Below are 57,671 nucleotides of genomic sequence, written 5' to 3' on the forward strand. Positions count from 1 at the left end.
GAAGCGATTCTGCTGTTCAATATAACGCTCATCATGTGCGTTAAGCATAGTGCCGAATAGCGCTTCGAGCATCGTTAAAGGTCCTCTCACTTTGTTCATCTGATATTCGCTCTTACCGACCAAATGAAAGCCGATAACGGGAATTCGTTCTACATCATTTTCTCGATCAAACACCCATAGTGGGTAATTGCTTAACAGTCCACCATCCACAATATAAAAAAATTGTTGCGCGAAAGGCTCTGCTGATGCAGAGCTTTTTAATTTGCACCGAACCATGACGGGGTCGAAAAAATAGGGGATACTTGTGCTCATACGCACCGCTTTAGCAATTGAAAGCTTCCGAGGATCGATTCCGTACTGGGCAATATCATCAGGAAGCACTAGCAGCTTTCCTTGCGTAATATCAGAAGCAATAATACGCAATTGATTAGGCCTTAAGTCACCAAAATTGCGGATGCCTTTGGCTAACAGTTGGCCGTATACCCAATGCTCAAGGGCTTCGCCGGAATACAAGCCTTTCTTAATTAAAAGCCGAGTTGCGGGTCCTATTATTTTGGTATTAAAGATCGCTGATCTTTGCATAAATGACTTGAAGGGCGCTTTCAGTATCAGCTCCTTCATTTCTTCCCCTGAGTAGCCTGCTGCCAGAAATGCAGCTACAATCGAACCTGAGCTTGTTCCAGCGACTTCATGAAACTCATATCCACGTTTCAGCGCGGCGCTTACGCCACCGGCCAATGCGATCCCCTTGACGCCTCCGCCTTCGAAAACACCGTTTATTTTCACCCGACATTCCCCCTCTAAAAGCCTGGAAACAACAATATCTGGCTCCAATTCTCTATATGCACAAAGAGTTTGTTTATATGCAAACAAAAAAGGCAGAAGCTGACAAGCAGCCCCTACCTAATAAATGAACGCCTATTGGCTTTCTACTTCAATATCTTTGCGAACTTGTAATAGTTCACTCATTCGATTCGGATCCCTACGGAAATATTCCAATAATGTTTCAATACATGTAATGGAATCCCAACTCAAATGGTGCTCAATCCCTTCTACATCCTTATATATATTATCATCTTGGACGCCGATTACGGTCAAAAACTCCTCTAATAATTGATGGCGGTCAACTAACCGTTTCCCCATCTTTTTACCTTTGGAGGTCAGCATAAGCCCACGATATTTTTCATAGATGAGATAATTATCTTTATCTAATTTTTGAATCATTTTGGTAACCGACGAGGGATGTACTTCCAGTCCTTCAGCAATATCGGAGACACGAGCATAGCCTTTTTCGTCAATGAGCTTATATATTCTCTCCAGATAATCTTCCATGCTTGGTGTAGCCATTGCGTTGTTTCCCCCTGCTTCCTTTAATTCCAGTCCATCGCTTTACCTATCATAATGCATGAACGTAGACGCGGTCAAATCTCCCATGATTCAATTCCAGCTTCCTTGGGACACTATTGAGTAGTAATGCCAACTACTGTTTGATGGTGAAAGGAGCCTGTTATGACAACAGAACTACTGACACGTCCAGTGCCAAGTACCGTTATATTCGTACCGGAGCTTGTTTATTTTGAACCAGATGCCATGAATTATCCTAAAGGTCAGCAAATCTGTAAGTGGGCCAAGCAACAAGGGCTTGAAATTCATATGACAACTTCCCACAATCAAATTAGGGACCTCCCAGGGGATTCCGAGCTAGAAAAGTATAAAATTGCTAAGCGGACACTTGTTGTAGGAATTAGAAAAACAATCAAATTTGAAACATCCAAGCCATCAGCAGAATACGCAATTCCTATTGCGACCGGCTGTATGGGACATTGTCATTACTGCTATTTGCAAACTACTTTAGGCGCTAAGCCTTATATTCGAGTATATGTGAACATCGATGATATTTTGGGAGCGGCTAAGCAATATATTGAAGAACGCGAACCTGAAATTACGAGATTTGAAGCTGCCTGTACGTCAGACCCAGTAGGGTTGGAGCATATCTCGGGATCCTTGAAGCAACTGATCGAATTCATGGGGCAGCAAGAACACGGCCGACTTCGTTTTGTAACAAAGTATCATCATGTTGAATCTCTTTTGAATGCTAAGCACAACAATCACACAAGATTTCGATTCAGCGTAAATGCGGATTATGTGATTAAACATTTCGAACCCGGTACCTCAAAGTTTCATGAACGCATAGAAGCCGCAGGTAAAGTAGCCAAGGCGGGTTATCCGCTCGGTTTCATCATAGCACCGATTATTTGGCATGAAGGCTGGGAAGAAGGCTACGCGACTCTGCTAGAACGTCTCCACAAGGAGCTGCCTAGAGAAGCTACAAGGGATTTAACTTTTGAAATGATTCAGCATCGATACACGAAGACTGCAAAAAATATCATTCAAAAGAGATATCCGAAAACAAAACTAGAGATGGATGAAGAGAAACGAAAATACAAATGGGGACGTTGGGGACAAGGAAAGTACGTTTATCCGGATGAACAAGCCAACGCACTCCGGGAATTTATCACTGAACAAATTTTCGATAAATTCCCCTCGGCGAAAATTGAATATTTTACTTAAAAGCAATTGCACTCAATCACGAAACTCAGAACTTTAACCATTCGGGGGTTATTGTATTCAACCATAGCGTGATTTGTGTCATTTTGCCCGTATAGAGCAGAATCGCAATGATCACCATTAAGCCTCCGCCTATTTTCATAATTGTATTGGAATATCGCAAAATCCAACGCGTTGATCCAATGAAAAATGATAAAACAAAAAATGGAATCGCAAACCCTAACGAATAGGCCGTCGTAAGTTGAAACCAAGTGCCTGGCTCCGTAGTAGCTAGCGCTAAAATAGCTGATAAGATCGGCCCTATACAAGGAGACCAGCCTGCCGCGAAACCCATTCCAATGACAATAGAACCTAAATAACCAGCGGGTCTGAATTTAAGTTGCAGCTTACGCTCTTTCATAAGCCATTGCGGTTGAAAAATCCCAAGCAAGAATAGTCCCATTATAAAAATTAAAATAGCAGCAATCTGACGCAGCAGGTCTCGATAATCAACGAAAAAATTACCTAAAAATCCAGCAGATAACCCAAGCGCATAAAAAATGATCGAAAATCCAACGATAAAACATAACGTGTGAAGCATCGTTCTCCGACGGACGTCTGAAGAAGATTGCCCAGATTTCAATTCACTAACTGAAATTCCCGATATGTATGAAAGATAAGAAGGGTACAAGGGTAAACAGCATGGCGAAATGAACGAAGCGATTCCCGCCCAGAGGGCGATCCACAAATTTACTGAGTCCATGTTAAATTCTCAATCCTCTTTTCAGAATAATCCCTATCAGGATTGCTATTAAAGTTAGTACAACCGTTCCTCCTGGGGCTAAATCCCATACACCTGCAAGAATAAGTCCAATGATTACAGCAATCTCAGAAAACAGCACCGCAAGAAAAACGGAATGCTTGAAACTGCGAGCAATAAGAAGACTACAGGCCACAGGGATCGTTAATAGCGATGAAACCAGAAGTGCTCCTACGATTTTAATGGCGACGGAGATTACGAGTGCAGTAAGCATTGTTATCATCATATTATAAAATTTCAGTGGAAGTCCACTTACACTCGCTGCATCCTCATCAAAAAACATGAGGAAGAATTCTTTGAAGTGGAGAGCAATTACACCTACTACAAGCACACAAACACCGAAAACGACCCATAAATCCGTTGCGTCAAGCGTATAAATGCTGCCAAATAAATAGCTCATAACATTCATATTGAAACCTTTACCCAATGTGAAAAGAAGGGTAGCGAGAGCCACTCCCCCTGACATAATGATCGCTATGGATAGCTCGGCATATGTTTTGTAAGCTTTGCGAAGCCTCTCTATGGCAAATGATGCTAGTAAGGCAAAGACCAGACCTACACCAAGCGGATAAATGTTAATGAGAAATCCAAGCGCAACCCCTGCAATTGAGACATGTGCTAACGTATCCCCAATCATTGACAATCGCCGAAGGACAAGAAAAACGCCCATTAAAGGCGCTGTAAGTCCAATCAAAATGCCTCCGATTAGTGCTCGTTGAAAAAAATATTCCGTAAAAATATCCAAAATGTTCGCTCCTTACTGAACTCCGATCATCTCACGAATTTGGCCGATGGAATGAGTTAAATTCGTCTCTCGGCAATCTTCAGGATCATGGGTATGCTTCACATAAAATTTAATTCCGCCGCTCATTTGCTGCGGTTCTGTTCCAAGATACGATTGCATCATATCCATATCATGAGAAACCATTATAAAAGCCATATGATGATGCTGATGCATATGCCGAATCATTCGGAAAAAGCCTACTTGCGTTTCCGCATCAATGCCAACCGTCGGCTCATCCAAGATGAGCAGTTCGGGATTATTCACGATCGCGCGCGCGAGGAAAGCGCGCTGCTGCTGTCCGCCTGATAACTGTCCGATTCGTCGGTTAGCCAAATCTTCGATGCGCATAGCTAGCATGGCATCCTCAGCCTTCTGAACGTCTGCTTTGGACAGCCGACGATATACATGCTTCTTGCTGTACATCCCTGACAGCACAATTTCCCTTACCGTTGCTGGAAACAACGGATTGAACGCATTTTTCTGTGGAACATATCCGATCCGTTCCCAATCTTTGAACTGATTGATCGGTCGATCAAACAATCTGATCTCACCTTCGGTCGGCTTTAGCAACCCGACAAGCATTTTCAGCAGGGTCGTTTTACCGGCGCCATTGGAACCGATCACCCCTACAAAGTCCCGCTCAAGAACGTCAAAACGCAGCTTCTCAATCACCTTTTTATGCTCATAAGAAAAAGAAACATGATCTATAGAAACAATACTGCGATGGCACGACTGCCTATTGCTATTATCCATCTACGAAACTCCTAACTTAGTGAAATCACTATCCTCATTAAACTTTATTGTAAAGCCTTCAGAAGATTTATCAAATTTTTGTCCATAATCGAAATGTAATCGTCACCGGCTTTAATTTGCTCCTCCGTCAAGCCCTCCAATGGATTCAAGACCATCGTTTCGACCTTTGCATCTTTAGCGAGCGTCTTAGCTAGCTTATCAGAAACAAGCTCCTCGAAGAAAATATATTTGATTTCATTCTCTTTTATGAATTCATTCATTTTTTTCAAATCCTGTGCCGTCGGTTCTGAATCAGGCGATAAGCCCATTATGGACAGCTGTGTTAAACCGTAATCACGACACAAATATGCGAAAGCTTGATGTGAGACCGCAATAGCTTTTTTTGAAGTTTGAGAAAGCTCCTTCTTATAACGTTCGTCCAGATTCATAAGTTTTGCCGCGTAATTATTATAATTCTGCTCGAACACCGCTTTATGTGCAGGGTCAGCTTCAACAAGCGCATTCTTAATATTATTAGCCATTTTGACTGCATTTAACGGACTTAACCACGCATGCGGATCAAATTGTTCTTTATTTTCGGAGGTTTTGATTAATTCTGCACCTTTACTAGCCTCAACAACCTTCAAACTAGAGTCTGCCGATACACTTCCAAGAAAATCTTGCACCCAGCCTTCGAAACCAGCACCTTGATAAACAAATAATTGAGCCTTGGTCATATTTTTCAAATCTCTACTTTTAGGAGACCAGTCATGAGGCTCAACACCAGCGGGTACAAGATTAATCACATTCACATATTCACCACCTATATGGCGTGCAAAATCATAAAGGGGATAAAAGCTTGTCACAACATTTACTTTTCCTTGAACAATCTCCGCTTTTGAACTTGAAGCACTTCCACAACCTGCTAATACAATTCCGAAAAGAATCAAAATACCTATATAAATGACCGCCATTTTACGCATAAATCTAAACCTCCGTCACAATCTAAATCGTAATCTTTTTTATTAACGACCTTGATTATACGAGTAGGCTTCACCTATGTCAATACACAAAAAGAGTAAATTGTCCTAGCACACAAAATAAAAACCACTTGTGAACTTCACGAGTGGTTCTCCACCTTAACATCGTTAAACGGTAAATCTTATCTCAGAGGAATTATCTGTTTATCGAGCATTTCGAATTCTCCTACTTCTTCATTGATTAATCTCAATCTCCAGAACTGCTTCCTGTATCACTGCCCTTACTTTTCATCATTTTCTGATCAGACTTCTCTCCTTTTCCATCAGCACTTGACTTAGAGTCCTTTTTCTCCGTTTTCGGAGGCTTATCACTTTCCTCTTTCAGCTTCTTATATCGCTCTTCTGACTGTTTAATGACCTTTTTATCCTGCTCGATTTGATACTGAATGATCTCTTTATACATATCATATTGCTTCTTTAATTCTTGATTGATTACGCTTGGTTTATCCTTGGTGCTTTGTGACTTTTGCTTACTCTGATCAGTGCTCTCTTTCTTTTGGGCCTTGTCACCACCGCCAAATATACTGCACCCCGTTAACAGAATAGATAGCCCTAAGACTGCCATCACTGTAACAACAAATCGAAGGTTCATTTGTCTCACTCCGTCATTTCTTTTCCTTTAGAGTACCCATCACATTTAAGAAAAAAACAAGTTCGATTTTGGGTATAACTCCAATGGATGTATTCGCAAAGAATATAAAAAACTTCCAAAACCACATTCAAGTGGAAATGGAAGCTTTTTAGCGTTTTTAGATAAATAGCCATGTGTGTCTTCGGAAATCCTGTCTATTTCACAATGGCACCATTCGGCATACTGTCCGGCACGGTCGCCAAAGTTAATTGATCGCCGTGTGAAGCAGCCAAAATCATCCCTTGCGATAGCTCGCCGCGCAGTTTGGCGGGCTTCAAGTTTGTGACGCAAATTACTTTACGCCCAGCCAACTCCTCCGGCGTGTAAAACTTCGCGATACCGGATACAACTTGACGCTTCTCATAACCTAGATCAAGCTGCAGCTTTAATAACTTATCTGCACCTTTCACAGGCTCAGCCGAGATAACTTGCGCCACACGCAGCTCAACCTTGGCGAAATCGTCGATGCCGATTTCCTCCTTCGGCTCAGGAGTCGGCACGCTCGAAGTAGTCACCTCTGGTGCTGCCGTTTCTGTTTCAGCAGCGCCACTCGGCGCGGCAGTGCTTCCCATAGCCTGTGCGATGTAAGCAACTTCCGCTTCTACGTCTAGCCGCGGGAACATCGGTGCTCCCTTCTGAACGACGGTACCCGCAGGAATCAACCCAAAGGTTTGTACACTCTCCCACGCAGTCAAACGTGGCAAATCATCCGCAGCAAGGCCAAGCTGCTGCCAGATCAATTGCGGCGTCTTCGTCAGAAAAGGACGCAGAAGCACTGACGAGATGCGCTGGGATTCCGCCAACACATACATCACGGAACCAAGTGTTTCACGCTTGGCCTCGTCTTTGACCATCGACCAAGGCTGAGTCTCGTCGATATATTTATTTGTACGGCTAATGAGCTGCCACACAGCCGAGAGGGCAATGGAGAATTCCATTTTCTCCATCGCCTCTTCGTACTTTGCAACTGTTGAACGGACAGTTTCCAAGAGGCTTTCATCAAACTCCGTTGCACCAGGAAGGTAAGCGGGAATTGCGCCCACATAATACTTATCGATCATGACGATCGTACGGTTCAGTAGATTCCCAAGATCATTTGCAAGATCATGATTAACACGCTCTACAAAGCTCTCTGGAGTGAACGTACCATCCGCACCAAAAGGCACTTCGCGCATGAGGTAATAACGAAGAGCATCTAGTCCATAACGATCGATCAAGGTAACCGGGTCAACAACATTGCCTTTGGACTTCGACATTTTCCCGTCCTTCATAAGCAGCCAACCGTGCGCAAATACTTTTTTAGGCAGCGGTAATTCCAACGCCATCATCATGATTGGCCAATAAATCGTATGGAAACGCACAATTTCCTTGCTCATTAAATGAACATCAGCAGGCCAATACTTCTTGAATTTACTTTCATCGTCAGAACCATAGCCTAATGCTGTAATATAGTTTGATAATGCATCAATCCAAACGTAGATAACGTGCTTAGGATCCCCAGGTACTCGAATGCCCCAATCAAATGTAGTTCGGGATACAGCCAAATCTTCAAGACCTGGCTTAATAAAGTTGTTCAACATTTCATTTTTCCGTGATTCTGGTTGAATGAACTCCGGATTCTCCTCATAGTATTGAACGAGTCGATCCGCATATTTGCTCATTTTGAAGAAGTAGGTCTCTTCCTTCATTTTCTCAACAGCGCGTCCGCAATCTGGGCACTTCCCGTCAACTAGCTTACTTTCTGGAAAAAAAGTTTCACAAGGCACACAATACCAGCCTTCATACTCCCCTAAATAAATGTCCCCTTGCTCCAGCAGACGTTGAAAAATTTTGCCTACAGCATTTTTATGACGATCCTCTGTGGTACGGATAAAATCATCGTAAGAAATATCAAGTTTTTCCCAAAGCTCTTTAATACCAGCAACAATATTATCAACAAATAGCTGCGGGGTAGTTCCTTGTTCTTGCGCCTTACGTTCAATCTTTTGTCCGTGTTCATCAGTTCCCGTTAAGTATCTGACATCAAAGCCGCGAAGCCTTTTGTAGCGGGCCATTACATCACCGGCCACTGTGGAATAGGCATGACCGATATGCAGCTTATCACTTGGGTAAAAAATCGGTGTTGTGATGTAAAAGGTTTTAGACTCAGTCGTCATCGTACATTCCTCCCAACAAAATTATAGAAAACACAAAAAACCCTCATCCATCTTGGGACGAGAGTAAACTCACGCGGTACCACCCAGGTTCCCCCGCCTTTCACAAGCTCGGGGCTCAGTAAGTCTATGACGACTTGCCCATTAACGCTGGGACACGAAGCCAGCTTACTCCCTAACATTGCTTCACAATGGCAATTTCTAGGCAGCTCGAAGGCTTATTCTCCGGGACCATCTTCCAAACCTGCTCCTATACCGGCTTTCACCTAACCCGGCTCTCTGTTCATAGGCCTCCGCTTGTACTTATCCGTTCATCGAAAATATTTATAACGCTTTAACGCAAATATATCGAAAAAAGAAGCTACCTGTCAAGCAGGCTGATCATGATGTGCTGATTCGGATGAAAGCAAAGGAACATGATCAACACCACCTGGATGAAAAGGATGACATTTACAAATTCGTTTCACGGTCAACCATGAACCTTTCAAAGCACCATGAACTTCAAGCGCCTCAAGGGCATATTGCGAGCAGGTGGGATAGAACCGACACGTAGGTGGCTTCAAGGGTGATATGAACTTTCGATAAAAATGAATCGGTATTTGTAAGGTTTTTTTTATCTTCATCCGTTAATTGTTCTCCTGCCTCTGCTAGCAAATAAATGGCTTTAAACAATCATGCCTTAAAACCAATCGGACGTCAACAAGAGAGGAAATTGGTCATTCTGGTAAGTGAAAACATCGTAGAAACGTAGGATATAGCGTAACTGAAACAAACGCTCGCATCCACTTCTCAAACAAATACGGTGTGCATTCCACTCCACTAGAGTTTAGATTGTTCAGATATGAATAAACATGTAATCGCTTTTTGTTCTTTAAGTAAGTCTCTAAACTAGATAAGGGTAGGCATTTATTGGATAGCTTGCATACAATATCTTGGACTTGCATGGGTTCAGAGTTCACTTCTGTTGAAAACGGCATTGAAACTGCTGAGACTTCTTGAGAAGTTATGTCTTTCTTCCTCGCAAAATGAAATCGTCTATGCTCACTTCTAAAACTAGCAAAATCAATTTTCTGAAGGAGTAATCTTGCACTGCGATAGTTTACCGCGAGAGCAGTTGCAAGCCTGGTCGGTGTGTAAGTACGTTCATTTTCAATTAGTAACTGTATTGCTCGAAACCAAGTAAGTAAGGAAAGCTTAGAATTATGCATGACAGTTCCTGCAGTTAACGAAACCTGCATTTTGCATGCTGAGCATTCAAGTAGCCTCCTGCCTGTAATCTTGTAAGCGTGGTGGTGTTCACAGCGAGGGCAGCAAAAACCTATTGACCAACGCTTATTCATCAAGTAAATTTCACAATCTTCTTCTGTTTGAAAAATATGAGATTCAACATCATATAATTGAAGCTCCATTATCACACATCCCTCAATAAACAAACATTTGTTCTTATATATTTTATCACATCCCCCGCGTTATTTAAACCTATTATTAACAAAAAATGTAATGAAGTTGTTTTTTATTGAATGATCAATGTTAAGCAAAAAGAAAGAGACTGCATCCTTCTTCTTAGCGTTTCCTGTTATATCTACAAAATGATAATCATGCAAAAAAAATTATACATTAGTGCTGTACATTATCACAGTTATTTTCTTGGAAAATTCACTTTTGTAGATATCACAGGTTAGTGAAGAAAGTTGGAGACTCTGGTCTACAATGTCTTTTTGAATTATTGCATTTATTGGAATTATCGGTTTTGGTCAGTCGGGTCTGTTGAATCCGTTTGGTCTGTTGCGACTGTTGTATCTGTTGGGTCTGTTGGGTCTGTTGGGTCTGTTGGGTCTGTTGGGTCTGTTGGGTCTGTTGGGTCTGTTGGGTCTGTTGGGTCTGTTGGGTCTGTTGGGTCTGTTGGGTCTGTTGGGTCCGTTGGGTCTGTTGGGTCTGTTGAACCTATCAGTTCTCTGCTATTTTTCGATAGTTTTAATATGGAGCGTTTCTGCAATAATGCCGGCAGTTTCTTCAATTGCTTTATTGGTTACGTTGATGACTGTACATTTAAGTTGTTCCATGATGGCGTTGGCATAGTCAAGTTCTTCTTGAACCCGCTGAAGTGTAGCGTATGATGAACCTATGGGTAGACCGATGGCTTTAACTCTTTCAAGTCGGATCTGTAAGATATGATTGACGTCCATAGTAAGGCCAATAATGCGATTGCTTGGAATTTTATACAACTCGGAAGGAAGCGTGACTTCTGGGATGATAGGTAGGTTAGCGGATTTAATGCCATTGTGCGCTAGAAATATGCTAAGTGGAGTTTTGGAAGTACGAGACACACCGATGAGAACGACTTCGGCTTTGAGCATACCGCGGGTATCTTTACCATCATCGTATTTAACAGCAAATTGAATTGCCTCAACCCGACGAAAATAGTCGGCGTCCATTTCATGGAGCAAGTCTTGCTTACTATGCCTCGGAACATCCCCATAGGTATCCATGAACGCTTGCAGCATGGGTCCCATGATATCAACAGCCCGGACGCCAAGTCGAAGCGATTCTCTTTTTAATAAATCCCTCAGCTCAGGCTGTACAAGTGTGTAAGCGACAAAGCCTCCGGCAGCCGAAGCTTCTTGCAACATTAAACGAATTTCATTTCCTTGGCAGATATGACTGTAACGTTTGATCTGAACCTGCTTATTATTAAATTGACGAATTGTGGCACGGGCCACAGCGTCGGCGGTATCTCCTATTGAATCTGAGCAAATAAATAAATGCTGCTGTTCATTCACAGTGATTCCTCCCTTTACTTTACCTTCAGAAACCCCGTCTTCTCTCAGAACTACTATAGTAAATTTTTTACTATAAAGCAAAAAATATCTATTTCCAATGTTTAATAGAGGCTCCTTGTTCTGATTTTGTAATTTGGAGTTCCCGAAGGATGCTAGGTGAAGTTTTATAATGTATAGCAATTTATTTGCGAATGAGCGCAGCAAATAAGCGAAAAACAAACTGATGATACGAAATAACAAACAAAAACCCGACGCTCTCCATCAGAGAGAGGTCGGGTTTCTTTGTACTACGCAGACGGTTTAAAAACAAAATTCCTTGCTATATAAAGGACTGGTGTGGAAGCAATTGAAATAACAAACTTGATTCCATAAGTGGTTAGGAATATTTGCAGCCAAACCGACCAATCATAAACACCACCGAACGCAATACTACAAAATACGAATGAATCGACCAATTGGCTAATTCCCGTACTTCCATTATTACGAATCCAGAGTTGATTGCGGGATGGAAATACTTTTTTCAAATAAGTGTAAATTCGAACATCAAGAAATTGCGAGATAAAATAAGCAGCCAAGCTACCTAAAGCAATACGGGGCAACAGTCCAAAAATAGTTTCCAGTGAGGACTGGCCGATATCTGACTCTTGCGGAGTGAATACCATCGCCATCTGCATGATGATAATCGACATAATAAGCGTAAAAAAGCCAAACCAAACCGCCTTTTTCGCATCTTTTTCGCCGTACTTTTCATTCAGTAAATCGGTTGTTAGATAGATGGTCCCATACATCGTATTGCCGAGCGTCATAACAAGTCCAAACATTTCAATCGTTTTGACGACTTGAATGTTAGCGAGCACCGTTGCAACACCTACCCACGCGTACAGGCCCTGCTTACCGAAAAAGCGATAACAAATAAGAAAGAGCACGAAATTCACAAGGACGAATCCCACGCCCCATAAAAAGTTAAACATACCCATTAAAGCCTCCTAGTTTTGATAACGCGGGAAGATCACGAACCGCGGCTTTGCTTTACAAAGCGTTGTTGATTATATCATAAAGCAATTAAGAGGTGAACACCTTTTTCCCGAAAATCCGATTGTAGATGACTCCGCTTATGATTACGACGCAGGCGAAAATCAGCAGCAAGTTGCTGTAAGGAACCGCTTTTGCCGTGTTTAGAAGAGGATTCTCATAGAGATTCATGAAACCACCGTCAATTAACTTGGCAACTACTGCGGTTCCAACAGTACCAGATATAAAGCTAATTAGGTTAAACAATCCCATTCCAATACTCGTTTCATGGACTTCGAGCGTCAGTGACACTCGGTTTGCAAGGGCCGTTTGGATAAATGAGAATCCTACATTGCGAAAGAAACCGTAGAAGTTAACAGCCCGAATATTTTCCCACGATCTGCAGCAGAAAAGTAACGAGCAACTACAACCATGATTAACGCTGGAATGGCCGACGCACCAGCTCCTTGAATTTCCCTCCTCATTCTTATTGATCTTCAGCCATTTTATCAAAAGTACACGCCTAGAGACTGGAAAAAACAATTGTAATTACACTCAACTGTAATGTTAAATGTTATAGTTTAAGCTGTCAACGAGTCTCTTCCTTCTTTACAAAATATATAAGATAATGTACGAATGGAAACTGATAACAATGAACAGGAGCTTTCTTCTATGTCGATCTATTTGCAAATCCTCAAGCGGTTACCCTCCCGCATCATGATTATTTCATTGCCCCTTCTACTCATGCTCATGGTCGAATGGCTGGCACGTGGCAGCTATCAAGAACTTCATAAGTGGGTTGTCACTCACCCCCTCTCCATGGTTCTTGCTTATTTCGTTGTGGGGAGCCTTTACCTGCTGCTTATTGCCATAACAGGAAGAAGCCGCCTCTCCTTCTGGCTGCTATGTGCGTCTCTACTCCCGCTCGGTATTTTGAGTGGCAGCAAGCTAAAAGCGATTGGGGCTCCCTATTACCCTTGGGATTTGATGTTCCATAATCGAATCGTGGAGTATCGCGTTTTCCTTAATCAATATTGGAGCTTTGGTATTATCGCCTTGGTTTTTGGCTTTCTTCTCCTACTAGCCGTCTTGTTTCACTTGATTTTACGTCGCCATCCAATTCGTTTTCCGTGGATTGAAAGAATGATTTATGCTGGAATTGCTATCGTGATGATGACGAGCTTGTATACGGATAAGCCAATTCCTTTTATGAAGATGTACGGATTGTACACGGTCCCATGGGATCAAACGATTACTTATGATGAAAATGGGTTTCTATTTTCTTCTGTACAAATGCTCGGCTTCTTGAGTGTAGCAAAGCCCGAAGGTTACAGCAAAAAAGCTGTTACCTCAATTTTGAATCAGATTCCTGAGAAAAAGGCTATTAATGAAAAAAAACCGAATATCATCGTCATGTTGAGTGAGTCATTCTGGGATCCGACTGTTATGAAAAATGTGAAGTTCAGCCAAGATCCCATTCCATTTCTGCATGACCTGCAAAAAACATATACGGGCGGTTGGATGCTCTCGCCTCAGTTCGGAGGAAGCACAGCCAACGTGGAGTTTGAAGTCCTGTCTAGCAACTCCATGCGCTTTTTCGGTAAATCACCTGATAAAATAATACCTTACATCGAGTACATGAATCATGGCGTCGACTCTCTAGCCAGCATCACGACTAGACAGGGCTATTCAGCCACCGCCATCAATCCTTTTTTCAGTTGGTTCTTTGACAGTCGTAAGGTTTACAAACATTTTGGTTTCTCTCGCTTTATCAGCAGTGAATTTTTCCCAAATGATTTTGAAGGACCTAACTACGCGGATCGTGCGGTCGCGAAAAAAATCATTGAGGAAACGGAAAAAAGTCCCGGTCCTGATTTTATTTTCGCAAATACGATGGAAAACCATCATCCTTACAAACCAGGGAAATTCAGCAAGAACACGATTGAAGTCGCTGGTGATATCTCAGTAGAGTCAAAAGGCTTGCTTGAAACTTATGCCCAAGGCATAACGGATGCTGACAAATGCTTGCAAATGCTTGTTGATTACTACAGCAAGCGCTCTGAGCCTACAATTATCCTCTTCTTCGGCGATCATTTACCTTTTCTAGAGGATAACTACAAAGTATATCGCGATGCCGATTATGTGCTTCCGGATGACCCGGATCTATATACCAAAACCCATAATACCCCATTCGTGATCTGGAATAATTTTGTACCTAAGGATCAAGAAAAGACAAATCTTCATCTCAGTCCATCTTTCCTTGGACCTACACTGCTCCATTTAGCAGGTATCCAAGGCAGTTATTACACAGATTATTTGTACGATTTATCACAAAAAATCCCTGTTATTCCCCCAAATGACATGTGGGACAAATATCAGATTAAAGCAAGTGATCTTAACGATTATGCTAAACTACAGTACGATAATCTCTTCGGAAGCCGCTATGGGTATGAAGCCAAAGGCTATAGGGATACAATCGTCCAGCCAAATTATACCCTTGGTTATGGCGACCCCATTATTAGGAACGTAGTTAAGGTGGAAAACAAGTTGGAAATTGAAGGCTCCAATTTCTTCTCCTCCTGCAGTGTGTATGTGGATGGAGTAGCCTATAAATCCAGCTTTGATGGGATGGCTACGCTTTATGCCGATCTTCCTGATGATTCCTCCTTTGATGCAAATAAAGCGCATCAAATTGAGGTTCGCATCATCGATGACAAGAAAATGAAGATCGGTCAATCAAACCTTTATCTACTCCCCAAGTCATGACACGAGCCCCCTTCGGAATAGGATGTAACCATATCCTTTCCATGAGGGGGTTTTTCCTATGAACGGAGCGATTCCTCCTGCTCATGTCCACTTCTTCACGACAAAAACCTCTGAAACGTTACATCATTATCATCTACTTCGTCTTTATACGTTCTCTGTTAATGGCACAGCCTATGACGGCCATGTCCATCAATACCAAGGAATTACAGGAATTAAATATGGCCACTTTCATAATTACTATGGACAAACGGGTCCCGCCATCCCCCTAAGAGATGGTTCGCACATCCATATCCTTAAAGGCGTTGTCGAGCCTAATGCCTATAACACCTCAAGAAAAGGTGCGCTTGTCAAATCCGCTGAAAAGGAAGGACTGATTTCCGAGCTTCATCAACATACGTATTTCGGCTACTCTACGATCGGTTTCGGGTATGAATTCTAAACCTTCTTATCAAAAAAAAGTTAAGGAAAGAGCAGAAAGGCTCTTTCCTTAACTCCTAAAAGCAAGGCTAGTCCAAAGCAATTACACGAATCGACCAACTGAATTCAAAAGTTCCACCTGCAGCAATGCCTTTAGCGCCTGAAAGATCAGCCGAAAACGGCTCATTGAACACGTTCATAATCGATGTATAAGGCTCCAGGGATACGGCATCCGACCATGGGGCTGTAAAGAGCACATGGATCGGAAAGCGATCTCCCATGTCGTATACAAGCTTAGTCCCTCTCGCTTCGTAGTGCAGCTCGCAAGACTGGTGTCCCGGCTTGATGGTAAGCATTTGTGATCCGCCTGGGTATTCTGGCAGCTCTGTAACAAGCTGGCCTTGATGAAGTGCCGCTGTAAGCGCTGACGGCGCTGGCTCGCCTGCTGCGTAACCGTCTTCGCTGAGCGGCCATTCTGCCGCTGCGGGAATAACTACGCGCACGCGACTGGCTTCTTCCTTCGCGAATGCGAAGTAAGGATGGAAGCCTAGCGAGAGCGGCATCGACTGCGAGCTGCGGTTGGCGATCTCACCGCTGAGCGACAGCGTACCGTCCTTCAGCCGGTACGTGAAACGAAAGCATGCGGCGTGTGGAAAATACGCCAGCATTTCTGGATGCTCCGCGAAGTCAATCTCCGCGGAAACGTAAGCCCCTTCAGCGGCATCTGCGCCGCTAGCAACGACTTTCCACGGCCGCTCGCGCAGCTCGCCGTGGGCATGATGTGGCTCCCGATTCGCAGGGAGCCGGTATTCGCGGCCTTCGAAGGTGAAGGCTGCTTGTTTGACGCGTCCCGGTGGGAATAGAATCGGCACGCCGTAACGTGAGGACTGTGCGCGAAGAACCGCCAGGCTTTCTGGCTTCGCGATGTAAGATTCGTTCCCAACATCAAACCGGAATAAATGAAAACCAACGGCCGGAATGACTTCGGCCTCCGCTTTCGCCGCATGATCGACTAATTTAAATGTCGAAACACCGTCCCATTCACTTGAAATAATCTCATATGTACGCATGTTTTTCCTCCTGAAATAAGTTATTAACTGCATTAAACACTTATATGATTTTTTAAATTAATTCTGTGATAGTAGACGTATACAAGAAATGTTCCCGCCAGCAGGATTAGGGTCGTCACCAAGCTTCCTTCTGCTCCGAATGAACCACCCGCCAATAAATCGGTTCCACTTTGTTCAATTTGAATAATAGAAGCTACTCGTGTTCCTGAAACGTCAAAGCCGAACACATTACCTTGCAAGAAATTCCATGACAAATGCATACCGATTGGCATCCATAGACCACCCGAACATACCCGGCTTACCCCGAATAAAAGGCCTGCAAGAAGCAGATTAATAATTGGTAAAGACGTACTCCACATCCCCGGATTAAAGGAGTGGAGAAAAGCGAATACGATTGTTGAAACAATAACGCTGGCAATCGTGCCGAACCTATTTTTCACAAGCCCTTGCAAATAACCACGGGCAAACAATTCCTCATTAACGGCTACGCCAATGAAAAGCAAGAAGCCTCCTATCATTTCCTGGGCAATCGTTCCGTTCCACTGTATAGAAACGATCTTAACCCCACCAACTAACCATATTAAACCACAACTAGCTGAAATAAGTATAATACCTGCTGCAAAGCCTTCACCCATTTTTCTCCATAGCTGGTCGGCATACAAACCTAGCGGCCACTTTTGGCGCCTCTCAAAAATTGCGTAGTTGATGACAACACCGCCAATAAAACCAATGATTTGAGCCCATAAAGCGGCTTTGATGAAAAAAGCGTCTCTGGCTACCGCATCCATGCTCATCTCTAATGCAGGCTGCCTTGCTATCGCAAGGACCGCAGCCGCTATGGACAATATCACGGTTATAATAACAATAAACACAACGCAAAGCATAACTTTACCGAGTATCGATAGAATCGATATTCCTACACCCTTACGATCGTTCATATGATCCTCCTCTCCATTCACAATATTCGAGAGCGGTCCTTCATATCCTGCCGATTTCCAAAAGCGGAAGTTCTCTCTTGTGCAAATGGTTGTCGCATGACACAATAGAGAAAACTTGCCTTGATGGAGGAACTATGCTTTTCGTTTTATTCGCACTATGGATCATAGCCTTATTACTATTGATTATCGATCCAAGATCAAGCACAATGCGCTGGATGAGTGCTGTAGCCTTTACAGGTGGAATCGGAGCACTTGCAGCCGTCTTATCAGAAAATATCATCCCTTACGTTAAGCAAACAATACCGAATCCTTCTGTAAGCGAGCTCTTATTTCACATCCAAGCAACAAGCTCATTGCTTTCCTACTATGGCTTACCTTACTCTTTTGCGATGCTGGCTTTACAATATAATCCTTCTTGGCCGAATCAGAAAACGCGAACATTTTTACCTTACCTTCTGCTACTACCCCCAATTGCATGTATCCTTCTTACCCCAGGGTATACAGAAGTAATGCCTATTACGTTTCCTATCGTAGCTTGTTGGGTTGTTCCTTATATTGTGACGGGCGCTATACTTATTGCAAGTAGAAAAGAACGGCTTCCCGGCATGCAGCGAACGCATCTGTTCACTTGTTTGGCCTTACTGCCACCCATCCTATGCTTTGCCGTACTGAACTATGTCATGCCAAGTCTAGGTTATTATCGAATGTGGATTTATCACACGTGGATACTTGCCTTAGTTGTGCCTTTTTTAATTTTCACTTTTTTTAAATACGGTTTTCTTGGCATGAGGCTGCTCATTGAAAGACGCAAACTCGATTCCACCTTACGTGCGATTACGTCAGGAACGGCAATTATGAATCATGCAATTAAAAACGATGTTGGCAAAATGCGCTTATTCCTTGAGAAAATGAAGCAATACGCGGAAGAGACGAATCAGCCTGAGCTTATGCTAGATTTAGACGTTGTCATGGGTGCATCCATGCATATTCGGGATATGATTTCTCGCGTTCATGAGCAGACACAAGAGCTTCCGATCCGAGTATCTCCTGTAAATATGGAAGAACTACTTATCGAAGCACTACAATCCCTGACACCCTATCTGTCTAAAGTGAAGTTAAGTCTTACTATTTCCAAAGAGCTAACACTTGAGATAGATCGCATCCAAATCGCCGAAACGTTGACAAATGTGCTTATGAATGCAGTTGAAGCTATGCCGCTGGGTGGCGAACTCACTGTTAAAGGCTTTATGGCTAAGAAAAATGTCGTCTTGGAGATTCGCGATACTGGAATTGGTATGGAAAAGGCGGTCCTCAAACAAGTACTCGAACCCTTTTATACGACGAAAAGCGGCAGCCGAAATAACTTCGGTCTCGGCCTAGCTTATTGCTACAGTGTTATGAAAAAACATGGGGGTTCCCTTGAACTTAGCAGCGAAACTAACAAAGGCACAAGCGTATTTCTTACTTTCCCAGGTTCACGACGATTATCGACATAAAGGAGATATTTACATGGAACAAATCAAAATCGTAATTGTCGAGGATGACCGAGATTGGCTGCGCGGATTAACCGCATATCTCAATCGCCAGCCTGATCTTACGGTAACTGCTACAGCTTCAACAGTACAAGAAGCACAAGAACTATTTCGCAGTACAGAACCGCTTGCCAGTATCGCGCTTATGGACATTATGCTGCATGATGAGCCTGCAGGGATTAGTCTTGCGGAGCAAGCGCTAATGGCATGGGGTGTGAAGGTTATCATGCTAACTTCCATGGAAGAGAAAGAATTCATCTTCCGTTCTTTTCAAGCCGGCGCTATTGATTATCAAATAAAATCGAGATTTGAAGAATTGCCAGCAGTAATTCGCGGAGCGCATGCGCGCCAATCTTCCATCAATGCTGCTGTGGCTGAACAAATGCGCGAGGAATTCCGTCGGCTCAAGCGACTGGAGCATGAATTCAAGGTGAAAGAAGTCAGCGATTTGATTACACCGACAGAATTACAAGTACTTGAGCTAATTGATCAAGGACATACCCAAACGGAGATCGCCACTCGCTTCTTCATCTCATTGCGCACAGTAAAAATTCATGTCGGTCATATTTTGAAAAAACTGGGGAGTTCAAGCAGTAAGGAAGCGGCTCAAAAAATTCGCGACCTCGGTCTTTTTGAACAAAACGCTGTTCGTGGCAAAAATAAAGAGAAGCATCAGTGAATATCGCGTTTCTTGAAGCGCCCGCCCTTCACATCGTGGATGTTGCCAACTGCCAGAAATGCGCCAGGATCGAGTTCTTCCACGATGGATTTCAGTTTTGCTTCTTCCAGACGGGTGATGACGCAAAAGATAACTTTTTTGGTATCGCCCGAAAACCCACCTTCCCCTTCCAAATAAGTAACTCCCCGACCAAGGCGATCTAATATAGCTTCGCCAATGGAACGAAAACTGTCGCTAATGATCCAGACGGACTTGGATTCGTCAAACCCTTCGATTGTAACATCGATCATTTTATATGCGATAAAATAAGCAATCAAAGAATACATCGCGCGATCCCAGCTGTAAACGAACCCAGCGCTGCCTAGAATAAACAGATTGAAAAACATAACGATTTCGCCTACGGAAAACGGAATTTTCTTCGAAACTAGAATCGCAACAATTTCTGTACCATCTAGCGAGCCTCCGAACCTGATCACCATACCAACACCGATACCTAGAATGATGCCTCCGAACACAGCCGCAAGCAAGGGATCGATCGTGAGCGGGGGAACCGGGTGAAGCAGCGCCGTACCTATCGACATGACAAGAATTGCGAAAAAAGTGGACAATGCGAACGTTTTACCAATCATTTTATACCCGATATACAGAAAGGGAAGATTTAAAATGGTAAGGAATATCCCCACTTGTACATGGGTTAAATAAGACAAAATAATCGAAATACCTGTGATGCCCCCATCAATAATTCGATTTGGTACAAGAAAAATTTCCAACCCTACTGACATTAATACTGCACCGAAGAATAGAAATACGCTTCGCCGTAGCAAGGTGCTTTTTGTCATTTTTTTATGATGCAATTGAAACGCTGTTCTTTGTTCTGCACTCAACTGTTGGTCAGCCAAAGTGATCCCCTCCTTCTTTATATTTATGTATATGTATTTTCCTTAAACATTTCTCGCCCGAACCACCTTTTTCCTGCAAAACTCATTACATTCCGCCTGAAATACAATGGATAAGCTTATTCTACTAGTCTCATTCTTATCATGTCGCACAAAAAATGTTAGAAGAGCTAACCATCGAATATTGTTATTTCTCATGGTATAATGTCAGAGTTCATTTACAATTTCTTAATCATGGGAGAAACTATGAAACAACAACTAAATCGTATTTGGCTTATTGGGAAAGGACGATGGCCTCTTCTCTTGACTACCTTAATCCCCGTGCTTATTATGGAAATCCTGAGTCGCGGTCATTATCTGGAGATGGTGTCCTGGAGCGTGCAGCATGCCTTACAATTCCTCTTCAATTCATGGATCGTCCTCGGTCTGCTGCTGCTGTTCATTGCGGCAATTGGTAGAACAAGAATCGCTTACTGGGTGCTATCCAGCATCTTGCTTATCTTAGCGCTAATCAGTGGCGTCAAACTCAAAATTCTAGGTGTTCCTCTCTTACCGTGGGATATCGTCCTAACCGGCGAAACCTCTGACATGGTAAAATACGTGACAAACGTTCTGAATCTACGCACACTCATCGGTTTATTGCTGTTTACTGGAGTCAGCTATGTCCTCTTGTACCGCACCCGACTTTTTGTGAAAAAAGTAGCTTGGCGAGAACGCAGTTTTTTAGCTATTCTGGCCCTCCTGATGCTTACCGCTGTAATAACGGATAGACCTATGCCCTTACAGAAATGGTTTGGAATTAAAGCGCTAACATGGAACCAAGCTCAGAATACGAAAACGAATGGCTTCGCGCTTGCAACCGTTTTAAATACGAGATCCATGTTTAGCGATCGACGAGAAGGCTACGATGACAAAGCAGTTGCGGCTATCGTCAATCAAACACCAAAGCCAATTAAAGTCGGCAGTCTTACTGGCAACGTAAAGCCCAATGTGATTGTCGTATTGAGTGAATCATTTTGGGACCCAACCATCATCAAAGGTGTGGAATTTAGTCAGGACCCCATTCCATTCTTCCACAAGCTGCAAGCAAGCGGAACGAGCGGTTGGATGCTATCGCCACAATACGGAGGCGGTACCGCTAACGTGGAGTTCGAGGTTCTCACCGGAAACTCGATGCGCTTCCTGCCTCAAGGCTCGATCGCCTATAACCAATTTATCACGAGTGAGGTTGACTCGTTAGCTAGTATTTATGCAAGACAAGGGTATACCTCGACGGCCATTAGTCCATTTCACAATTGGTACTTTAACAGCAACAAAATCTATGAAGATTTCGGGTTTTCCAAATACATCCCGATTGAATATTTTAAACCTAATTATTCTGGCCCTTATATTGCAGATAGTGAAGTTGCGGCTAATATTATTCATGCAAGTGATCAAAGTGAGGGTCCAGATTTTATATTCGCGAACACGATGGAAAACCATTTCCATTACTTTCCTGGGAAATTCCCTAAAAATACGATCGACGTCAGAGGTGACATAGCTCCCTCTTCTCAAGGCATGTTGGAAACATTAGCTCAAGGCATACAATCAGCGGATAACATGCTAAAGGAGCTCGTTGAACATTATGAGAAAAGCGACGAACCTACGATTATTGCCTTTTGGGGAGATCATCTTCCCTCATTGGGAGACGATTATGCAACTTACATCGACACCAAATACATTAGCGGTAAAGACGATCCAGATTTCTTGAAAAAAATGTATAGCGTTCCACTGGTGGTATGGAACAATTTTGATACACAGCGCAAGGACAATCTCACGATTAGCCCTTCTTTCTTAGGGCCATATCTCATCGAACTATCCAAACAGCAAGGCAGCTATTATACAGATTATTTGCAGGAGCTTTCCAAAAAAATACCTGTCATTCCTCCAAACGACTATTACGCGGGCATGAATATTAAAGAGGAAGACCTTAGAGACTATGAAACACTTCAATATGATATTCTGTTCGGAGATCATCATGCTTACAAAGATTACAAAAACCCGATTATTGACCCTAAATACATGCTAGGCTTCGGTCCTATTACGATTGAAAACGCACAAACGGACACACAGGATTTATCTGGACGGTCGAGCGTAACTATCACTATAAAAGGCAATCATTTACCGACTCTCGGTTATGTCACGCTGAACGGCAAGTCATTGCCAACCACTTGGCTGGATGAAAACAAATTGACTGCCAGAGTTGAAGGCGATGTGCTAAAGACTGGCATTTGGGACATTCAAGTTCAGGTGAAAGATTCTAAAGAAACGGTAATCGGAAAATCCAATACATGGCCTATTGATATGGGAGGCCGTTAACATGCACACAAATTCCCCTGCCGAAACCGGTAAGGGGATTTTCGTATATAATTTACGTTAGAGCCGTCTGTTTTGTACGGTACAGATAATAACTAAGAACGGCAAGTAAAAGGATTCCTGCTGCTCCCCAAAAAATATGTGAATAGGCTTCGGCAAGTGGAATCGACTTTTGCCAAACAATGCTCTTACCGCTCAAGGCCACGCCAAAAGCACCGCCTACGAACTGAATCAATTGTGAAAGCCCCATACCAGCGCCAATTTGCTCCCGCGGCAATATTCGTGACATTTCATTCGATAAACTCGTTGTCAACATCGTCGCTCCAATACTCAGAGGAATATAGATGCAAAGAATCGTATACGGTGACGTGTGACTGAAACAGGCGAAGAGAATTGCGCCAACTAACATAAGCAGGCTACCTCCGCGCAGATTAAGATGATTACCATAACGATCAATCAACCTGCCAATCGGGTTGGAAAGCACAGCGGATACCATAGCACCAGGAAAAATCATTAATCCTGTAAATGATGAGCTCATCCCATACAAGCGGCTCAGCATAAGCGGCATCAGAAACAAAACTGCAAAGTGGGCGGCAAACGCGGCAAAGCTCATAAAGCTAAGAAGCATATACGGCTTATTCGTCAATAATACAGGTTGAACGAAAGGCTGATCCGTTCGTTTGATTCGAAACCAAAATGAAAGTAAGAATATCACTCCAGCAGCCAAGGCTAGCAGCGAGCTAGTCGTCATAAACAGAAGGAGTCCCGTAACACCGATGCCGATAAAGGCTGCGCCTGCGAAGTCAAAACGAACGTGAACGGCCTCTTCTTTCGGAAGCAATTTATAAAAAATTGGCAACAAGAGCACAATAAGGCCCGTAATAACGAATAATCCGTTCCATCCCCAGTATTGTGTAATTAAGCCCCCTAAGACTGGCCCTAGCCCCATGCCGAACGTAGCTGTGGAGATGACGATTGACATCGAACTTCCCCTTCTGCTCATTGGAATATAACGGGTAACGAGCACAATTCCTAAGGCGATCCCTGATCCGGCGCCCGTAGCTTGCAATAAGCGTGCCCCAAACAGCATGACAAAGTGATGGCTGAAAGCACCCAATAAAGAACCAAAAGTAAGAAAACAAATTCCGATAACAAGCAGTCTTCTTATGGGTAGGTAATCGGATAATCGGCTGAAGGTGATTGAGGATAACGCAAACATAATCGAATACCCTGTTACAATCCATGATGCCGTTGCGGAAGATAAAGAGAAGTCCTTCATAATTTGTGGTAACGCCACATTGAACATCGTTGAATTCATAGCAATCAACATGACAGCAACACTCCAAAAACTAAGAACTAGCTTTTCTCTCAGGACGGCCACTTCTGCATGAGGAGTCGAAATCGTTGAAGCTGTATTCGTCGTCATTTGAGTAAAGGATCCCTCCCCTTTTTATTGTTCGAAAGTTATCGAACTATTAAAATTTAACACAGATCATTTCCAAGTTCAAGAAAAAAAGAAAAGCCCTTTCCGGTAAGGAAAAGGCTTTTCCAATTTTTAAATTTTATATCATCTATAGCGATACCATTTTCCCCGTAGCTTCTGATTCAAAAGCAGCAAGAATAACGTTCAAAGCACGCAATCCTTCTTCGCCTGAAATACGCGGCGCTTGGCCTGCTAGAATGCTAGCTACAAACTCATCGATAATACCGCTTGAGGTTTGTTTCGCATTCGTTGCAATCTCCCCAACCCTGTGACGCTCAACTGAGCCATCTCGCAGCTCAACAATGACTTGATCCTCGGGATGGGTACCAATCTTAATTACCCCATTTTCACACCATAGCACAGTTGAGTTGTCCTCACCCTTGTAGTAAGTCCAGCTTGCCACCAGAGTGCCTATTGCCCCACTTGCCATACGGAGCACACACGTCGAATTATCGTCTACTTGCGTGTCTTCTTTATGTCTCGTGCTTACAAAAGCCGCCACTTGCGTTACTTCATCGCTCAAGAGCCAACGAATCAAATCGGACTTATGTACACCCAGATCTCCCATTGCGCCCATGATTGCTTCTTCCTTACGGAAGAACCAACTGTCGCGACCATCAATACTCCAACCCTCAGGTCCTGCATGCCCGAAAGATGTGCGGAATGTCAGCACTTTACCCAGCTTACCGGAATCCAAAATTTCTTTGGCTTTCACATGCGGTGGCATCAATCTTTGGTTGTGTCCAACCATCAGAAATACACCATTTTTCTTTGCGGCTGCGATCATGGCTTCTGCTTCGGCCACTGTTGTAGCAATGGGCTTTTCAACGAGCACGTGTGCTCCGGCATTTGCCACTGCAATTGATACTTCCGCATGAAGATAGTTCGGTGTACAAACACTAACGGCATCCACTTTCTCCTGCTTTAGCATTTCCGCATAACTGCTGTAAGCTTTGCCACCGTGTAGTTGTGCATAGTGCTCCGCTCTTTCAATAATAGGATCAACGAATGCGACAATTTCCACATTCGGATTCCAGCTATACTCAGGAATGTGCCTATATTTGGAAATGGAACCACAACCAACTACGGCAACTTTAATTTTAGTCATCTGATTTATGATCTCCTTTATTGGTTAGTTCTTTACACCTGTATAATGTTCTTTTACCCAGTTCAAACTGTTTGCTACACTAGTAAGCGGTGGTTTCTGACAGTGATCTTGCTCTACAACCAGCCATTCAACGCCAGCTTGCTCTGCTGCTTTAATAACTTTCTCTAGCTCCACTTCACCTTGACCGAGCTCCAACGTAACAATTTTACCCTCTGCATCTTTACTGAAATCTTTAAAATGGACAAGCGGCAAACGTCCAGCATATTTAGCAATATACGCTAATGGATCTTGACCTGCGAATTGAACCCAGCATACATCCATCTCAACGTTAATTGCATTTTCACCTTTTTGCGCATACATCGCATCGAAGACAAATTGACCATTCACATGTAAATGGAATTCAAAGTCGTGGTTATGGTACAGGAATTGCAATCCTTGCTTCTTCGTTGCTTCAGCAAACGTTTCACAATCGGCAATGATTTGCTGCCATTGTTCTACCGTTTGACGTTGTTCGTCAGCGACGTAAGGACAAATGATATAGGTAGCCCCCAACGTACGGAGAAACTCAATTTCTCCTTGTAAGTTGTTTCTCAAGTTATCCAAACTTACATGACTTCCAATCGCTTTCAATCCGATCTCATCCAAAAGTTGTTTCAATTGCTCTGCCGGCATACCGTAGTACCCTGCAAATTCAACACCTTCGTACCCCAACTTCGCTACATGACGAAGCGTACCCTCCATATCTAGAGCCATATCATCTCTAAGCGTATACAATTGCAAACCAATTCCAATATGTGCCATTCTAGTTCCCCATTTCATACAATTATATTTGCAAAGCCTATAAAACATGCACCTTTATGATGATATTATACGGGAGAATGGCTTATTATGACCATTCACGATATAATTAAAACATCTCTTATTTGGCTATGAAAGGTGAACAGCAAGATGGACACAGTGGAAACAGAGATCTTAACCTGCGGCTATTCCTTCCATATGGACAATTTTAATTTCAGTGCCAAAAATGGGCTCAATACTTATCTTTTTCGTTTGCAAACAGAGGGCTCCTGCGAGGCTCTCGTGGAAGGGCATATCCGTCTGATTGAAGCTGGAGACTTACTACTCTATAAGCCGGGCGATCCTTATGAGCTTCGTATTGAAGAGCATCCCGATCAACTGCATGGCAAAATTGCCAGTGGGGACTATTATTTGTTCTGTAAGGGAGCATGGGTTGATGCCTGGTGGAACCGCAGTCCGAAAGCTGCTTGCAACCGCATCGATCTGGATGCACGATTGATTTCGCTTTGGCGTCAACTCATACTGGAAAAGCGGAGAATGGAAGAAGAAAACCGTGAGCTCAGCGGTTATTTGCTGCAAGCACTTTGCTTGTATGTTGAACGTGCTGCAACGGAGACCGTCTCCTTACAAGGGCGTCCCTTCACTGGGACGCGCATGAAGCGCTTCATCGAAGCGCACGCGACGGTGACTTTTAAGATTGAGGACGTAGCTGCTCATGTTGGACTGAGCGTATCTCGTGCTGTGCATTTGTTCAAGGAATGCTTCGGCAAGACCATGGTTCAGTACGCTCTTGAAGTTCGCCTAACCAGCGCTGTCGAGCGCATGCATGACAGCTCGATGTCACTGGAGCAAATTGCCTTAAGCTGCGGTTTCGGCAGCTATCCTTATTTCCACAGAGCCTTCAAAGTTAGGTTTGGCTTATCACCCAAACTATTTCGCCAGAAGGCTCAACAGAACTAGAAATCGCCCTCCCGACTTACCGTGGGAGGGCGACCTAATCAGAACTTTTAGCGATCCAGCAGCTCTGATATCGTCGTACAACGATAGCCATCACGCTGAAGCTCGAACAAAATAACGGCAAGAGCTTGCACCGTTTGTTCCCTATTGCATGTCGCCGCTTCGCTACCGTCATGCAGCAACACAATATTGCCCGGCTCTACATTCGTCAGCGCTTTCCTGACAATTTGGTCTGCCCCTACGGAATTCCAGTCTTTCGTATCCTTATTCTCTGTCCACAAGATCATTCGATATAACAAGCGATGAACAAGAGCTAGCGTTTGTTCATTATACTCCCCATAGGGAGGGCGAAAGAGAGTAGGCTTGACCGCCCCTGCTTTCCAAAGGGCTTTTTCCGCCTCCTCTAGTTCTTCAAGCAGCTCTTCATCGGATAAAGTACTCACATCAGCGTGACTCCATGTATGATTGCCAACCTCATGGCCTTCCGCGATAATTTGCTTTACCAATTCAGGATACTTTTGAACGTGACAGCCTAGGAGAAAAAAGGTAGCTTTCGCCTTATACTTCTTCAGCAACTGCAAGATTTGCGGTGTGTAAACCGGGTGTGGACCGTCATCAAAGGTCAGACATACAGCCTTTTGTGCATGATCAATATGTTCAATGACCGATCCAGCAAGCATCTTAGTCCTCATCCTACTTGCTGTAGTGAACGATTAGCTTTATACAGCGTCTCCCACATGTCGCTTTCTTTTTGCATTAAGTTTTTTGCCATATCAATCATTTTGTCTCGCTCTAACGTGAAGGGCCTATGCGCAAAAATCAAAGCTTTGTGCTTACCAAACAAATTTCGTATAATTTGCCAACCATCATGGATCTGATCCACTTGGGTCACTAGATTCTCGTATAAGTCATTATCAATATGACCCGATTCAACCAAGTATTGAAACAGATATTTGCTTGCAATCTGACGATTAAAAAAGGATTCCGTTCCAATCATACTGTAATCCAAATGTGAAGTTACCTCATCTGAATTCGGATCGAATTCCCACAATCCATCAAAGGAAAACTCAGCGATTTCTCGTATAAGTCGCTCACTGTGATCAATCACCTCTTGAAAAGAAAACACGTAAGGCACATGTTCATCCAATACCATTTCTACATAAGGATATTTAAACACTTCACTATTCATGAAATAATCCGAATTTTTGAAACAAGTTACCAGAGTATCTTCAGAAATTTCAAATTCGTTATATCCATTCAAATTATCATCTAAAACAAAAAACACGTTACGTGCCTCATCGTAGCCTTTAATTATTGAGTAGTGACTCCAATGATACCGTTGAAAGCAATAGGAACCTGGTATCCAGCTATAAAGATCCACACACAACGAAATAATGCGCTGCTCTTTAATTAATACTTTAATCTCATCCACAAATCTCTCTTCATCTAGAAAAAAATGAGGTTTTAATTCAAATTTAAAAGCAGAAGTCATTTGCTGAAACCAAGGCAGCTTCACAGCAGGGAGACGAAAGCTAGGATCTTTGTAGTTGTTCGTGTGTTCAAAGGAATGATGATTCATATAGGCTGCAAGTCTATACGCTTTATCAAAATGAGTAGCCAATGAAAACATACCGTTTAGAAAGCAGTTCATCCAAAAATCGCTAAAAGGTTTAATATCATAACTATATGTTGGCTTATTCATTCATTCAGCTCCCCTTATCTAGAACTCGCAGGTAAACGTAAGCTCGCAAAATGCTGAACTACATGCTCGAGTCGTTCGTTGTAAGCTTCTACCCCTTCCCAATCACGTGCCAGAATTAATGTAAACAAGCGTCCTGTATATGAACCGCTGCTGGCATCTAATCGGAGAGGCAAGGTTGCTGAAGTATAAACAAGCACACCCTCGCCAGTCGCTTGGTTATAGAGAATGTTTTCTTGCTGCAGCACCCTTTGCAGTTCATCGTAATCACACGGAGAGTCGGATACAAGCTTGAAATATCTGGAGTACAACCTCTGTTCGCCTAAAACATGCCCAATGAAAGAAATATACGTGGACAGCGTAAATCTTCCATTAATTTCAATAATCGGGATAATTAAATCATCGTCCGTAATGATGGAATCAATACCGGCAACCCCAGAATATCCAATACTATAAAGGTAATTTCCAATCCGTTTCCCGAAGTCATGATATGCTTCTAATACCACCTCATCTAACTCGGCTGGCGCTTTGGAGCCAATATAGACTGTATCCCGCAGTACCTGCTGTTTGATTGAGAAAACATCAACCTCGCCATTAGGTGCGACATAAATTTGATAATTCACATCAGCCTTCTTCAGATACCAGCCTTCAACCAACCATTTCGCATCCTCATGGCTGCGGGCTACTCGAGCTAGTCGCGCCAAAATTGCCGATAACTTTTCTGGACTCTCAATGATATAGAGACCCTTTCCAGAAGCGCCATGCGGTTCTTTGATAATGATTTTCTCAAATCGTTGTTCTCCGTTCGTTAACCGTTCATATTCATCTCGAATTTCCTGCACAGAATGACATACTTTGCCCTGGCATACGTCTAAACCAAGCTGTTCTGCAATGTGTCTGTTAAATATTTTGTCATTCACGACTGCATTCACACCTGAAGGAGCCCCAACGAGTTGAAGACCGCAATTATTCGCAATGCTTTCTTCCAAGTGCGTAACAGCATAAGGAACGAAATAAACATCATCAGCGTCTTTCGCGATATTCGATAGTGTCTTTTGTAGTTGTTCATCTTTTAGCACAAGTTCAGAGATTGGCGTTAATGGATCTGTCTCTTCCGGCACAAGGATTGTTGGAGTCGCGAATCCAAGTCGCTTCAAGTGCGCTAAGTACGACTCCGAAGGTCGTTCTCTTAAAATAAGCACATCTTGCTCTCGACATAAAAGAAGGTTCATCTCTTCTACCCGATTGACAGTCATTTCCTCACTACGATCCACAATGCCCGCATGGACTCGGTTCCAATATTTCTCTGCTCCAATGTTTAAAATCCAGATCAAGATCCCTCTATCTCGATTCACAGTTAAATACTCAATCAAGTGAAATGTTTGGCTCATGTCCGTTGCAGAAGTTCTTCATGTGTAGACAACAGCTTTTGTCCCTTGAAGAAATCTTCCACACTCCCCCTCTCTCTTAAAACATGGACTTGCCCCTGTTTATAGAGCACCTCTGCAGGGAGTTGGTGACTCAAAAACAGGACAGGCGAATGCGTTAAACCATAGGCCCCGGACTTCTCTACGACGATATAATCGCCTGAATCCACCTTGCCAAGCTTTACTTTTTGTCCAATGACATCCGTTGGCGTGCAGAGTGAGCCAACAACCGTAACTTCTGTTAACTCGTCTTGCTCTTCTTGACTGTGAACATGCATGGGAAAGTTGTTACGAATGTGTCTACCTAAAAATGCGGAGGAAGCATGATGATTCGACCCACCATCGCATACGACATACTTAGTCCCTTTGCTTTCTTTCACATAAAGGACCTTGGTCACGAATAAACCAGATTCAGCCATAAGAAAACGCCCGCTCTCCACCCCAATACGTGTTCCTTCAAGTTTGTGCGCATAAGTTTCCCAAACGGTTTGAAGCCCCTTACCCAGCTCATCCATATCCAAATACTGTTCTCCTGTAAAGTAAGGAATACCGAAACCACCCCCTAGATCAAGGAATTGGAGCGGAAAAGCGTAAGTCTCAGAAACCGTAATGGCCAGTTTAATAATTTCTTCCATATTTTTAATAATAAGTGAAGCTGCCAACATTTGTGAGCCTGTATAGATGTGTAAACCGATCAATTTCAAATAAGGAAGTGATTGAATCGTTCCAAGTGCTTCTTCCAGTTGCGATTGATCAATGCCAAATTGAGTAGGTACGCCAGTCATGCGGAGTCCAGCCCCCGACAGATTGAAATCCGGATTTATGCGAACGGAGATAGGAACTTGTCTGCCCTTCTTTTGTCCAATGTGATTAATTAAGATTGCTTCTTCTAATGATTCGACATTGATACTGTAAATTTGCCTGTCAATGGAAGTCTCTAGCTCTTCGATCGTTTTACCTGGGCTTGTAAAAATGATTTGATCAGGTGTGAAGCCTGCCTGGAAGGCAGTTTGGAGCTCTGCCAGCGAGGCAACCTCAATCTGACTTCCAAGCTTCTTAAACAATTGACAGACACCCAATAATGGATTGGCTTTTACGGAATAGAACACTTCGAAATGCTTCGGTAAGCAGCTTTTCAACAGCTTGTATTGATGCTCTATCTTTTCTCCATCATAGATATAGATTGGTGTGTTGAACTCATTCACGATGTGGGTGATAACCTCTTGATTCATAATTTCCCTCCCAACGATGGATAGATTACAGGGGAGCCCTTTAGGACTCCCAGTTTCTGCGCAATATAATCCTCAATAAATAGTTCAACGATTTTAGAATTGCCATTCAACACGAAGACATGTGTATTACGACCTGCTTTCACGTCCTCAAGCAATCCCACATAGGCTTCTCTCATCTGTTTCAAATAGTACAAATCTTTATTAGGAATTTGATCATTTTGAGAAATAGCCTTGTTCGGATGGAACAAGGTTTTCCCTCTTATTGCGATTCGCTCGTAGCAAATTTGTGGAGGCGTGTCACAGAACAATAACCAGTCTGGTTTACGAGTAAACCGTACTATGATTTTACCAATCAGCTTACTTGCCCCATTAACTGCATCACGCGTTGCACCTGTGTACACATACCTATCGGCAATTACCACTTGCTTTTTTTTCAATAAGGGCACCATAACTCTAAAATAATCAATCAGAAAACCAATCCACTGCAGAAGACTGTATACATTTGGTGTCAACCAGCCCCAAACGTCGATTTTTGCAGCAATCGATCTTATAATCGGATTGGAATTCCATTCCAACACGTTTACCTGATAACCAGAGGCTCGCAATTGATTAGAAAGTTTCACAATCGTTTCGCTTTTACCCGACCCGCTAATCCCCTCACAAACGATCAATACGCCTTGATTCTTATTTACTATCGCTCTTTTTCCATTCATAACAATTAAACAGTAGAAATGGGTTCCAGTTTTTCGAGATCGTTAAATCGTTTCATATCAAAAAAACGGGAAATTAAATCTTTTTTCCATCTGTAGACGATCGTAGCATCTGAAGCATCCACAACTTGTTCTAAATAGTCCTTATCACTAGGCTCTATTTGATTCATCATTTCAATAAAAGACTCATTTCCATTTAGCACTGGGAAGAAAGTACGTGTATAGGACAAGGAATAGTAACATTCGCGAATGATGTTGTTACTCGTAATGATGGATACAAAGTGATCCCAATCAATCTGAATATGGCTGTCGGTTAAGAACCCATAAATATCTACGAACTTGTAGAACCCAAGGTCCCGCTGCCACTCTACCCAGTTCAAGACGGCTGCTTCTTTAAACAGATGCACGCAAAGATGAGCTAGGAAATACTCTTTAGGGAGTGAGCTAACTTGTATGCCCTCATCAAAGTGGTAGCCTTCAGCCTGCTGAATGAAATCATCCACGGCTTTCTCCGTACCTTGGGCCATCCAGTCGAGTGAGAAATTAATATCGATTTCTATTAAATTAATACCTGGCTGGTTTACAACCTTGCGGTAAGGAACAACTTCACCGTAGTTCATTCGATAATTCAATATTTCTCTTCGAGTTGCAGGAATCACAACATTTTCATTCTCATCGTGAAAACCTTGAATAAATCCAAGCTCCTTAAGCACGTTACCACAGGCCGTCAGATCACCTGCGTTCAGCAATATATCGATATCGCTAGAAATCCTGCAGCCTAACGGATAAACCGAATTAGCCAAAATGGAACCTTTTAGAAACGCATGCGGAATTCCGCTTTCATTCATCGCTAAGGCGATTTCCTTAATTGCTGTCTTATGTGAATTAGTACGATGAGATTGAATCTCGTGAATGAGTGATAACCCAAACTCAAATTCTCGGTTAAAGGAAGGCGCGCTGCATGCGCGAAGCACATGATAAGCAATTCCAGCCGTACGATTGTAAACGAGATGTCCCAGAACTTCCGCCCAGTCCAACTTCTGACCAATTAGCTCAAGTATTCTTTCTTTATGCGGATTTCTAAATTGCGCTAGTTCTAACACGAGTTCTTGTTCTAAGGATTTGGTCATTATGATCTTCCTCTCAAATTAAAGTTTGCGCATAGTTTATGGGCTTACGAACAATTTTTCCGGCATGATTACGAGGAATAGCCTCCACAATCTGAATCTCATCCGGATATTGATACGAGGCAAGTTTCTTTTTACAAATCGCCATGACATCTGCTTGCGTAAGTAAAGCATCACTTTCAGCAACGACTGCCATTTGTATGCTTTGCCCATACTTCGGATTCATTGCACTAAATACAATCACTTCCCTGATGCGTTCATCCTCTAGCAGTCGATCTTCAATCTCCTTTGGATAAATGTTCATTCCGGCTCGAATGATCATGTCATCTTGACGTCCAGCAATATATAGGTAGCCATCTGTCCCTTGATAAATTGCATCGCCTGTATGAAGCCAACCGTCTTTCAATTTCGCAGATGTAAGTTCGGGAGCGTCCCAATATCCATAAAAAACATTAGGCCCTTGCACTAGAAGTTGCCCTACTTCACCTTCACAAGTATCCACCCCTTGGTTGTCTACAATTCGAATTTTCATACTAAGAAGGGGCTTACCAATGCATCCTTCTTTCTGTGAAAAATGTTCAGAAGGTAGATACGTTATTCGGGGGGAAGCTTCTGTTTGACCATACAGCATATAAAATTCTACATGGGGAAAACGCTCTTTGGCCTTGCTTGCAACCTGCTTATGCATGTATTCACCCATTAGTGAAACCTTGCTAAGCTGTGGGAGCGAATAATTAGCTTTATCGCAAGCAAGTTGATAGAAAATCGTCGGTGTTGTGCCAAACACGGTTATACCTGTTTTCTCCATGAAACTGAGCAATCTTCTGGGCATGAAAGCTTCCGTGTAGAAGGTAAGCTGCGCACCGCACATCAAACCCAACAAGAACTCACCAGTCATGACAGAAGCATGGCTCAATGAACGATTTATAAGGATGTGATCCTTCTTATTAATGTCGAAATAAGCCCGTATATCTACAATATTCGCCCAAATATTTGCATACGTTAAGATCGCCCCTTTGGGCTTTCCCGTGCTACCTGAAGTGTACATGAGGAACGATGGTGGCAACGGTTGTTCCGTATCACCTAACTTCTCTTTGCCTGGATTCTGCTGAACCAAGTCCCCTAGATGGGGAGAGAGCAGTGTTGTTCCGACAGCTTCACAAGTTTGTTCAAGCAGCTCAAGCTCACTTGCGGCCAACTTTGACAGCAAATAATGGGGGCGAGTATGCCCTAATATCTGCTCACACCGCTGAATGCCATACCGTTTGTATAAGGGGACAATCGTTACATTTAGTGATAATAACGCTAAGATTTCAATCGCTTCTTCAAGCGGATACTCCTCCAACACAGCCACCCTGCTGCCTGTAGATAGCAAGGAGCGAAGCAGATTCGCTCTTGCTCTTACTCTACCTAAAAGCTCCCCATAGCTGATCACATTCCCCGCTTGATCAGACAAAGCAGGTCGATACGCATGCTCTAGACAGGACTGCTCAAGCGCATTCCAGAGCATATTCATCTTAATTCACTTGTCCAGAAACGATGGATTTGTTAACTAATGCTGCTAAGTCCCCAAAATTTCTTAGAGACTCAACACCAAGGTCGGATTCATCGAAGATAATATTGCATTTTTCTTCAATCTGCACCAATAGCTCCACATATTTAATCGAATCGATACCAAGATCGGCAAGTAAAGTATCATCTGAAAGCTCGTTTGTCTCAATACCGGCAGCTAGTTCTTGTAATACTTCTCGAATCACTTGTTTTACATCGTTCATAAGTAAGTCTCTCCTTTTATTGTAAAATTGCTTGGCGCGAAAGCTTGGTTGCGATATCGGACTCTAGCTCGATAATAGCCTTCAAGTGCTTGTCCATATCATCAAGCAAACTCATCTTTTTCGTAATCCCTAACTTTAGTGACACATTGGAGACGATTTCCCACCGTTTGATCGTTTCATCCAGTAGTTCAAGAAGATTGTCTTTCAAGGCTTGTGGTAGCATATCTCCCATATCTTCAATGCATGCTTTGAAATGTCTGCGTGTTCTGGCAATTCGTTTTAGAAAGGTGCTATAGTACAACTTGAACATGTAGATAGCACGTTCATCGAGTGTGGATTCTTTCTTTAAAAGTAAGTCGCTGCGGAATGCTTCAATCCGTTCTAACCCACAGCGTTTACCAAGCACTTGCTTACTCCCTAACATTCTCGCACTGCTCTCTTCTAGCATAGTATAGAAACATTCTTGCGTGACTTGAAAAGAATCAGGCACTTCGATCTCCATCCACAAATTACGAATTTGCCTTGTGTAAGGACCCGCCGCCGGATTACTCAATTCACAGGTGGACAAACGAGCCACTTTCACCTCTTCAATCGTCATCGTCCCATCAAAATCACTGTTAGAAATCTTATATTTATCAAATAAATGAAGTGTACCCGCATCTTCGTCATAACCAGTTACTACAATAGCATGAAGTCCATGTTCCTTTTTATAAGCCCCGTGATAATGCATTTCAAATAAATTGACAACTGTACACAATGGTTCATCGTTTCTTATTAACTGTTTCAATCGTTCGTGGGCAACTTCAGCGTCATCACAAATGTATAAACGAATTTGAATTTTATCTTCACGACTGGTCTGCACAGCATCCATATTACCACTGTAGATTGTAGTCGCCGGCTGATAAACAAACGGCAAAGAGGTGTTTAATTCTGCCTCAGTAAACTCCACAGACGGTGTAAAACGGTACAAAAAATTATTTCCTATCATTTCTTCCGTTTCGTCATACATAAAGTTCAAATATTCGGCCAACACAATATTCGGATTTTGCCCTTTATGTGCTAGAACTGCCGCATATGCCGTTGCAAAGCAATCGCTAAGATAAGGTACATAATATCGAGGAACGCCATTAATTAGATGCTGACCCATAAACCGCCCTCCTTTGGGTTATTTATATCTCTCATTCAAAATTTTGATCCGCCCATCAACCTCAGGGGTTACTTCCTTTTTGTTTCGAATATAAGCGGCTAACACATCCCGCAACAAATCCCCCTTACTAATAACCTTTGCGCCTTCAAACTCCTTATAATTGTCGCCACCGTTAATGAGATAATCGTTTGTGGCAACCTTATACACCTTGTCCTTCGCCAAGGGTTGACCATCCTTGTAAACACTTATCAAGCGTTTCCCGGCTGGCTTAGAACCATCAAATTCATACTTGATGCCAGAAACTTGAAGGAACCCACCGTTACTCGAACCGTTCGGCCACTCACGCAAGCCACGTTCCAGTGCTGCATAGACAACTTCGCCTTTTACCTCAATCGTCATTAACGAATTAACGAAGGGCAGCGGTCTGCCTGCATTGTATAAGGAAACTTCTCCCTTTGGAACACTTTCCCGGATACCGCCCCCATTCAGCAGCGCGATATCTGCCTTCCCAATCTCTCTCATTGAATCCGTAATCAGATTAGCAAGATTCGTCTCCTTCGATCGCACCTGCGAGCGAATGCCATTGAGTTGAACGGTTGACGTGCCAAGAATCTCTTTACCTTGTTCCAAGGCAATCGCGTGATATTTCTCAGCCACTTGCGCGACTGCCTTATCTTCTTTCGTTCGGTCCTTCGATTGAAACAAGCTCCAAGTAACTTTGGCTACTTTACCACTCCGGAAATACATATCCGCTAGGCCAACGTGTGTACTATAAGAACCCGGTTCCGCATAAAATGTGTTATTGATCTTCTCAATATCCTTATACAGCCAGTGGTGATGACCGCAAAGAATAAAATCAATGCCATCCACATCTTTGATCAGCTGCTTATCAAGATCGTCCCCCAAGTGAGAAACAAGCACGATCGCATCCACATTCTGCTTGCGCAGCTCATCAATCGTTTGACGCGCCGATACTGCTGGGTCTCCGAACTCAACTCCCGTAGGATCAGAAACGTTCATGTTGGACAAAGCCTCTGGAACGGTTAAACCGAATATACCAATTTTTTTGCCACCAACCGTAACGATCTTATAGGGGTCAAATACAAGCTTGCCCTTCCTATACACATTAGCCGATAAGATGGGATATTTGAGTTCTGCTTTAATTGCGACCGCTCGATCAAATCCAAAGTCCAGGTCATGATTACCTAATGCCATCGCATCATATCCCATAAGATTTGCTGCTTCGACAACCCCTTGCCCTTCATTCACATTCGCTTCATTCGTGCCGTGGAACATATCCCCGCTATCCAGTAGAAGTGAATCTGGATTCTCCTTACGTAAATCATCAATAATTCCTTTCATGAGCGGCATACCCATTTCGACATTAACCTCGTCGAGACTGTAATATCCCCCGTTCGCTTCGTCATATACGAGATGACCATGAACATCTCCGGAGTTAATCAAGCTGATCTTCTTTTCGTAATAACCTACTTTTAATAACACATCGTTGAAATTTACTGTCCGATAAGTCAGATAACCTGCTGCAACAAGAAGCAGCACACCCAGCACGATAATGTTTGTATATTTCTTCATCCCTCAACCTCATTATGTTAGTAGTTGGTACCTCTAATACATGGAGTTGCCGGTGCTTGTATAGTTCTTCACCCCATAATTCCAGAACGTGTATACGATCCCGAACATGACGATTCCAACTACTGGCGTCAAATACACATAACCACTCCAAAACTGTCCAGCATCGGCTTTATTTAGAAAATACTGTGTTGGGAAATAGTTTACAAAAGAAAAAGGAATCATATAAATGAGCAACTTTTGAATAATTCCTGGATAAAAACTAAGTGGATAGCCTGCGATTCTACGAGAGTTAAAAAAGATCAAGTTGCGTAGATTTTCTGTTTTGACAGACCAAAAGCTGAAGCAGGCTGAAAGCATAAAGATCGATGCTTGAATAACAGCCCCACCTAAGAGCGCCAAAATATAGAAGATGATGTTTGTCAAATTCCAATCTATTCCGACAGAAAATGCCGTGTTCATAAATAAAAGGATGCCTACAATCCCATGGCCTAGTGTTGCCGGATAATCGACACGAGAAGCAATAATTTGGAACAATAACCCCAAGGGCCTCGTCAAAAATCGATCAAATTCTCCAGAATGCACCATTCCGTCGAAATCTCTGACACCTGCAAATAAAAACACGAATAAACTATAGGAAAGGAATAAGAAGCTGTATAGAAACATCAATTCATTAAGTTCCCAGCCCCGAATATGGAGGAATCTTAATAAAATAAGGAACATGACGATAACACTTATCATTTCCCGGCAAAAAATAGCTAGCGTGATCAAAGAACGATCGAATTTGTATTCCAAAGTCGTCTTCAGTGTCAGCTTAGTGAAATAGTAAAATAAAGTAAGCATTTCAGCGAACGTATGCTTCCTCACGTTTAACCTCCCTGAACGACCAGTTTTTTCGCAGCGGCACGCCATAGCAATTGTCCGATGGCAAACAGAAGCAGGGCCCAAATGACTTGCTTGAACACACTGTTCATGATCTCTTCATGTGGGATTTGACCCAAGTATATCCGGATTGGAATATAGAAAATAGAATCAAAAGGAGTATACTTGATAATGTCCGTTAACCATTCTGGTAGAAACCAAAGTGGTATAAGCGCTCCCGAGAAGATCATAACCGCAGCGTCTTTGATGGTGATAAGACTAAACGTCCAATAAAACCAAAATGAGCTTACCCATACGAGAAAATTCAAGTTATAAAGCACGAGGTAGCCGAGTATAGCACTTAAGGAGAAATACAAAAACATTTCTGTTGAGAAAGGGGGTAGCAGTTTGAATAAGAAAATTGAGATGATAATTGCAGGAGTAAGTTGCATCAGCAGCCGAAAAATCGTCGTGCCGACATTGTAGGAAAAAACATAAAGCCTAAAATTAATCGGTTTGAGTAAGTCAGATGAAATAAGGCCCGATCTCACTTTCGATTCAATGAAATACTCATCCATCATGTAAACAACCTGCATGAGAAAGGAGAGAACGATATAGGTAACAAGGATTTTAAACTGGACGCCTTCCAGCGACTCTTCTTCCTCATATATCGCTCTCCAAATGCAAATGTTGACGAAAATCATCACAATCGCATTGATTACACCAGCGAAATAGTCCATTCGGTAAGTCACATTGTTTTGAAATGACTTCTTAGCAAACTCCAGATAAACTCGCATTGAGGTTAATACCTCCCTGATAAATATCTCGAATAATGCTCTCAATCTCTGGCTCTTGCACGGTCAGATCAACAATGCCGTATTTCTGCGAAAGCTTGTTAATAAGTTCAGACACCTGAACCTCATCCTTAGAAAAGCGAAACCACTTCTTGTTGTCTTTCTCTTCGATAAGCTCAGCACCTGGTATGAATATACTTCCATAGGCTTGGCTAAATTCAACTGCGAGAATACGGTCACTTCCGAACCGCTGCTTAATCTCAGCGACAGTACCGTCATAAATGCTTGTCCCTTTATCAATAATGATCATACGGTCACAGGTTTTCTCAATATCGACCATATCATGGGTTGTAAACAGCATTGTTGTACCTTTTTCTTTGTTAATATGTTTGATAAACGAGCGAATCTTTTCCTTGGCAATAACATCAAGGCCAATGGTTGGCTCGTCAAAGAAAATAATTTCAGGGTCATGCAGCAATGCAGCAGCAATATCTGCACGCATTTTCTGTCCTAAGCTAAGCTGCCGAACAGGTTGCTTCATAAACTCATGCAACCCCAGCATTTCGCTGAACATATTCAAGTTGCTTTCAAATGCCTTCGTTGGAATCTTGTAAATGTGTTTCAGTAAATCGTACGTATCCGCAACTGGCAAATCCCACCAGAGCTGAGTGCGTTGTCCGAAAACTACACCGATTCGTGACGTATTCTGTTTGCGGTCCTTGTAAGGTGACAAGCCTCCTATCGTTATCGTGCCCGACGTAGGAACGAGAATGCCAGTAAGCATTTTAACCGTCGTCGATTTCCCTGCTCCGTTGGGACCAATGAACCCGACCGTTTCACCACGTTCAATCGTGAAACTCACACCATCAACCGCACGTTTCATTTGATATTCTGGAATAAGCAAGCTTTTGATTGAGCCTAAAATGCCCTTATTTCTTACGCTTAGCTTGTATTCCTTCACCAAATCCTTGACTTCGATCAAGGCCATTACACGCCCCCCTTTGCTAAGTAAGTGAGTGTTCACTCAATTTCTGTTCCACGATTGCGGTCAGCTTATTCAGTGAATTCAAACTTTCAAGTAGTAATTCATCATCACTGAATGTAATTTCAAATTCCTCCTCGATTTCGACGACAATCTCCATGCAATTGATAGAATCCATACCAATTGTGTTCAATGCCTCGTCTCCGGACAATTCAACCATCCGTTCTGCTTCTAAATTCAGCACTTTTCCTACCTTTCCGGCAATCTTTTCATAAGGTGTCATTAGGTGTCTCCTTTCTTTAGTTCTCATGAGGTATAAGGATGATTACATCACCATTTTTTAACAAAATGAGACTTGGGACAAGAGGAAAATCATCCTACTAAGGGGTAAATTTTTATATTATTACAGGTTTGTTTTTAATTTTTATTTTCAACTTTATTAACCATATGTTGATTTACGAAAACATTCGTTTATTGTGTCGAATTAAGTATTTTCGAGTCTTTTTTAATTCATTTTCATCTCTTCAAATCTTAACATTTTCCCAAAGTCAAGAACTAAATTTATTACTTTCTTCTCTAGTACAATCACATTACTGAAGCTTTCATTCAACTTTTCAGGTTCAAAACGATTTCTTTTATGCAAAATCCCAATTTTGGTCGCTATTATTTTCCAAGCGATCTGACATTCTCTAGCTAAGATGTCAAGTTCCGTCCTTCGATTCTGAAGCTCCGGCACCTGTACGATAAGCCGAGCTAACGCTCTAAAAAAAATCATATGCGTATTGATATAAGGAATACGAAACTGATCTACTTCCTCAATCAAATACTTTAATTTGGGCTCCAGTATCTCCTGTTCACGCCCAACATACGCAGACATAAGCTGGCTTAACTCCTTGATCGCATCTGCTGCTGAGTGAACACTAGGCGCATGAGAATATGACATAATCAGAATATGCTCTTTATGATAGCCGTAGGTTTCATTGTAAGCGTCAAATGCAGACTCAAGCATGTCATTGCGCAAATAAAATTGTGACGTCGTATCCCCGATGCTCATTCTGAGTGTTGGGGATGGCGGACTATTGAATAACGCTGCATTTTGTTCACCATCCTGTATGATGGCAAGGTTACGTTCTTCGTCAAACCCTTTCACAAGAAACAGATGCGGATGATCTCTGCGCTGATACTCTTCACAATAAAAAATAGCTCTTTTATTCGTTGGTACAAAAACAATGGCGTCTTTAACTAGAGCTTGCTGCACCTGTTCGATCAGATTATTATCGATACGAACGGCTTCTAGCTTGAGACCTAACTTATCAGAAAGTACATATTCTTCGATCGTATCGCGCTGATAGCGGTTATTACTCATGAAATGTTCATATGGCTTCTCGGAAAGGAAAAAATAATGGAGATGAGTATACAAGTAAAAGTAATAAAGGTCTGGATTGATTCTGCGGAAAGCCTGACTCGCAACATACTTCGGTACAAGAAAACAGTTCAAACCATGCTCGTCATACAAATAACCATCGAAAATACTATGAATGCCTTCAATAATTTTCATTTCAATTCGCCCCTTTTCAGTCTAAATATGGAGAAAAAAACGATGATCAGTAAACTCAAATTGCAGTTTCCTGATCACCGATTTCGTTTTATTTCTGTGTAGCCTTCCAAGCATCGAATTGCTTCTGAGCTTCATTTACAATTTTATCAATACCGACTGCTTTGTATTTATCGATCGCTTTAGGCAAGAATTCTTTTGGATCGACTGATCCTGTCCATAATGCGAAGTTAAACTCGTTCGCAGCGGAACGAACTGCAGCCAATTCATTTTTCACTGGCTCTGGATCAAAGGCAAAACCAAGTGTTGGCGCTTTGTAAGAAGATTCATTGAATTTCTTATATTGATCCCACTTATCTTTGGCATCATCCTTATCAAGGAAAGTAATGAATCGATTTCCTAGGCCGAATAATGGCATATTATAACGCTCTGAACGTGCAGGTAGATCCTGAATTGTATGTTCATCAAGCTTCTTGTAATGTGTGCCCTCAAGACCGTAGCTAACGAGGTTCTGTAAGTACGGATCTGTATTCAGCAAGTTCTCAAACATCATAACGCGTTCTGGATCCTGTGACGTGGCAGATATCGCATGCATCGCTCCCGAAACGGAACCGTTCAGCACAACTGGCTGCTCGATCGGTGTAGATACGATTGGCATGGCATATTGCTTCGTCCAAATGTTGTCCGCTCCAGGGACTGTCGCTTGTCGATCTATCAGCCACTTGCCTGATTTTTTAATATCTTCTCCACCTTTTCGAGTTGCCGCATCTTTCAAAATGTAACCTTCTTGATAATATTTGTGCATTGTTTCCGCTGCCTTCTGGAATTCAGGAGTTTCGTACACGTTCACGAACTTGAAATCCTTCGTATCCAACTTAACGCCAATCGGGATCGTTTGTTCAAGCAGGTAATCATAAGGGATGTAGAAAACGTTAGAGTCATAGGAAGCCTGCAGAGGAGCTATTTTTTCGCCTTCCTTAACTGATTTAAGAAGAGGCTCCATATCCTCAAGGGACTTCACTTTGGTTACATCCAGCTTATATTTATCTACGAGATTTTTGTTAAAACGCCAAACGTATTGCTGGGCAATCTCTTTTTGAACCGGAATCGCATAATTCTTGCCGTTTACTTTCGTACCTTCAAGGAAGCGCTTATCAAGCACTTTCAGTAGATCTTGACCGTATTTTTGCAGCAAATCATCAACGGGAATGAAAGCACCTTTTAGTGCATTCTCCCTATAGTTGGCCGCCCATGAAGCGGTGAAAGCGATGTCAAACTTTTCGCCGGATGCAATGATGGTTTGCATTTTGGAGTCGTAGTCGCCCCAGTTTACCATCTTGAATTTCACTGTTGCGTTAATTTTCTGTTTCGTATACTCGCTAACTTTCTCGAATACTTTATCGCTATCTGGCACTTCTCCGCCATCGTGATACCAAACGATCTCATATGGCTTTAGCTTACTCGGATCTACAGTACCCTTAGCAGGATCTGCCTTAGCTCCAGCGGTTGTAGCTGGTGCCACCGAAGCCCCTGTTGTTGCTGTATCCTTACTACCGCATGCAGACAATGGCAAGACTAGGAGTAAAGAACTTACAGTTACCATTTGTAACGTTTTTTTCATTTTCGGCATGTTTATGCCCCCTTAGTCATTTTTTTTATTTAAACAAAACCATATTATGGTTTCGCTCAAAACAATGTAACTTAACTTGTTAAAAACAATGGCTAGATTAGAGCAACGATCGCTATTCTTTCACTGCGCCACCCGTAAGCCCTTGAATAAAATACCTCTGAAAGAAGGGGAATACACAAGCTACAGGAACAGCGACGAATACGACCAGTGCCATCCTCATCGTTTCAGAGGGTAACTGTCCCATATTCTCAACGACTCCGGCGCTAAACAGCGACGAGTTCGAAGCAAGAAACTGAACATTATTTTGAATTTTAATCAGCATATACTGTATGGGGACGAGATGCGGATTATCAATGTAAAGCAAAGCGTTAAACCAATCATTCCAATAAGCAAGTGAAGTAAACAAAGTAATGGTAGCAAAAATCGGCAATGACACTGGTGCAACAACTGAGGTAAAGACACGCAGCTCACCACAGCCATCAATACGAGCCGCTTCAATAATGCCGTCAGGCACCATCGTTTGAAAATAGGATCGCATAAGGAAAATGTTGAACGGCACGACGAGTAGCGGCATGATGAGCGCCCAAATCGAATCCTTCAAATGGAGAAACTGTGTCATGATAATGTAGGTCGGGACTATCCCCGCATTAAACAATGTCGGAAAGAAAGCAAAGAAAGCAAACCTTCGACGATAGTAAAAATCAGGTCTAGAAATCGCATAAGCGAACAATCCTGTCACTATGAGACTGAGGATCGTGCCTACTATTGTAATAAGTATGGTCACGCCATAGGAACGGAATAGCTGATTACCTGTCCGAAAAATGAATTCATAAGCAAATGTGCTCATTTTTTTAGGGAAAATGCTATAACCGTTAAGAGATAACGTATTCTCATCTGTCAACGAAATGATAATCGTGAACAAAAATGGGAACACGCAAGCTAGCGTAAACAGTCCAACAAACCCATGCGTGATCACTTTCCACAACGGAGAAAGACCGTTAATTTCCTTTGTCTTTCGAATAACTTTAGGCACTGAAACAGCGGTTGATGTTTGCAAGCGTGCTGCCCCTTTCTAATAGAGTGCTTGGTCTTTATCAATTTTCTTGACAATATAATTACAGAAAAGGACCAAAATGAAACCAACAAACGATTGATATAAACCAGCAGCGGCACTCATACCGATTTGGCCAGAATTCCGTAGTGCGCGGAATACATAAGTGTCAACAACTTGTGTCGTTGCGTAGAGCGGTCCGGAGTCGAAAGTAACTTGATAAAACAATCCGAAATCCGAATAAAAAATCCGCCCAATGGCAAGCAGGGTAAGAATAATCATTAATGGCGTAAGGAAGGGAATCGTGATATTGCGAATCTGCTGCCATTTACTAGCGCCATCGATCATCGCTGCTTCATAGTACGACTTATCAATACCTACGATAGAAGCTAAATAAATAACGCTATTCACACCGATCCACTTCCAAAGTGACGTGAGGGTAAGAATGTATGGCCAATACTTCGGCTCGTTATACCATTGAATCGACTTCACACCAAACAATTCCAGCCATCGATTCAGCAAACCCTTGTCCATGCTGAGAAAAGCGAATACAAAATAGCCAACAACAACCCAAGAGATGAAGTAAGGTAATAACATACCTGTTTGATACCACTTCGATAATTTCTTCCCTCCGAGCTCATTTAACATGATGGCAAACAATACAGCGAAAACGAGACCCAACACAATAAACACCGTATTGTACAACAGGGTATTTCGCGTAATAATGTATGCATCCTGAGTACCGAACAAGAATTTAAAATTTTCAAATCCGATCCACTTGCTATTGGCTATACTGGCAAAAAATCCGTCTCGATGAATACGAAACTGTTTAAAAGCAATGACTGTACCGAACATGGGAAAATAAGAAAATAGGACGAACCACACTGTGACGGGAAGCACCATTAGCAGGTACCATTTATTCTGTTTGAAGCGTTTCCAAACGACCATTTCTCCGGCCCCTTTCTTTGTTGTGAAAGCGCTTATCGCTATGAATTAACTTTATCAACATGATAAAAAGCTGAACAGTTGAATTACCTTATATTTACTGGACTAACTAAAGAAAGAAGCTTAATCAGTTCACTGATCAAGCCTCTGCATAGCTTCCCGCTGACGGTACTCCATCGGAGAAACGCCAACCATCAGCTTAAATTTGCGGTAAAAATAAGTGGGGTCTGTGTATCCTACTTTCCCAGCGATGTCATTCGCTTTAAGTGTTGTCTGATATAGCAATTGCTTTGCCTTCTCTATGCGATATCTGTTTACATAATCAGAGAAGGTGGCGCTCAGTTCATGTAAGAATAGCTGACCAAGATAAATAACATTCATATTTAGCTCTTGGCTTAATGTTTTTAATGATAGCTCTTTGGCATATTGTTCCTCGATTGCTTTCAGCACCCTTTTAATAACCGGAGAGTAATCATCCTTGCGTTCTCCATCTAGATAATCAATTACCGCTTCTATGCTGTCGCGCAAGTGATCCTTCAGCTGCTCCAGCGTGCGAATTTTGAATAAATGAGAGAATATTTTTTTACTGTCGAATTGCTTGTTCTTTACTGCATGTTTGATCTGGAACATAAATTCTACAGCCAAATGCTGAATATCTGAGGGTTTGGCTCCTTTGCTCCCCTGAAGCTTTTGGAAACATTGATCCATATAAGCAAAAGCCTCTTCTTTATTTTTACTCTCAATGTGTCGAGAAAGGGCTTCCAATTGTAATGAAATTCCTGTCTGCTGCTGCTCCCATCCTGCATTCATCACATTGTAATCAATGATTTCATTGGCAGAAACTTCCGAACAATACTCTTGCAGATTTTTCGCGTTTCGATAGCTTTCCGTGACTTCCATGAACGTTGATTCATAACTTCCAATAGTGGCAAAAGCGCTCATACGAGCATCCTCAAGCACATGATTCAACACTTTACGAACCAAATTAGTAACAAAACTTACCGCTTCTACATCCTGTGACTCGCATCCAAATATTAGAATTAAATCTCCATCCAAATCACCGAATTCATATACATGCACAATGCCAGACAGATGATAACGGCAAAGCGCATGCACTTCCGCTAACTGATCAGCTTCCATACTAGACCGATTAGGGTCACTGAAACGAATCACCGAAACTACATAATAAGGTTGAGAAAGCTTGATATTAAGCACCTTCGCTCGTTCAAGAAGCTCTTTGGGATCAATCGTTCTACTAACCCAGCGAAGGAGGATATTGCCCCTAATAATATCGAGATTATCGGTGACGACTTTCCGATGGGCCTCGCTTTGCATTTTATTTACCGTACTATGCAAGGTCTGTTTAAGCTCTTCCACATTTACAGGCTTCAACAAATAATTTTCGATCCCAAGCTTCATGCCTTCCTTTACATATTCAAATTCATTGTAACCGCTCAATATGATGAACTTTTGGGCATCGTTTTTCTCTTTTAATCTCTTAATTAGCTCAAGACCGCTCATTCGAGGCATGAAAATGTCCGTAATGAAAATATCGACATCCAGATTTGTCGCTATACGCATGGCTTCTTCGCCATTCGAGGCATGTCCAACAACTTCCAGACCATATTGTTCCCAATCCACGAGCGCGGACAGTCCTTCAAGAATGAAAGGCTCATCATCGACTAGAAATACTTTGTACATAGGACCCCTTCTCCTTCACTGATAAGGAATTTTAACGATTACATTCGTGCCAATTCCTGGCGTACTCTCGATTTCCAGCCCATATTCACTACCAAAATAGAGCTTGATTCGCTCATTCACATTGCGAAGTCCTATGGAGGGGCCAGGCGTATGAAAGCTATAAATAAGCTGCAGAGACTGCCTCAGCTGCTCAAGCTTGTCTGCGGAGATGCCATTCCCGTTATCTCTCACCTCGATGACAAGCTCCTCGTCTCGCACAAATGCTTGAATCGAAATCAAGTTGTCGATATCATCCATGCGAACTCCGTGAACAAGATAATTCTCAATGATAGGCTGCAGAGTCAGCTTAATGACTTGGCTTTGCATGACTTCTGGCGCTATGTCTAGGTCATAAGAAAGACGATCTTTGTAGCGGATGCTGAACAGCTCTAGACACAGCTTGCAATGCTCTATCTCCTCGAGCAGCGTGACCACCATATCTTTTTTGATCGAATTTCGAAATAGCATCGCTAGAATATAGATCATTTCACCGGCGTCTTTCGCCCCTTGAGAAATAGCCCGCATACGAATCGCTTCCAGTGTGTTGTAGAGGAAGTGAGGATTAATTTGGGATTGCAGTGCGATCATCTCAACATTCTTTTGATTCAATTCAGATAAGTACACTTTATCGATGTGCGTTTTGAGATCCAGAACCATCATGTTGAAATGATCAGCAATTTGGTAAAGCTCATCATCTTTTTCAACAGGGATACGCACAGATAAATCACCCATTTGCAGTTTTTTCATCGCCCGTATGATCAGTTGCGTTCGCTTCGAAAATCGAGTAATAGGCACATAAGCCAAAGAAACGACACCTATGATACAAATAACCGTTAAGATAAAAATCCAATTCCGCAGCACTCTCATACTTTCAGCCAGATGCGATTTAGGAATGATCCCCGCAATGAGCACATCGCTTCCGCTAATAATCTTCGTATGCACATAAGATGGCTCTTCAAGTTCAGCTTCTTCTTTTTTATCCAATAACTGTCGCAGATAAGGATACTGCTTCCCTGTATACCGATGAGTTGAATCGTAAATAACATCGCCATTTGCCGTAGTTACAATGACATAGCCTTTCATCTGTTGGGCTAATACTTGATAAGACTTATAAATTCCGTTCGTATTAAAATCAACAATCACGTTGCCCACATTTTCAAGAGTCACGGGGCTTTTAATCGTTTCTGCGATGGTATACACATTCGTTTCTTCAGTGGAGACGCCCATCTCTTTGGGCACATATCCTTTATGCACCAACTGAATCGAATTGGGCAGCATCACATTTTCAGTGTGCGCGATATATTCCATCTGATTATTATTGTGAAAAATGAATAAAGAAGACAACTGTTTACTGAATAGACTAATATCCTGAACATCGCCTTCTGAATAAAAATAACTCTTAAAAAAATTTTCCATCCGCTTGGAGTTATAGACACTGCTGCGATAATATCGTTCAATTTGGTAACTTACGAATTCTGAGAAATCATGCTGCAATAAATAAAACACATCTTGCGTCAAGCTCTCATCACTATAGAGCTGTTGGACAAGATTACGCGCAACATCTTTTTTTTTGGTAAAATAATCCCCTATATTTTCTACAACTTGTTTATTTACGTATAATTCCTTTTGCTTATTGGTCTGGTTGAAGTAAAAGTAGATCGAACAGGAGAGTGAAATGAAGGCCATAATCGTGGTCACACAAAAGATAAGCAGAATTCGGTTAAACAGCTTTTGTTTAAAATGTTTATAGTATAAATCGGACCATTTCATAGATCTACGCACAGTGAGAATTAACCACCTCAATCCATAGTAATAACTACCATAATACCTGATTCTTACCACTTTTGTACACGAATATGATTAAATAGTCCATGTGAATTATCGTTTTGTGCATTCCATGACCGTTAATTGCGTGATAAGTTAGATTTGTACCCTATTCTACTGTGAGGTGAAACAAGTTATGACCTATTCAACCCCTATCGTGACCGCTTACGCAACTGATGAATCTTTGCCACTTCTTACCCAAGAAGATGCTAACAGGTTGACTCATCTTAATATTGCTTTCGGTCTCGTTCGTGACCACGAAGTCCATGTAGACGATATGCGCAATATGAGTTATGTTCGTGCGATTAAATCATACAATCCTAAATTGAATATTTTACTTTCCATTGGCGGATGGGGTGCGGGAGGCTTCTCCGAAGCAGCTTCTTCTATCGAAGGTCGCCAAACTTTCGCGAAAACATCCGTGAATCTATTAAAAAAATACGAGCTCGATGGCCTCGATATCGATTGGGAGTACCCCTCTTACGCGGCGGCAGGCATTCAAGCCTCGCCCAAGGATCGCATCACCTTCACACTGCTGTTGAAAGAACTTCGCGAACAGCTCGATCAGCAAGGGCAAGCAGACAATCGTCGTTATTTACTGACAATCGCCGCTGGTGCCGATCAGTATTATATCGATGGCACGGAGATGGATAAAGTACAAGATTACCTAGATTTGATCCAATTAATGACCTATGACATGCGTGGAGGCTTTCAAACGCTTACTGGTCACCATACGAATTTGTATACGCCTAGCGGTGACTTATTTCGCATTTCTGTGCAAGCTTCGGTACAGTTGTTTATGGAAGCAGGTGTCCCCGCAGAGAAAATTGTCATTGGCGCTGCTTTTTATTCCAGGCAATGGCAAGGTGTTCCGAATATCAACCATGGCTTGCATCAGATGACTTCTTCCTTTGGCGGTTACGGAGCAACTTACTCGCAGTTAACGGCAAATTTCATCGATAAGAATGGCTTTCAGCGATATTGGGATGATGAAGCCAAAGCCCCGTACCTATACGACGGAAGCACATTCATTTCGTATGATGACCCCGATTCTTTGCGAGCCAAATGCACCTATATTCGGGAAACAGGAATCGCTGGCATCATGTTTTGGGAATACGGACAAGACGACTCTAGTCAACTGCTCAAAACACTGTGGGAAGAACTCGGGGAATAACATACAAAAAGCGTTACTGTACAGGGCACTTACTGCCACGTCCGTAACGCTTTTTTCCTTCCGGAGGGAACTCATATATTTCAAAATTTTCCTCCCTTATGAAGGCTTCACTGTTCTTAGTAATTTAATGCCAAGCACAATGAAAATAACACCTGTAAATTTGTTTAAATACTTCGCCAGTGAACCTGATCGCAGCTTGCTCGAAGCTAATTCTGTACCAAGGACAATTAAGGAGCACCACAGGGTGCCTGTTACAATGAAAGTAAGTCCTAGAATAAGAAAAGGAAGTGCCCCGTAAGTGTTATCAACCGAAACAAATTGCGGCAAAAATGCCAAATAAAACAAAGCTACTTTCGGATTTAGCAGGTTCGTTAGAAAACCTTGTACATATATTTTACGATTCGCAGTTCGTTCCATTTGCTTCGTCATATCGCCAGATGAATTTGATTTAATCGCTTTGATTCCCATATAGATCAAATAAATAGCCCCTACCCATTTGATTAATTGAAAAGCTAACACAGATTTCATCAAAATGAGTGATAAACCAAAAGCGGCAAGCACCGTATGAACCAATGCCCCCGTTATTATGCCAAAGACTGACATCATCCCAGCAGCCTTCCCTTGCGACAAACTTCTTCCCAAAATATAAAGTGTATCACTGCCTGGCGTAATATTCAGAAGCAAGCCTGAAATTAAAAAAACTGTGTAATGATCGATCCCCAGCATGACATCCTCACTCCCGTCTTTTTGATATTTAAATAAGATAACACAGGATTCGTGTTTCTGTAAGCTTTCTAATTGAAACATTTGCACACTTTGATTCGTATAAGACTTATAGCAGTAAAAACCATGCAGAAATAACGACTAAAATTGGAGGGATACACCGAATACGTTTAAATACACAGGTTTGTTTCTAAATTGTAAAACTATTTTAATGTTATATTAATAATTGTCATATATGCTATTCATATATCCAAATCTTAGGATGGTGAGAATTTATGAAAATGTTTATTACAATTCAAAATAAAACCGTACCTGTTTACTCCGATGAGAAAAATAAAAAGAAATTTAATTTGTTAAAATCTGCACTTGAAGCTAAGGTCACAAAGGGCCGAAATGCGATTAAGAAATGTTTGGATTCGATTATCAGTATTGAAATCGTGGGTTGCGAAGCCATTCTCCATTCATTGAACGAGCGTGATTCACTAGCGTTATCACTTTATTAATCTACCAACGGTAAAAAGGCGCGAAGTCCAGAGGACTTCGTGCCTTTTTCATCTTATAAATATTTATTTTGGATGACACCTATGTGATGCTCAGCATGGCCAGCAATAATGTATGCAAGGGAACGCGCGGAAATTGCTATATCATTAACGCGACCTGTTCGCAGCCAGTCCGTTTCTTCTGTCAGGGTCGTAAGCAAGGAAAACGTCGCAGATCGAACCGCTTTGAAATCATCAAGCAGCGTCAAAAGAGACACATGTTGGAAGGAAGCGTTCGCCATAAACACATCTTGATCGAAACCAGGTAAATTCGTTGAATCCCCTCGTAAAATGCGCAGCATTCGATAACTCATGACGCGTTCCGTATCCGTAATATGTCCCAGGACTTCCTTTAAACTCCATTTACCAGGCGCATAACGCCCCTCACTTCGTTCTTCCGAAAGTTGCTCATACAACGTTGTAATGACGTGAAGTTGATTCCTAAGGAATGAGGTGTAATCCCCCTCAGGAACGAGATCAGTATAGGTTGAATAGTATGAAGCGTATTCTTGGCTATCAGGTCGCTGCAGCATTCGTATCATTCTCCCTTCTCTATTAAATTCAGTTCTATCATAGCGTAACGACTAAAAATGTGAAAGCATCTTTTCTATCGGATCGTATGATATGAATTGACGGAAAGGAATTCCAGTAGATAAGATAGAATATAGCAAGTAGCTTCACATGCAGTCGAACAGCTCATTCATGTAAAGGGGATCAATCGATGAAAAAGCGCATCTGGAAATCTCCAGCAAAGACGCTCATTTATGTATTCATCTATTTCGTAATTATTCAGTTAGCCTTTCCAACTTTGTTTTCAACTGATGTTTTTTATCACAATCGCATGGACTATGCGAGAGCCAAAGATAACCATCATGATTTTCAGATCACTTTGGAGGCAATACGCAAAGATATCGAGAGCAAGCATTTAAAACAATATCTCATTATTTTGGGCGACTCTGTGATGTATGGAAGTCCTGGGAATTCTAATCAAAACGTCAATGCCTACATGAACGCTTCATCCAAGCTGCCCATCTACAATCTATCTTTTCCGGGATCACAAATCGGTGATTTGTATACGATGCTTTTGAAAATGGATGAGCTTGGTATTTCTAGTGATCATCTTATTTTTAATATTCGTTACTCCAGCTTCATCAAAAGAAATTACTGGCAGCCCGTTCTTGCATGGTTTAAAAGAGATTTGCAACAGTTGGACCCGGTCGCTTATCAGCATATGCTCTCTTTGCCGGATGTTGAAAAAGATGACGCAACGACTACCTTTTATACCAAAACAAAGAGAAGCTTAAACGAGCACGTACTGCCAAAGTTTGTTCCTTATCTATATAAAGATTATTGGGACAAATATATGATCCAGCTTGCTTTAAAAGCCCTACAAAAACCCCCTTTAGATGATACGCTTGAGGGCGGAGATCCGAGACCCTGGATGGAGAAATATGATGTTTTTAACCGAATTAATGATCCTAATGTATTAGCCGCCTTTAATCCAAAGCCTTTTAATTTAACGGATACTAACCCAGACGTTTTCTTCTTGAAAAAAATGATGGCGCATCAACAAGGGAAAGAAACACTGGTTGTTCTGACTGGAACGAATCATACCTTAGTTAAATCATTAATTGAAGATCCGGGATACATAGCCAATTCACAAGCCATTGATCGATTTATGGAAAAATCAACATTTACTTATGTAAACTTGGAGGAACAAATACCTGACGCTTTGTTTACAGATCATTTGCATTTAACGCCAGAGGGTTATCAGCAACTCGCTGAAAAGCTGCTGAAAGCATATAATTACTAACGGAGGATGGCTGGATGCTTTTTCATACACCTGAGTTCATGATTTTGCTATTCATTACGATTGCACTCTATTACGCTTTTCCTGCAAAGCGATTGTACGTGTTAACAGCAGCAAATATTTTGTTTTATTGCGTAAGTGGGATCGGGATGCTCGCGCTTTTTGCCATCATGACTTTGTTCACCTATTATAGTTCCCGCTATCTCACTGGAGCTTATCGGAAATGGGTGCTTTGGGCAATTCTGCTCGTAAATTTGGGTAATTTATGTTTTTTCAAATACGCTGTTTTTATGATCCGCAATGTTGAAAAGGTATTGTCGATTAAGCTGCTCACTGAGGATTCCTTCTTACTGTCGCTCGTACTGCCTGTCGGAATTTCTTTCTACACATTTGAATTTATTTCATATGCGGTCGACATCTATAAGCAGAAGATCAAGCCATCGCGTTCCTTGCTTGAGTTTTGGATGTTCATTTCTTTCTTTGCTCACTTGATCGCTGGGCCCATTATGCGGGGGAATGAGTTCCTTCCCCAAGTAGAGAAGCTATCCTCCTTACGATTAAATACAGCATTTATCAGGCTTGGAAGCTTTTATTTGGTGCTAGGACTAGTTAAAAAAATGATGCTGGCAGACCCTATCGCCGATCGAGTTAACGTCCTTTTTAGCGATCCATACGCATTAACTGGCTCAGCCGCTTGGATTTCAACCTATTTGTTCGCGTTCCAAATCTATTTTGATTTCTCAGCTTATAGCGATATGGCGATCGGCATCGGCTATTTGTTCGGTCTTCAACTCCCGCAAAACTTCCTCACGCCTTATTTAAGCTCTAATGCAACAGAGTTTTGGCGCAGGTGGCATATAACACTTTCTAATTGGATCCGCGATTATATCTATATTCCGCTAGGAGGTTCCCGCAAAGGAGAAATCCGCAAGTATGTATTTCTTTTTATCGCGATGACAGCCTCAGGAATATGGCACGGGGCCTTATGGACGTTCATCCTTTGGGGAATGTATCATGGCTTCCTGCTCATTATGCACAATCTGTATAGCACCGCTAAGAAGAAACTACACTTAGAAAAATGGAATGAATTCATCATTTATCGTTGGTTTACGATACTAATCTTCTTCCATTTGACCTGTATCGGATGGGTCATGTTCCGTATCCACGATCGGCATGTCGTGTTTTTGCTGCTCCGACGTATGCTATCGCCTGATGCTCTTCATGTGCCTTCCTATATGCTCATCTATTTATATGTAGCCATCTTCCTATTCGGCTTGCATCTTTTAGAACACTGGCTGCTAGCGCATCGCTCGCGTATCTCCGAGCTGTGGCATCGATTTTTTCCATCCCCCGTCCGTGCGGCTTGTTACACGTTAGTTATCATCATACTGATTATCATGCTGCGTAGTGGCGAAAGTAGTTTTATTTATTTTCAATTCTGATTGAAGTTAATTTAAACAATGGATATGAGGTGTTTACATTGAGAACCGAAAGTCAAATAAAACGAAAGCAAAATGAATTGCGTCAACAACAGCAAACGTTGATAACTCGCCTGGAGCAGTCTGAGAGCAACGAAGCTCGAGAAGCGCTTAAGGATCAAAATGAACGACTTGCTGATAGAATCGACTTATTGGAATGGGTTCTAAACGAACCCTTGGGAAGTTATCATGCTTAAACCAAGTACGGGTTTTCATCTGAGTCACGAAAAAGGAGCATCGGCCTGTTCAGCTGACGCTCCTTTTTCGTCATGAGGCCTCATACCATACCCACATTAGCCGAATTTATACGTAATTCCGTGCCCTCCCTTCGGGTACACCCAATCAATATTGTGGGAAGGACAAGCTATCCGGCAAGTACCACACTCGATACAATTCTCAAAGGCCACCGTTGTAATCTTCAGCTTCTTCTCCCATTCATACACATCAGATGGGCAAAAGTAATTACAATCCTTCGTTGTACAGTTCAGGCATGTTTGTGAATCCTTAATAATAAGGTGCGACTTATCATCGCATTTGTAACGAATGGTAAATAGTTTCTCAGAGACGTCGGTCTGGCTCATCCATTCATCGCCCTCCATCCTTTATAGCCAAGCTTCATCAGGTTCACGGTGCCGCCAGCCGCATTTTTAATGAGTTGGACAGCCATTTTTTGTTTGTCTGCCTTCGTTACACCATCAACGAGGAACATATTGTACGCGGCTTCATTCAGTGCTCTTGGCAGCTTATCGAAGAGCAGCTCTGGGTCCTGATCCTTAAGGAATTGGTGCATGCCCTTGTATTTTTTGAGATCCTTGTGAACAAAAGATGTACGAATCTTTTGATCGTAAGCTTTCAGCGATGAGGCTGTGAAATCTCCTCTTTCCTTTGCCTCGACAATCGCTTCGCCCGCCAAGCGACCAGAGGTCATTGCCAAGTTCGTACCTTCGCGGTGGACGAAGTTGATCAACTGCGCAGCATCGCCACAGACACACCAACCATCTCCTGATAACGCAGGGATCGAGTGATAACCTCCTTCGGGTATCAGGTGTCCGGAGTATTCCTTAGTCTCACCCCCTTGAATGAGCTTACGAATCATCGGATGCTGCTTGACCGCGTCGAGAACAGCATACGGCTTTACTTTTTTATCCCGGAGATGATTAACCATCACACCGACGCCTAGAGAAATTGTTTCCTTATTCGTATAGAGGAAGCCCATGCCTGCCATGCCTAAAGATGTTTCACCCATGAATTCAATCGTAACGCCCTCATCGCCTTCCAGGCCGAAGCGGTCTTCAATCTTCTCTTTCGGTAGGGCAATGACTTCCTTTACCGCTAAGGAAACTTCATCTGGCTGCCATTCCTTATGGATACCCATTGCTTTGCCGAGTAAGGAGTTCACACCATCCGCAATCACGACAACATCCGCGTACAAATCTCCAAAATCCCTATCGGTACGGACGCCTACAACACGATTACCTTCACGAATGACCTCCAGTGCAACTGTTTCATAGATAGGCAGCGCACCAGCGGAAACCGCTTTGTCAGCTAACCACTGATCGAATTTAACACGCAGTCCGGTAAAGCAATTGTAAGGTTCTTTGTAGGCTTCGTTTCGATGCCCAAAAGTAACCATGGATTCTTTGCCCATCATCCATACTCGCTGCTCAACAATATAGCGTTCCATCGGGAAATTTTTCTCAGTCCAGAATTCAGGAACAAGCTCTTCAATCTGCTTGCGATAGAGCACGCCACCAAAAATGTTCTTAGCGCCGGGAAATTCCCCACGTTCCAGCAATACGACGGATAAACCAGCGCGGGCCATCGTCAAGGCAGCCGCTGAACCAGCAGGGCCGCCTCCGACAACAATCGCATCAAATTTTTCATTCATCGCGCTTCACTCCTTTCACGAGCGGCATGATCAGCTTCCGTTGGCTTCACTCCCTCAGTTCCTGAGCCCGCTTCTTGAAGAAAGGAGATATCGAATAACGTTCTTCGTTTCTTAATCTCTTTCGCGATAGCTGGCACGATTTTGAACAAATCCCCCACGATGCCATAATGCGCGAACTGAAAGATCGGCGCTTTCTCATCCTTATTAATCGCCACGATAACGTCCGCGTGGCTCATGCCGACTGTATGCTGGACGGCACCTGAGATGCCAATCGCAAAGTACAGCTTCGGACGAACTGTCGCCCCAGTCTGACCAACCTGATGCTCATGTCCAATCCATCCGGCGTCTACAGCTGCTCTGGATGCACCTACGACTCCGCCGAGGGTTTCCGCCAACTCAGCGAGCAGCTTGAAAGCTTCTGGTCCGCCTAGTCCGCGGCCTCCAGCCACGATAATCTCGGCTTCCTCGAGATT

57 protein-coding genes (2 of these 57 only partly in view) are annotated in these 57,671 nt (G+C 42.5%); 12 read left to right on the forward strand and 45 right to left on the reverse strand.

Translation table 11 applies throughout. The features are described 5' to 3' along the window. On the reverse strand, positions 1 to 786 hold the 5' portion of the coding sequence (locus GK047_RS09425) for a patatin-like phospholipase family protein (protein WP_163944683.1). 177 nt of this gene lie to the left of the window's left edge; only the first 786 of its 963 coding nucleotides appear in the window; it begins with the start codon at positions 784 to 786; the stop codon falls past the left edge of the window. A gap of 132 nt (positions 787 to 918) precedes the next feature. Continuing rightward, complete coding sequence (gene mntR / locus GK047_RS09430; protein ID WP_163944686.1) at positions 919 to 1,347, reverse strand: transcriptional regulator MntR; 429 nt, start codon at positions 1,345 to 1,347, stop codon at positions 919 to 921. Between the two features lie 162 nt (positions 1,348 to 1,509). Between mntR and splB the strand changes: the two genes are divergently transcribed. After that, a complete protein-coding gene (gene splB / locus GK047_RS09435) occupies positions 1,510 to 2,571 on the forward strand; it encodes a spore photoproduct lyase (RefSeq protein ID WP_163944690.1) in 1,062 nt (353 codons plus the stop codon). 25 nt (positions 2,572 to 2,596) lie between these two features. Here splB and GK047_RS09440 read toward each other — a convergent pair whose 3' ends face one another. From GK047_RS09440 to GK047_RS09500, 12 genes are all read right to left on the reverse strand, one after another. Continuing rightward, positions 2,597 to 3,310: a cytochrome c biogenesis CcdA family protein gene (locus GK047_RS09440; RefSeq protein ID WP_163944693.1), complete on the reverse strand. Its 714-nt coding sequence runs from the start codon at positions 3,308 to 3,310 to the stop codon at positions 2,597 to 2,599. A 1-nt stretch (position 3,311) separates the two neighbouring features. Further along, positions 3,312 to 4,112, reverse strand: a complete 801-nt coding sequence (locus tag GK047_RS09445; protein WP_163944696.1) for a metal ABC transporter permease — start codon at positions 4,110 to 4,112, stop codon at positions 3,312 to 3,314. Between the two features lie 12 nt (positions 4,113 to 4,124). Continuing rightward, positions 4,125 to 4,904, reverse strand: coding sequence for a metal ABC transporter ATP-binding protein (locus GK047_RS09450; RefSeq protein ID WP_163944699.1), 780 nt, complete (start codon positions 4,902 to 4,904; stop codon positions 4,125 to 4,127). Between the two features lie 44 nt (positions 4,905 to 4,948). After that, positions 4,949 to 5,866, reverse strand: coding sequence for a metal ABC transporter substrate-binding protein (locus GK047_RS09455; protein WP_163944702.1), 918 nt, complete (start codon positions 5,864 to 5,866; stop codon positions 4,949 to 4,951). 244 nt (positions 5,867 to 6,110) lie between these two features. Continuing rightward, on the reverse strand, positions 6,111 to 6,515 hold the full coding sequence (locus tag GK047_RS09460; RefSeq protein WP_163944706.1) for a hypothetical protein: 405 nt from the start codon (positions 6,513 to 6,515) through the stop codon (positions 6,111 to 6,113). A 194-nt stretch (positions 6,516 to 6,709) separates the two neighbouring features. Further along, on the reverse strand, positions 6,710 to 8,710 hold the full coding sequence (metG, locus tag GK047_RS09465; RefSeq protein WP_163944709.1) for a methionine--tRNA ligase: 2,001 nt from the start codon (positions 8,708 to 8,710) through the stop codon (positions 6,710 to 6,712). Between the two features lie 365 nt (positions 8,711 to 9,075). Then, entirely contained in the window at positions 9,076 to 9,330 is a 255-nt protein-coding gene (gene yidD / locus GK047_RS09470) for a membrane protein insertion efficiency factor YidD (protein WP_163944712.1), read from the reverse strand. Positions 9,331 to 9,423: 93 nt separating this feature from the next. Next, on the reverse strand, positions 9,424 to 10,116 hold the full coding sequence (locus GK047_RS09475; RefSeq protein ID WP_163944715.1) for a transposase: 693 nt from the start codon (positions 10,114 to 10,116) through the stop codon (positions 9,424 to 9,426). Between the two features lie 549 nt (positions 10,117 to 10,665). Beyond that, positions 10,666 to 11,493: a pyruvate, water dikinase regulatory protein gene (locus GK047_RS09485; protein WP_481855971.1), complete on the reverse strand. Its 828-nt coding sequence runs from the start codon at positions 11,491 to 11,493 to the stop codon at positions 10,666 to 10,668. Positions 11,494 to 11,774: 281 nt separating this feature from the next. Beyond that, positions 11,775 to 12,458, reverse strand: coding sequence for a queuosine precursor transporter (locus tag GK047_RS09490; RefSeq protein WP_163944722.1), 684 nt, complete (start codon positions 12,456 to 12,458; stop codon positions 11,775 to 11,777). Between the two features lie 91 nt (positions 12,459 to 12,549). Beyond that, entirely contained in the window at positions 12,550 to 12,810 is a 261-nt protein-coding gene (locus GK047_RS09495) for a hypothetical protein (protein ID WP_205516586.1), read from the reverse strand. Between the two features lie 35 nt (positions 12,811 to 12,845). After that, on the reverse strand, positions 12,846 to 12,983 hold the full coding sequence (locus GK047_RS09500; RefSeq protein WP_163944728.1) for a hypothetical protein: 138 nt from the start codon (positions 12,981 to 12,983) through the stop codon (positions 12,846 to 12,848). Positions 12,984 to 13,170: 187 nt separating this feature from the next. On the opposite strand from GK047_RS09500, the gene GK047_RS09505 reads away from it, so the two are divergent. Both GK047_RS09505 and GK047_RS09510 read left to right on the forward strand, forming a co-directional pair. Further along, positions 13,171 to 15,264 carry an LTA synthase family protein gene (locus tag GK047_RS09505; RefSeq protein ID WP_163944731.1) on the forward strand — a complete coding sequence of 698 codons (2,094 nt, stop codon included), beginning with the start codon at positions 13,171 to 13,173 and terminating at the stop codon, positions 15,262 to 15,264. Between the two features lie 58 nt (positions 15,265 to 15,322). Then, positions 15,323 to 15,703, forward strand: a complete 381-nt coding sequence (locus GK047_RS09510; RefSeq protein WP_163944734.1) for a YmaF family protein — start codon at positions 15,323 to 15,325, stop codon at positions 15,701 to 15,703. Positions 15,704 to 15,770: 67 nt separating this feature from the next. Here GK047_RS09510 and GK047_RS09515 read toward each other — a convergent pair whose 3' ends face one another. Continuing rightward, positions 15,771 to 16,751, reverse strand: a complete 981-nt coding sequence (locus GK047_RS09515; RefSeq protein ID WP_163944737.1) for an aldose 1-epimerase — start codon at positions 16,749 to 16,751, stop codon at positions 15,771 to 15,773. A gap of 32 nt (positions 16,752 to 16,783) precedes the next feature. Next, entirely contained in the window at positions 16,784 to 17,689 is a 906-nt protein-coding gene (locus GK047_RS09520) for a CPBP family intramembrane glutamic endopeptidase (RefSeq protein WP_163944740.1), read from the reverse strand. Between the two features lie 134 nt (positions 17,690 to 17,823). Between GK047_RS09520 and GK047_RS09525 the strand changes: the two genes are divergently transcribed. Both GK047_RS09525 and GK047_RS09530 read left to right on the forward strand, forming a co-directional pair. After that, positions 17,824 to 19,185: a sensor histidine kinase gene (locus tag GK047_RS09525; protein WP_163944743.1), complete on the forward strand. Its 1,362-nt coding sequence runs from the start codon at positions 17,824 to 17,826 to the stop codon at positions 19,183 to 19,185. 13 nt (positions 19,186 to 19,198) lie between these two features. Next, the gene (locus GK047_RS09530) at positions 19,199 to 19,900 is read left to right on the forward strand and encodes a response regulator transcription factor (protein WP_205516588.1); all 702 of its coding nucleotides are present in this window, start codon (positions 19,199 to 19,201) and stop codon (positions 19,898 to 19,900) included. On the opposite strand, the gene GK047_RS09535 is transcribed toward GK047_RS09530, so the two are convergent. Further along, positions 19,894 to 20,739, reverse strand: a complete 846-nt coding sequence (locus GK047_RS09535; RefSeq protein ID WP_163945309.1) for a YitT family protein — start codon at positions 20,737 to 20,739, stop codon at positions 19,894 to 19,896. The two genes, GK047_RS09530 and GK047_RS09535, sit on opposite strands and share 7 nt — an antisense overlap. Positions 20,740 to 21,042: 303 nt before the next feature. Between GK047_RS09535 and GK047_RS09540 the strand changes: the two genes are divergently transcribed. Then, complete coding sequence (locus tag GK047_RS09540) at positions 21,043 to 23,154, forward strand: LTA synthase family protein (RefSeq protein WP_163944747.1); 2,112 nt, start codon at positions 21,043 to 21,045, stop codon at positions 23,152 to 23,154. Positions 23,155 to 23,206: 52 nt separating this feature from the next. Here the strand turns inward: GK047_RS09540 and GK047_RS09545 are convergent, their stop codons facing one another. From GK047_RS09545 to GK047_RS09555, 3 genes are all read right to left on the reverse strand, one after another. Further along, the gene (locus GK047_RS09545) at positions 23,207 to 24,577 is read right to left on the reverse strand and encodes an MFS transporter (RefSeq protein WP_205516590.1); all 1,371 of its coding nucleotides are present in this window, start codon (positions 24,575 to 24,577) and stop codon (positions 23,207 to 23,209) included. A gap of 145 nt (positions 24,578 to 24,722) precedes the next feature. Next, positions 24,723 to 25,742 (reverse strand): Gfo/Idh/MocA family protein, encoded by a 1,020-nt coding sequence (locus GK047_RS09550; protein ID WP_163944749.1) that lies wholly within the window; start codon positions 25,740 to 25,742, stop codon positions 24,723 to 24,725. 24 nt (positions 25,743 to 25,766) lie between these two features. Next, positions 25,767 to 26,543 carry a sugar phosphate isomerase/epimerase family protein gene (locus tag GK047_RS09555; RefSeq protein ID WP_163944752.1) on the reverse strand — a complete coding sequence of 259 codons (777 nt, stop codon included), beginning with the start codon at positions 26,541 to 26,543 and terminating at the stop codon, positions 25,767 to 25,769. 147 nt (positions 26,544 to 26,690) lie between these two features. Here GK047_RS09555 and GK047_RS09560 point away from each other — a divergent pair, with 147 nt between their 5' ends. Then, positions 26,691 to 27,500: a helix-turn-helix domain-containing protein gene (locus GK047_RS09560; protein WP_205516592.1), complete on the forward strand. Its 810-nt coding sequence runs from the start codon at positions 26,691 to 26,693 to the stop codon at positions 27,498 to 27,500. A 47-nt stretch (positions 27,501 to 27,547) separates the two neighbouring features. Here GK047_RS09560 and GK047_RS09565 read toward each other — a convergent pair whose 3' ends face one another. From GK047_RS09565 to GK047_RS30320, 20 genes are all read right to left on the reverse strand, one after another. After that, on the reverse strand, positions 27,548 to 28,177 hold the full coding sequence (locus tag GK047_RS09565) for a polysaccharide deacetylase family protein (protein ID WP_163944755.1): 630 nt from the start codon (positions 28,175 to 28,177) through the stop codon (positions 27,548 to 27,550). Between the two features lie 8 nt (positions 28,178 to 28,185). Continuing rightward, on the reverse strand, positions 28,186 to 29,199 hold the full coding sequence (locus GK047_RS09570; RefSeq protein ID WP_163944758.1) for a hypothetical protein: 1,014 nt from the start codon (positions 29,197 to 29,199) through the stop codon (positions 28,186 to 28,188). A gap of 14 nt (positions 29,200 to 29,213) precedes the next feature. Continuing rightward, positions 29,214 to 30,587, reverse strand: coding sequence for a preATP grasp domain-containing protein (locus GK047_RS09575; RefSeq protein WP_163944762.1), 1,374 nt, complete (start codon positions 30,585 to 30,587; stop codon positions 29,214 to 29,216). Beyond that, positions 30,584 to 31,855, reverse strand: a complete 1,272-nt coding sequence (locus GK047_RS09580) for a type III PLP-dependent enzyme (protein ID WP_163944764.1) — start codon at positions 31,853 to 31,855, stop codon at positions 30,584 to 30,586. The genes GK047_RS09575 and GK047_RS09580 overlap by 4 nt, the downstream gene beginning before the upstream one ends. Beyond that, positions 31,852 to 32,568 (reverse strand): nucleoside/nucleotide kinase family protein, encoded by a 717-nt coding sequence (locus tag GK047_RS09585; RefSeq protein WP_163944768.1) that lies wholly within the window; start codon positions 32,566 to 32,568, stop codon positions 31,852 to 31,854. The genes GK047_RS09580 and GK047_RS09585 overlap by 4 nt, the downstream gene beginning before the upstream one ends. Positions 32,569 to 32,573: 5 nt before the next feature. Then, on the reverse strand, positions 32,574 to 33,695 hold the full coding sequence (locus GK047_RS09590; RefSeq protein WP_163944771.1) for a nucleotidyltransferase family protein: 1,122 nt from the start codon (positions 33,693 to 33,695) through the stop codon (positions 32,574 to 32,576). Between the two features lie 13 nt (positions 33,696 to 33,708). Continuing rightward, positions 33,709 to 35,208, reverse strand: coding sequence for a class I adenylate-forming enzyme family protein (locus GK047_RS09595; protein WP_163944774.1), 1,500 nt, complete (start codon positions 35,206 to 35,208; stop codon positions 33,709 to 33,711). A gap of 1 nt (position 35,209) precedes the next feature. Then, positions 35,210 to 35,467 (reverse strand): acyl carrier protein, encoded by a 258-nt coding sequence (locus GK047_RS09600; protein WP_163944777.1) that lies wholly within the window; start codon positions 35,465 to 35,467, stop codon positions 35,210 to 35,212. A gap of 16 nt (positions 35,468 to 35,483) precedes the next feature. Further along, positions 35,484 to 36,614 (reverse strand): BtrH N-terminal domain-containing protein, encoded by a 1,131-nt coding sequence (locus tag GK047_RS09605; protein WP_163944781.1) that lies wholly within the window; start codon positions 36,612 to 36,614, stop codon positions 35,484 to 35,486. 18 nt (positions 36,615 to 36,632) lie between these two features. After that, positions 36,633 to 38,207 carry a bifunctional metallophosphatase/5'-nucleotidase gene (locus GK047_RS09610; RefSeq protein WP_163944784.1) on the reverse strand — a complete coding sequence of 525 codons (1,575 nt, stop codon included), beginning with the start codon at positions 38,205 to 38,207 and terminating at the stop codon, positions 36,633 to 36,635. Positions 38,208 to 38,240: 33 nt separating this feature from the next. After that, positions 38,241 to 39,071: an ABC-2 family transporter protein gene (locus GK047_RS09615; RefSeq protein ID WP_205516602.1), complete on the reverse strand. Its 831-nt coding sequence runs from the start codon at positions 39,069 to 39,071 to the stop codon at positions 38,241 to 38,243. A 2-nt stretch (positions 39,072 to 39,073) separates the two neighbouring features. Next, on the reverse strand, positions 39,074 to 39,862 hold the full coding sequence (locus GK047_RS09620; RefSeq protein WP_163944787.1) for an ABC transporter permease: 789 nt from the start codon (positions 39,860 to 39,862) through the stop codon (positions 39,074 to 39,076). Beyond that, positions 39,837 to 40,847 (reverse strand): ABC transporter ATP-binding protein, encoded by a 1,011-nt coding sequence (locus GK047_RS09625; protein ID WP_163944789.1) that lies wholly within the window; start codon positions 40,845 to 40,847, stop codon positions 39,837 to 39,839. The genes GK047_RS09620 and GK047_RS09625 overlap by 26 nt, the downstream gene beginning before the upstream one ends. A gap of 16 nt (positions 40,848 to 40,863) precedes the next feature. Next, positions 40,864 to 41,124 carry a phosphopantetheine-binding protein gene (locus GK047_RS09630; RefSeq protein ID WP_163944792.1) on the reverse strand — a complete coding sequence of 87 codons (261 nt, stop codon included), beginning with the start codon at positions 41,122 to 41,124 and terminating at the stop codon, positions 40,864 to 40,866. A 222-nt stretch (positions 41,125 to 41,346) separates the two neighbouring features. Then, positions 41,347 to 42,399 (reverse strand): hypothetical protein, encoded by a 1,053-nt coding sequence (locus GK047_RS09635; protein WP_163944796.1) that lies wholly within the window; start codon positions 42,397 to 42,399, stop codon positions 41,347 to 41,349. An 88-nt stretch (positions 42,400 to 42,487) separates the two neighbouring features. Further along, positions 42,488 to 44,026 (reverse strand): ABC transporter substrate-binding protein, encoded by a 1,539-nt coding sequence (locus tag GK047_RS09640; RefSeq protein WP_163944799.1) that lies wholly within the window; start codon positions 44,024 to 44,026, stop codon positions 42,488 to 42,490. A gap of 112 nt (positions 44,027 to 44,138) precedes the next feature. After that, positions 44,139 to 45,059, reverse strand: coding sequence for a carbohydrate ABC transporter permease (locus GK047_RS09645; RefSeq protein ID WP_346010309.1), 921 nt, complete (start codon positions 45,057 to 45,059; stop codon positions 44,139 to 44,141). A 39-nt stretch (positions 45,060 to 45,098) separates the two neighbouring features. Then, a complete protein-coding gene (locus GK047_RS09650) occupies positions 45,099 to 46,025 on the reverse strand; it encodes an ABC transporter permease (protein WP_163944802.1) in 927 nt (308 codons plus the stop codon). A gap of 129 nt (positions 46,026 to 46,154) precedes the next feature. Further along, positions 46,155 to 47,723 carry a response regulator transcription factor gene (locus GK047_RS09655; RefSeq protein ID WP_163944805.1) on the reverse strand — a complete coding sequence of 523 codons (1,569 nt, stop codon included), beginning with the start codon at positions 47,721 to 47,723 and terminating at the stop codon, positions 46,155 to 46,157. A gap of 15 nt (positions 47,724 to 47,738) precedes the next feature. Continuing rightward, the gene (locus GK047_RS30320; RefSeq protein ID WP_205516605.1) at positions 47,739 to 49,544 is read right to left on the reverse strand and encodes a histidine kinase; all 1,806 of its coding nucleotides are present in this window, start codon (positions 49,542 to 49,544) and stop codon (positions 47,739 to 47,741) included. A gap of 178 nt (positions 49,545 to 49,722) precedes the next feature. Here GK047_RS30320 and GK047_RS09665 point away from each other — a divergent pair, with 178 nt between their 5' ends. Further along, on the forward strand, positions 49,723 to 50,760 hold the full coding sequence (locus GK047_RS09665; protein WP_163944810.1) for a glycoside hydrolase family 18 protein: 1,038 nt from the start codon (positions 49,723 to 49,725) through the stop codon (positions 50,758 to 50,760). 96 nt (positions 50,761 to 50,856) lie between these two features. On the opposite strand, the gene GK047_RS09670 is transcribed toward GK047_RS09665, so the two are convergent. Next, a complete protein-coding gene (locus GK047_RS09670) occupies positions 50,857 to 51,486 on the reverse strand; it encodes a LysE family translocator (RefSeq protein WP_163944815.1) in 630 nt (209 codons plus the stop codon). Between the two features lie 272 nt (positions 51,487 to 51,758). On the opposite strand from GK047_RS09670, the gene GK047_RS09675 reads away from it, so the two are divergent. Further along, positions 51,759 to 51,986, forward strand: coding sequence for a 3-dehydroquinate dehydratase (locus GK047_RS09675; protein ID WP_163944818.1), 228 nt, complete (start codon positions 51,759 to 51,761; stop codon positions 51,984 to 51,986). Between the two features lie 53 nt (positions 51,987 to 52,039). Here GK047_RS09675 and GK047_RS09680 read toward each other — a convergent pair whose 3' ends face one another. Continuing rightward, complete coding sequence (locus GK047_RS09680; protein WP_163944821.1) at positions 52,040 to 52,555, reverse strand: DinB family protein; 516 nt, start codon at positions 52,553 to 52,555, stop codon at positions 52,040 to 52,042. Between the two features lie 188 nt (positions 52,556 to 52,743). Here GK047_RS09680 and GK047_RS09685 point away from each other — a divergent pair, with 188 nt between their 5' ends. The 3 genes from GK047_RS09685 to GK047_RS09695 are packed head-to-tail and all read left to right on the forward strand — an operon-like array spanning position 52,744 to position 55,507. After that, positions 52,744 to 53,835 (forward strand): hypothetical protein, encoded by a 1,092-nt coding sequence (locus GK047_RS09685; RefSeq protein ID WP_163944824.1) that lies wholly within the window; start codon positions 52,744 to 52,746, stop codon positions 53,833 to 53,835. A 14-nt stretch (positions 53,836 to 53,849) separates the two neighbouring features. Beyond that, positions 53,850 to 55,274 (forward strand): MBOAT family O-acyltransferase, encoded by a 1,425-nt coding sequence (locus GK047_RS09690; RefSeq protein WP_163944826.1) that lies wholly within the window; start codon positions 53,850 to 53,852, stop codon positions 55,272 to 55,274. Between the two features lie 38 nt (positions 55,275 to 55,312). Next, the gene (locus GK047_RS09695) at positions 55,313 to 55,507 is read left to right on the forward strand and encodes a hypothetical protein (RefSeq protein ID WP_163944829.1); all 195 of its coding nucleotides are present in this window, start codon (positions 55,313 to 55,315) and stop codon (positions 55,505 to 55,507) included. Between the two features lie 96 nt (positions 55,508 to 55,603). On the opposite strand, the gene GK047_RS09700 is transcribed toward GK047_RS09695, so the two are convergent. The 3 genes in view from GK047_RS09700 to GK047_RS09710 are tightly spaced (each overlapping or abutting the next) and all read right to left on the reverse strand, a layout consistent with a single transcriptional unit that may run on beyond the window. Continuing rightward, positions 55,604 to 55,891: a ferredoxin family protein gene (locus GK047_RS09700; protein WP_163944832.1), complete on the reverse strand. Its 288-nt coding sequence runs from the start codon at positions 55,889 to 55,891 to the stop codon at positions 55,604 to 55,606. Further along, positions 55,888 to 57,198 carry an FAD-dependent oxidoreductase gene (locus GK047_RS09705; RefSeq protein ID WP_163944835.1) on the reverse strand — a complete coding sequence of 437 codons (1,311 nt, stop codon included), beginning with the start codon at positions 57,196 to 57,198 and terminating at the stop codon, positions 55,888 to 55,890. Before GK047_RS09705 ends, GK047_RS09700 begins: the two co-directional genes overlap by 4 nt. Further along, positions 57,195 to 57,671 carry the 3' end of an electron transfer flavoprotein subunit alpha/FixB family protein gene (locus GK047_RS09710; RefSeq protein WP_163944838.1) on the reverse strand. 669 nt of this gene lie beyond the right edge of the window, so the window shows 477 of its 1,146 coding nt (coding positions 670-1,146); its start codon lies off the right edge, out of view — the gene reads right to left on this strand; its stop codon occupies positions 57,195 to 57,197. Before GK047_RS09710 ends, GK047_RS09705 begins: the two co-directional genes overlap by 4 nt.

Origin of the sequence: Paenibacillus sp. SYP-B3998, assembly GCF_010820665.1 — a bacterium.
Taxonomy (GTDB): Bacteria; Bacillota; Bacilli; order Paenibacillales; family NBRC-103111; genus Paenibacillus_E.

What these genes read in the sequence shown, in the direction of transcription:
- yidD (WP_163944712.1), bottom strand. Translation starts at nt 9,330, where the DNA reads ATGAAGATAAAAAAAACCTTACAAATACCGATTCATTTTTATCGAAAG.
- GK047_RS09590 (WP_163944771.1), bottom strand. Translation starts at nt 33,695, where the DNA reads ATGACCAAATCCTTAGAACAAGAACTCGTGTTAGAACTAGCGCAATTT.
- GK047_RS09490 (WP_163944722.1), bottom strand. Translation starts at nt 12,458, where the DNA reads ATGTTTAACTTTTTATGGGGCGTGGGATTCGTCCTTGTGAATTTCGTG.
- GK047_RS09610 (WP_163944784.1), bottom strand. Translation starts at nt 38,207, where the DNA reads ATGAAGAAATATACAAACATTATCGTGCTGGGTGTGCTGCTTCTTGTT.
- GK047_RS09520 (WP_163944740.1), bottom strand. Translation starts at nt 17,689, where the DNA reads ATGAACGATCGTAAGGGTGTAGGAATATCGATTCTATCGATACTCGGT.
- GK047_RS09460 (WP_163944706.1), bottom strand. Translation starts at nt 6,515, where the DNA reads ATGAACCTTCGATTTGTTGTTACAGTGATGGCAGTCTTAGGGCTATCT.
- GK047_RS09625 (WP_163944789.1), bottom strand. Translation starts at nt 40,847, where the DNA reads ATGGCCTTGATCGAAGTCAAGGATTTGGTGAAGGAATACAAGCTAAGC.
- GK047_RS09605 (WP_163944781.1), bottom strand. Translation starts at nt 36,614, where the DNA reads ATGGGTCAGCATCTAATTAATGGCGTTCCTCGATATTATGTACCTTAT.
- GK047_RS09700 (WP_163944832.1), bottom strand. Translation starts at nt 55,891, where the DNA reads ATGAGCCAGACCGACGTCTCTGAGAAACTATTTACCATTCGTTACAAA.
- GK047_RS09635 (WP_163944796.1), bottom strand. Translation starts at nt 42,399, where the DNA reads ATGAAAATTATTGAAGGCATTCATAGTATTTTCGATGGTTATTTGTAT.
- GK047_RS09655 (WP_163944805.1), bottom strand. Translation starts at nt 47,723, where the DNA reads ATGTACAAAGTATTTCTAGTCGATGATGAGCCTTTCATTCTTGAAGGA.
- GK047_RS09515 (WP_163944737.1), bottom strand. Translation starts at nt 16,751, where the DNA reads ATGCGTACATATGAGATTATTTCAAGTGAATGGGACGGTGTTTCGACA.
- GK047_RS09690 (WP_163944826.1), top strand. Translation starts at nt 53,850, where the DNA reads ATGCTTTTTCATACACCTGAGTTCATGATTTTGCTATTCATTACGATT.
- GK047_RS09705 (WP_163944835.1), bottom strand. Translation starts at nt 57,198, where the DNA reads ATGAATGAAAAATTTGATGCGATTGTTGTCGGAGGCGGCCCTGCTGGT.
- GK047_RS09585 (WP_163944768.1), bottom strand. Translation starts at nt 32,568, where the DNA reads ATGAATGGAAAAAGAGCGATAGTAAATAAGAATCAAGGCGTATTGATC.
- GK047_RS09570 (WP_163944758.1), bottom strand. Translation starts at nt 29,199, where the DNA reads ATGAATAAGCCAACATATAGTTATGATATTAAACCTTTTAGCGATTTT.
- splB (WP_163944690.1), top strand. Translation starts at nt 1,510, where the DNA reads ATGACAACAGAACTACTGACACGTCCAGTGCCAAGTACCGTTATATTC.
- GK047_RS09440 (WP_163944693.1), bottom strand. Translation starts at nt 3,310, where the DNA reads ATGGACTCAGTAAATTTGTGGATCGCCCTCTGGGCGGGAATCGCTTCG.
- GK047_RS09630 (WP_163944792.1), bottom strand. Translation starts at nt 41,124, where the DNA reads ATGACACCTTATGAAAAGATTGCCGGAAAGGTAGGAAAAGTGCTGAAT.
- GK047_RS09675 (WP_163944818.1), top strand. Translation starts at nt 51,759, where the DNA reads ATGAAAATGTTTATTACAATTCAAAATAAAACCGTACCTGTTTACTCC.
- GK047_RS09575 (WP_163944762.1), bottom strand. Translation starts at nt 30,587, where the DNA reads ATGAGCCAAACATTTCACTTGATTGAGTATTTAACTGTGAATCGAGAT.
- metG (WP_163944709.1), bottom strand. Translation starts at nt 8,710, where the DNA reads ATGACGACTGAGTCTAAAACCTTTTACATCACAACACCGATTTTTTAC.
- GK047_RS09555 (WP_163944752.1), bottom strand. Translation starts at nt 26,543, where the DNA reads ATGGCACATATTGGAATTGGTTTGCAATTGTATACGCTTAGAGATGAT.
- GK047_RS09600 (WP_163944777.1), bottom strand. Translation starts at nt 35,467, where the DNA reads ATGAACGATGTAAAACAAGTGATTCGAGAAGTATTACAAGAACTAGCT.
- GK047_RS09640 (WP_163944799.1), bottom strand. Translation starts at nt 44,026, where the DNA reads ATGCCGAAAATGAAAAAAACGTTACAAATGGTAACTGTAAGTTCTTTA.
- GK047_RS09545 (WP_205516590.1), bottom strand. Translation starts at nt 24,577, where the DNA reads ATGACGACGAATACAGCTTCAACGATTTCGACTCCTCATGCAGAAGTG.
- GK047_RS09530 (WP_205516588.1), top strand. Translation starts at nt 19,199, where the DNA reads ATGGAACAAATCAAAATCGTAATTGTCGAGGATGACCGAGATTGGCTG.
- GK047_RS09535 (WP_163945309.1), bottom strand. Translation starts at nt 20,739, where the DNA reads ATGACAAAAAGCACCTTGCTACGGCGAAGCGTATTTCTATTCTTCGGT.
- GK047_RS09565 (WP_163944755.1), bottom strand. Translation starts at nt 28,177, where the DNA reads ATGCTTGCTGGATCGGTCATTGAACATATTGATCATGCACAAAAGGCT.
- GK047_RS09510 (WP_163944734.1), top strand. Translation starts at nt 15,323, where the DNA reads ATGAACGGAGCGATTCCTCCTGCTCATGTCCACTTCTTCACGACAAAA.
- GK047_RS09505 (WP_163944731.1), top strand. Translation starts at nt 13,171, where the DNA reads ATGTCGATCTATTTGCAAATCCTCAAGCGGTTACCCTCCCGCATCATG.
- GK047_RS09475 (WP_163944715.1), bottom strand. Translation starts at nt 10,116, where the DNA reads ATGGAGCTTCAATTATATGATGTTGAATCTCATATTTTTCAAACAGAA.
- GK047_RS09685 (WP_163944824.1), top strand. Translation starts at nt 52,744, where the DNA reads ATGAAAAAGCGCATCTGGAAATCTCCAGCAAAGACGCTCATTTATGTA.
- GK047_RS09620 (WP_163944787.1), bottom strand. Translation starts at nt 39,862, where the DNA reads ATGCGAGTTTATCTGGAGTTTGCTAAGAAGTCATTTCAAAACAATGTG.
- GK047_RS09540 (WP_163944747.1), top strand. Translation starts at nt 21,043, where the DNA reads ATGAAACAACAACTAAATCGTATTTGGCTTATTGGGAAAGGACGATGG.
- GK047_RS09595 (WP_163944774.1), bottom strand. Translation starts at nt 35,208, where the DNA reads ATGAATATGCTCTGGAATGCGCTTGAGCAGTCCTGTCTAGAGCATGCG.
- GK047_RS09560 (WP_205516592.1), top strand. Translation starts at nt 26,691, where the DNA reads ATGGACACAGTGGAAACAGAGATCTTAACCTGCGGCTATTCCTTCCAT.
- GK047_RS09455 (WP_163944702.1), bottom strand. Translation starts at nt 5,866, where the DNA reads ATGCGTAAAATGGCGGTCATTTATATAGGTATTTTGATTCTTTTCGGA.
- GK047_RS09650 (WP_163944802.1), bottom strand. Translation starts at nt 46,025, where the DNA reads ATGGTCGTTTGGAAACGCTTCAAACAGAATAAATGGTACCTGCTAATG.
- GK047_RS09500 (WP_163944728.1), bottom strand. Translation starts at nt 12,983, where the DNA reads ATGAGGAGGGAAATTCAAGGAGCTGGTGCGTCGGCCATTCCAGCGTTA.
- GK047_RS09525 (WP_163944743.1), top strand. Translation starts at nt 17,824, where the DNA reads ATGCTTTTCGTTTTATTCGCACTATGGATCATAGCCTTATTACTATTG.
- GK047_RS09670 (WP_163944815.1), bottom strand. Translation starts at nt 51,486, where the DNA reads ATGCTGGGGATCGATCATTACACAGTTTTTTTAATTTCAGGCTTGCTT.
- mntR (WP_163944686.1), bottom strand. Translation starts at nt 1,347, where the DNA reads ATGGCTACACCAAGCATGGAAGATTATCTGGAGAGAATATATAAGCTC.
- GK047_RS09450 (WP_163944699.1), bottom strand. Translation starts at nt 4,904, where the DNA reads ATGGATAATAGCAATAGGCAGTCGTGCCATCGCAGTATTGTTTCTATA.
- GK047_RS09680 (WP_163944821.1), bottom strand. Translation starts at nt 52,555, where the DNA reads ATGCTGCAGCGACCTGATAGCCAAGAATACGCTTCATACTATTCAACC.
- GK047_RS09550 (WP_163944749.1), bottom strand. Translation starts at nt 25,742, where the DNA reads ATGACTAAAATTAAAGTTGCCGTAGTTGGTTGTGGTTCCATTTCCAAA.
- GK047_RS09580 (WP_163944764.1), bottom strand. Translation starts at nt 31,855, where the DNA reads ATGAATCAAGAGGTTATCACCCACATCGTGAATGAGTTCAACACACCA.
- GK047_RS09665 (WP_163944810.1), top strand. Translation starts at nt 49,723, where the DNA reads ATGACCTATTCAACCCCTATCGTGACCGCTTACGCAACTGATGAATCT.